This window comes from Tunturiibacter psychrotolerans (assembly GCF_051013365.1).
GTDB classification, from domain to species: Bacteria; Acidobacteriota; Terriglobia; order Terriglobales; family Acidobacteriaceae; genus Edaphobacter; species Edaphobacter psychrotolerans_A.
This window is the reverse complement of sequence record NZ_CP132941.1, coordinates 2,878,745-2,936,415: the sequence shown is the minus strand read 5'-3', so window position 1 is coordinate 2,936,415 and position 57,671 is coordinate 2,878,745. Positions and strand designations below refer to the sequence as shown.

The 57,671-nt window shown below is 57.0% G+C and carries 42 protein-coding genes, 1 other RNA gene and 1 pseudogene (2 of these 44 running past the window's edge); 21 read left to right on the top strand and 23 right to left on the bottom strand.

Features of this window, described 5'->3' with window-relative positions:
• Together RBB76_RS12250 and RBB76_RS12245 are read right to left on the bottom strand one after the other, a co-directional pair.
• Window positions 1–1,153: the 5' portion of a beta-N-acetylhexosaminidase gene (locus RBB76_RS12250; RefSeq protein ID WP_429631764.1), read on the bottom strand. 884 nt of this gene lie to the left of the window's left edge; 1,153 of the gene's 2,037 nt are visible here — the first part of the coding sequence; it begins with the start codon at window positions 1,151–1,153; its stop codon lies beyond the left edge, outside the window.
• A 70-nt stretch (window positions 1,154–1,223) separates the two neighbouring features.
• Window positions 1,224–4,802: a carboxypeptidase regulatory-like domain-containing protein gene (locus tag RBB76_RS12245; RefSeq protein WP_429631766.1), complete on the bottom strand. Its 3,579-nt coding sequence runs from the start codon at window positions 4,800–4,802 to the stop codon at window positions 1,224–1,226.
• 190 nt (window positions 4,803–4,992) lie between these two features.
• Here RBB76_RS12245 and RBB76_RS12240 point away from each other — a divergent pair, with 190 nt between their 5' ends.
• The 5 genes and pseudogenes from RBB76_RS12240 (at window position 4,993) to RBB76_RS12220 (ending at window position 11,732) form a co-directional block, all read left to right on the top strand.
• Window positions 4,993–6,270: a tetratricopeptide repeat protein gene (locus RBB76_RS12240; protein ID WP_429631768.1), complete on the top strand. Its 1,278-nt coding sequence runs from the start codon at window positions 4,993–4,995 to the stop codon at window positions 6,268–6,270.
• Window positions 6,271–6,383: 113 nt separating this feature from the next.
• Complete coding sequence (locus RBB76_RS12235) at window positions 6,384–7,463, top strand: LacI family DNA-binding transcriptional regulator (RefSeq protein WP_429631770.1); 1,080 nt, start codon at window positions 6,384–6,386, stop codon at window positions 7,461–7,463.
• Between the two features lie 204 nt (window positions 7,464–7,667).
• Window positions 7,668–10,361 carry a glycoside hydrolase family 2 protein gene (locus tag RBB76_RS12230; RefSeq protein WP_429631772.1) on the top strand — a complete coding sequence of 898 codons (2,694 nt, stop codon included), beginning with the start codon at window positions 7,668–7,670 and terminating at the stop codon, window positions 10,359–10,361.
• A 26-nt stretch (window positions 10,362–10,387) separates the two neighbouring features.
• Window positions 10,388–11,190, top strand: a pseudogene (locus RBB76_RS12225) (APC family permease).
• A gap of 140 nt (window positions 11,191–11,330) precedes the next feature.
• A complete protein-coding gene (locus tag RBB76_RS12220) occupies window positions 11,331–11,732 on the top strand; it encodes a hypothetical protein (protein WP_429631774.1) in 402 nt (133 codons plus the stop codon).
• An 89-nt stretch (window positions 11,733–11,821) separates the two neighbouring features.
• Here RBB76_RS12220 and RBB76_RS12215 read toward each other — a convergent pair whose 3' ends face one another.
• The 3 genes from RBB76_RS12215 to RBB76_RS12205 all read right to left on the bottom strand — a co-directional run bounded on the left by RBB76_RS12215 (window position 11,822) and on the right by RBB76_RS12205 (window position 19,107).
• Window positions 11,822–12,877, bottom strand: a complete 1,056-nt coding sequence (locus RBB76_RS12215; protein ID WP_429631776.1) for a VWA domain-containing protein — start codon at window positions 12,875–12,877, stop codon at window positions 11,822–11,824.
• Between the two features lie 10 nt (window positions 12,878–12,887).
• Window positions 12,888–15,389 (bottom strand): hypothetical protein, encoded by a 2,502-nt coding sequence (locus RBB76_RS12210; RefSeq protein ID WP_429631778.1) that lies wholly within the window; start codon window positions 15,387–15,389, stop codon window positions 12,888–12,890.
• 1,132 nt (window positions 15,390–16,521) lie between these two features.
• On the bottom strand, window positions 16,522–19,107 hold the full coding sequence (locus RBB76_RS12205) for a glycoside hydrolase family 3 C-terminal domain-containing protein (RefSeq protein ID WP_429631780.1): 2,586 nt from the start codon (window positions 19,105–19,107) through the stop codon (window positions 16,522–16,524).
• Between the two features lie 246 nt (window positions 19,108–19,353).
• Here RBB76_RS12205 and RBB76_RS12200 point away from each other — a divergent pair, with 246 nt between their 5' ends.
• The 3 genes from RBB76_RS12200 (at window position 19,354) to RBB76_RS12190 (ending at window position 21,487) form a co-directional block, all read left to right on the top strand.
• Window positions 19,354–20,136, top strand: coding sequence for an ATP-binding cassette domain-containing protein (locus tag RBB76_RS12200; RefSeq protein WP_429631782.1), 783 nt, complete (start codon window positions 19,354–19,356; stop codon window positions 20,134–20,136).
• Between the two features lie 63 nt (window positions 20,137–20,199).
• Window positions 20,200–20,979 (top strand): sulfite exporter TauE/SafE family protein, encoded by a 780-nt coding sequence (locus RBB76_RS12195; RefSeq protein WP_429631784.1) that lies wholly within the window; start codon window positions 20,200–20,202, stop codon window positions 20,977–20,979.
• A gap of 70 nt (window positions 20,980–21,049) precedes the next feature.
• Window positions 21,050–21,487: a DUF971 domain-containing protein gene (locus RBB76_RS12190; RefSeq protein WP_429631786.1), complete on the top strand. Its 438-nt coding sequence runs from the start codon at window positions 21,050–21,052 to the stop codon at window positions 21,485–21,487.
• A 41-nt stretch (window positions 21,488–21,528) separates the two neighbouring features.
• Here the strand turns inward: RBB76_RS12190 and RBB76_RS12185 are convergent, their stop codons facing one another.
• Window positions 21,529–22,110 (bottom strand): TIGR00730 family Rossman fold protein, encoded by a 582-nt coding sequence (locus RBB76_RS12185; RefSeq protein WP_429631788.1) that lies wholly within the window; start codon window positions 22,108–22,110, stop codon window positions 21,529–21,531.
• Between the two features lie 134 nt (window positions 22,111–22,244).
• Window positions 22,245–22,589: a hypothetical protein gene (locus RBB76_RS12180; RefSeq protein ID WP_429631790.1), complete on the bottom strand. Its 345-nt coding sequence runs from the start codon at window positions 22,587–22,589 to the stop codon at window positions 22,245–22,247.
• A 308-nt stretch (window positions 22,590–22,897) separates the two neighbouring features.
• Here RBB76_RS12180 and RBB76_RS12175 point away from each other — a divergent pair, with 308 nt between their 5' ends.
• The 4 genes from RBB76_RS12175 (at window position 22,898) to add (ending at window position 28,659) form a co-directional block, all read left to right on the top strand.
• Window positions 22,898–25,693: an ATP-dependent helicase gene (locus RBB76_RS12175; protein WP_429631792.1), complete on the top strand. Its 2,796-nt coding sequence runs from the start codon at window positions 22,898–22,900 to the stop codon at window positions 25,691–25,693.
• Window positions 25,694–25,735: 42 nt separating this feature from the next.
• A complete protein-coding gene (locus RBB76_RS12170; protein WP_179636514.1) occupies window positions 25,736–25,891 on the top strand; it encodes a hypothetical protein in 156 nt (51 codons plus the stop codon).
• A gap of 201 nt (window positions 25,892–26,092) precedes the next feature.
• Window positions 26,093–27,574 (top strand): amino acid permease, encoded by a 1,482-nt coding sequence (locus RBB76_RS12165; RefSeq protein WP_429631794.1) that lies wholly within the window; start codon window positions 26,093–26,095, stop codon window positions 27,572–27,574.
• 44 nt (window positions 27,575–27,618) lie between these two features.
• Window positions 27,619–28,659: an adenosine deaminase gene (gene add, locus RBB76_RS12160; protein ID WP_429631796.1), complete on the top strand. Its 1,041-nt coding sequence runs from the start codon at window positions 27,619–27,621 to the stop codon at window positions 28,657–28,659.
• Window positions 28,660–28,966: 307 nt separating this feature from the next.
• Here the strand turns inward: add and RBB76_RS12155 are convergent, their stop codons facing one another.
• From RBB76_RS12155 to RBB76_RS12110, 10 genes are all read right to left on the bottom strand, one after another.
• A complete protein-coding gene (locus tag RBB76_RS12155) occupies window positions 28,967–30,733 on the bottom strand; it encodes a PAS domain S-box protein (RefSeq protein WP_433963551.1) in 1,767 nt (588 codons plus the stop codon).
• Between the two features lie 405 nt (window positions 30,734–31,138).
• On the bottom strand, window positions 31,139–33,814 hold the full coding sequence (locus RBB76_RS12150) for an AMP-binding protein (protein ID WP_429631798.1): 2,676 nt from the start codon (window positions 33,812–33,814) through the stop codon (window positions 31,139–31,141).
• Window positions 33,815–33,997: 183 nt separating this feature from the next.
• Window positions 33,998–34,588: a hypothetical protein gene (locus RBB76_RS12145; RefSeq protein ID WP_429631800.1), complete on the bottom strand. Its 591-nt coding sequence runs from the start codon at window positions 34,586–34,588 to the stop codon at window positions 33,998–34,000.
• A gap of 186 nt (window positions 34,589–34,774) precedes the next feature.
• Window positions 34,775–35,962, bottom strand: coding sequence for a VWA domain-containing protein (locus tag RBB76_RS12140; RefSeq protein ID WP_429631802.1), 1,188 nt, complete (start codon window positions 35,960–35,962; stop codon window positions 34,775–34,777).
• Window positions 35,963–35,990: 28 nt separating this feature from the next.
• Window positions 35,991–37,106, bottom strand: a complete 1,116-nt coding sequence (locus RBB76_RS12135) for an RluA family pseudouridine synthase (protein WP_429631804.1) — start codon at window positions 37,104–37,106, stop codon at window positions 35,991–35,993.
• A complete protein-coding gene (locus tag RBB76_RS12130) occupies window positions 37,096–37,845 on the bottom strand; it encodes a prolipoprotein diacylglyceryl transferase family protein (protein WP_429631806.1) in 750 nt (249 codons plus the stop codon). Before RBB76_RS12130 ends, RBB76_RS12135 begins: the two co-directional genes overlap by 11 nt.
• Before the next feature lie 134 nt (window positions 37,846–37,979).
• A non-coding RNA gene (ssrS, locus tag RBB76_RS12125) (6S RNA) lies at window positions 37,980–38,165 on the bottom strand.
• 252 nt (window positions 38,166–38,417) lie between these two features.
• Window positions 38,418–38,801: a cell division protein ZapA gene (locus RBB76_RS12120; RefSeq protein ID WP_429631808.1), complete on the bottom strand. Its 384-nt coding sequence runs from the start codon at window positions 38,799–38,801 to the stop codon at window positions 38,418–38,420.
• 19 nt (window positions 38,802–38,820) lie between these two features.
• Complete coding sequence (locus tag RBB76_RS12115; protein ID WP_429631810.1) at window positions 38,821–39,090, bottom strand: hypothetical protein; 270 nt, start codon at window positions 39,088–39,090, stop codon at window positions 38,821–38,823.
• A 541-nt stretch (window positions 39,091–39,631) separates the two neighbouring features.
• Window positions 39,632–41,998 (bottom strand): phenylalanine--tRNA ligase subunit beta, encoded by a 2,367-nt coding sequence (locus RBB76_RS12110; protein ID WP_429631812.1) that lies wholly within the window; start codon window positions 41,996–41,998, stop codon window positions 39,632–39,634.
• A 319-nt stretch (window positions 41,999–42,317) separates the two neighbouring features.
• On the opposite strand from RBB76_RS12110, the gene RBB76_RS12105 reads away from it, so the two are divergent.
• From RBB76_RS12105 to RBB76_RS12085, 5 genes are all read left to right on the top strand, one after another.
• Window positions 42,318–43,235, top strand: a complete 918-nt coding sequence (locus RBB76_RS12105) for an alpha/beta hydrolase (RefSeq protein ID WP_429631814.1) — start codon at window positions 42,318–42,320, stop codon at window positions 43,233–43,235.
• A 75-nt stretch (window positions 43,236–43,310) separates the two neighbouring features.
• Window positions 43,311–43,799 carry a nuclear transport factor 2 family protein gene (locus RBB76_RS12100; protein ID WP_429631816.1) on the top strand — a complete coding sequence of 163 codons (489 nt, stop codon included), beginning with the start codon at window positions 43,311–43,313 and terminating at the stop codon, window positions 43,797–43,799.
• A 96-nt stretch (window positions 43,800–43,895) separates the two neighbouring features.
• Window positions 43,896–44,252 carry a phage holin family protein gene (locus RBB76_RS12095; RefSeq protein ID WP_429631818.1) on the top strand — a complete coding sequence of 119 codons (357 nt, stop codon included), beginning with the start codon at window positions 43,896–43,898 and terminating at the stop codon, window positions 44,250–44,252.
• A 24-nt stretch (window positions 44,253–44,276) separates the two neighbouring features.
• Window positions 44,277–45,035, top strand: a complete 759-nt coding sequence (locus RBB76_RS12090) for a hypothetical protein (protein WP_429631820.1) — start codon at window positions 44,277–44,279, stop codon at window positions 45,033–45,035.
• 64 nt (window positions 45,036–45,099) lie between these two features.
• Complete coding sequence (locus tag RBB76_RS12085) at window positions 45,100–45,501, top strand: hypothetical protein (protein ID WP_429631822.1); 402 nt, start codon at window positions 45,100–45,102, stop codon at window positions 45,499–45,501.
• Between the two features lie 29 nt (window positions 45,502–45,530).
• On the opposite strand, the gene RBB76_RS12080 is transcribed toward RBB76_RS12085, so the two are convergent.
• Window positions 45,531–45,887, bottom strand: a complete 357-nt coding sequence (locus RBB76_RS12080) for a hypothetical protein (RefSeq protein ID WP_429631824.1) — start codon at window positions 45,885–45,887, stop codon at window positions 45,531–45,533.
• 355 nt (window positions 45,888–46,242) lie between these two features.
• A complete protein-coding gene (locus tag RBB76_RS12075) occupies window positions 46,243–47,208 on the bottom strand; it encodes a phytanoyl-CoA dioxygenase family protein (RefSeq protein WP_429631826.1) in 966 nt (321 codons plus the stop codon).
• Window positions 47,209–47,625: 417 nt separating this feature from the next.
• On the opposite strand from RBB76_RS12075, the gene RBB76_RS12070 reads away from it, so the two are divergent.
• Window positions 47,626–48,528 (top strand): helix-turn-helix domain-containing protein, encoded by a 903-nt coding sequence (locus tag RBB76_RS12070; protein ID WP_429631828.1) that lies wholly within the window; start codon window positions 47,626–47,628, stop codon window positions 48,526–48,528.
• A gap of 111 nt (window positions 48,529–48,639) precedes the next feature.
• Here RBB76_RS12070 and pheS read toward each other — a convergent pair whose 3' ends face one another.
• The 4 genes from pheS to RBB76_RS12050 all read right to left on the bottom strand — a co-directional run bounded on the left by pheS (window position 48,640) and on the right by RBB76_RS12050 (window position 52,583).
• Entirely contained in the window at window positions 48,640–49,743 is a 1,104-nt protein-coding gene (pheS, locus tag RBB76_RS12065) for a phenylalanine--tRNA ligase subunit alpha (protein ID WP_429631830.1), read from the bottom strand.
• A gap of 138 nt (window positions 49,744–49,881) precedes the next feature.
• On the bottom strand, window positions 49,882–50,298 hold the full coding sequence (locus RBB76_RS12060; protein WP_429631832.1) for a CRISPR-associated protein Cas5: 417 nt from the start codon (window positions 50,296–50,298) through the stop codon (window positions 49,882–49,884).
• Window positions 50,299–50,403: 105 nt separating this feature from the next.
• A complete protein-coding gene (locus tag RBB76_RS12055) occupies window positions 50,404–51,000 on the bottom strand; it encodes a redoxin domain-containing protein (RefSeq protein WP_429631834.1) in 597 nt (198 codons plus the stop codon).
• 92 nt (window positions 51,001–51,092) lie between these two features.
• The gene (locus tag RBB76_RS12050; RefSeq protein WP_429631836.1) at window positions 51,093–52,583 is read right to left on the bottom strand and encodes a UbiA family prenyltransferase; all 1,491 of its coding nucleotides are present in this window, start codon (window positions 52,581–52,583) and stop codon (window positions 51,093–51,095) included.
• Between the two features lie 188 nt (window positions 52,584–52,771).
• Here RBB76_RS12050 and RBB76_RS12045 point away from each other — a divergent pair, with 188 nt between their 5' ends.
• The 3 genes in view from RBB76_RS12045 to RBB76_RS12035 are tightly spaced (at most 20 nt apart) and all read left to right on the top strand, a layout consistent with a single transcriptional unit that may run on beyond the window.
• On the top strand, window positions 52,772–54,157 hold the full coding sequence (locus tag RBB76_RS12045) for an efflux RND transporter periplasmic adaptor subunit (protein WP_429631838.1): 1,386 nt from the start codon (window positions 52,772–52,774) through the stop codon (window positions 54,155–54,157).
• Window positions 54,154–57,309 (top strand): multidrug efflux RND transporter permease subunit, encoded by a 3,156-nt coding sequence (locus tag RBB76_RS12040; protein WP_429631840.1) that lies wholly within the window; start codon window positions 54,154–54,156, stop codon window positions 57,307–57,309. Before RBB76_RS12045 ends, RBB76_RS12040 begins: the two co-directional genes overlap by 4 nt.
• Window positions 57,310–57,329: 20 nt before the next feature.
• Window positions 57,330–57,671 carry the start of an efflux RND transporter permease subunit gene (locus RBB76_RS12035; RefSeq protein WP_429631842.1) on the top strand. It continues 2,985 nt past the right edge of the window, so the window shows 342 of its 3,327 coding nt (coding positions 1–342); it begins with the start codon at window positions 57,330–57,332; its stop codon lies beyond the right edge, outside the window.

Here is a 57,671-nt window from a genome sequence, read left to right as displayed (position 1 = left end):
ACGACTGAATGACAACGTCCTTCGGGGTATCGGGCTGCAATACCTCGTCCCAGCCCATCGTGATTTTCCCGCGCTTGGTCACCAGTTTTTGAACACGGCTCGTAAAGTATGCCTGTAAAGCGGCGTTGTCTTTAAGGCTATGTTCGCTCATGTACTGTTGAATGCGAGGATTCGCGTCCCACTCTTTGCCGTTGCACTCATCGCCACCGATGTGGAAATAAGCATCGGGGAACAGGGATGTCATCTCGCCTAGAAAAGCATCGAGAAACTCGTAGGTGCTTTCACGGGTGGGATCCATTGCGGGATCGAAGATGCCCCATTTTCGCTCTATAAGGTAAGGGCCTTTGCCGCTTGCAAGGTCGGGGTAACCAACGAACCAGGCTGTGGCATGGCCCGGCATATCGAATTCGGGAATCACGCGGATCCCGCGGTCGCGAGCGTATGCGATGATGTCGCGCACCTGGTCCTGCGTGTAGTAGTTTCCGTCTGATCCCTTCTCTTGCAGGAGAGGATAGACCTTGCTCTCGATGCGAAATCCCTGATTCTCCGAGAGGTGCCAGTGAAAGACATTCAGCTTTACGGCTTCCATTCCATCTAAAGTCTGGCGAACGACGTCGAGCGGCATGAAGTGGCGGCCTGAGTCGAGCATGAGGCCCCGCCATGGGAACCGGGGAGCATCATCGATGGTTACGGCATCGACAGAGAATCCTTGCGGCGTCGTGTCTACTAATTGGAGAAAAGTCTGTAGGCCGTGGAGAATGCCAAGCGGATTTGGCGCACTGAGTGTCACCTGAGTTGGAGAGACCGCGAGATGATAGGACTCGTCCTCACCCATTTGTTGGATTTCTTTGCCCGGTCCTTTAGTTTTTATGATGAACTTTGGCTGGCCCGGACGATCGTTGAGCCAAAGGGGAATCCCTGTTTTGCTGGTGAGGTTTGCGAGGAAGCGGTCCTTTGCGCGCTCGAGGCGTGGTTCGGTGTAACCCTCGATGCGGACCTGAAAAGCGCCGTCGACAACGAAGCTGCCAGTGCCTGGAGCCGCATGCGCCGGGAGCGGCATGATGGATAAGTGTGTGTCTGCCTGAAGGGTTGCGTTTGTTGTAAAGAGCAAGGTTGACGTGAAAACAGCCAGCAACAATCGTACAGACAGCATTCCGAGTGGTCCTCCAAGAGCGGATCGATGTTATGTCGTTAGGCGCATGCTTCTATCAACGCACGGCCAGTTAGAAAACAAATTTTCCAGCCAGTTGAAGGATACGTGCATTGTGCGCTGCTGTCGCTGTCAGAAAGCCGTCGGAGGCACAGGCAGAGGCTCCATAGCAGTCCGCGGTCGCGTCGATCGCGCTCCATTGCGTGTGATTGAAGACGTTGAATGCCTCTGTGCGGAACTCGAAGTGCATCCCCTCACGGACGGCGAAGTTCTTGAACAGACCCATATCGAAGTTCGTGCGAGCGGGAAGGTTGAGAACGTTGCGACCCGCGTTGCCGTAAGTAAGCCCCTGCGGCGCAGCAAAGGCATCACTGTTGTAGAGACGAGGACCGAGTTGGCCGCCGGGATGTCTTATACCGACCTTGCCGTGGAGGTGCCCAACAATGTCCGGATAGGATTGAACGGAACTGCCTTGGCTGGTGGCGAATGAATTTCCTGTGCCTGCATTGTCTGCGATGACCGAATTGGTAACGCTGAAGGGAGTGCCAGTCTGGAAGCTGGTCAGATCAGAGATCTGCCACCCTCCGAGTAGAGAGTGCAGGAGTCCTGGACGGGTAAAGAGTGGAATGTCATAGACGAGACTGACTGCGAGAATATGTCGTTCGTCGAAGTTCGAACTGGCCCTACTTTGGCCGAGGTTGTAGCTATTGACGATCTCGGTGTTGCCATAACCGCCGGCCGAACCGTCGTCAATGGAGTGACCATAGGTGTAAGCCACGCTGCCGTTCAGGGAGCCGAAGTACCGGCTGAGTCCGATCTGCACGGCATCATAGCTGGAGTTGATGACGTTTGCGGAGTTATTGATGCTACTTAGACCTGTAAACGGCCGGAACTGATCAGCAGAGGCACCGCATGCGACCTGCAGACGAATTGCGGCATCTCCAGTCAGCGTCTGTCCGTTTACCGTGTTTGTGTTGCAATCGTTGGCTGAGATTGCCTGGCCAGGACCATAGGGATTCTCGGACGCAGACAGCGGTCTGAGCTGATTGAGGTCGTACCAGGTGGGCAGATGTCTCCCGAGACTGCCTACATACGCTACTTGCATCACCGTGTGGCTTGGCAGCTCTCCCTGAACGGCCAGGTTGTATTGCTGCACATAGGGCCAGACTGCATGAGTGGGGATGGCGAACACTTGCAGGGGGAACTGCAGAGGAGTTCCACCTGAGACGTTGTATCCGTTGAAGTTGTATCGGTTCGGAGTCTGCACTACTGGAGCCGAACCCTCCAAAGCTTCGGAGTTACTTTCATTTCCATTGGTATGTTCGAAATAAATCCCAAACCCACCGCGGATTGAGAGCTTGCCGTTACCAAAGACGTCGTAGGCGAAGCCGAGTCGCGGGGCTGGATTGAAAAGGTGCCCCGTCATGCAACCTGAGTAAACACCGTTGAGACCGCAGGAAACGACGCCGTTGAAGATGTTTCCGGAGCCCGGTATAAGTGCTCCTGCCTGGCCCGTCACCGAACCGTCTGTGTCGATGGCCGGCGCGTTCGCCGCATTCCATGTTGCCGGTTCGAAGTTTCCGGACTGGTTGCTGATGTCGTGATAAGTGCCAAAGAGGCTAAGGCGAAGGCCGAAGTTGAGGGTGAGCCTGTCGGTGGCACGCCAGTTGTCCTGGATGTAGGGCTCAACGATTTTGTAACGGTTGTAGTACTTCGGCTGGGCCGAAGTTTGTGTGAATTGAGCGACGTGTCCCGTAAGAAGGTCGGCGAACGCATTCCCCGTGCTCACGCCCGACGAAGTGCTGAAGGTGAAGGTCCCTTGGTTGTTGCCCGTCGAGGGTTCGTTTTTCTGGGCCGCGATGAGACTGGCACCGAAGATAAGCGTGTGACGCTTCAACGTCTTGGTGACGTCATCGCGGTAGGTGTAGGTGGGGTTCGAGTTCTGCCAGGGGAAGTAGCCTGTGGTCTCGCTGAATCCTCCGCCGTATGCCGCGTCTCCCTGTACGGAGATTGAAGGCAGAACGTTGCCATAGCCGTTGGCGAAGAAACCGTTTCCGGTGAAGTTGCCGCGACCAATATTCGGCGTGGTGTTGATAAGTGTGATGTGGTCTGTGGTGTAGTCGGCGACAAACTCGTTAACCAGCGTCGGCGAGGCGGCGTAGGTGAGGCTCGCCACCATGTCGATGCCAGGCCCTGCGAAGCTGTTCTGAACGGTTGGGAACGATCCTGTCTGAAATGTTGGTGGTGTGCTCGTGGTAGCCCATGAGTCGTAGATGAAGCGGTAGAAGCCGCGAACTTTTTCGCTGAAGACCTGGTCAATGCGGAAGAGCTCTTCGCGATTGGTGGTGAGCTGGGAGGGAGATGCAGTGAAGAACGAAGACGTACCTGAGCCGGTGTTTGCTGCCGGGATTAGCACGAGAAGAGCCTGACCGTTGGGATCGACCGGGACCTGATTATTGGTGAAGTAGGAGCCGGTTGTTGGATCTACGGGACAACTAGGAAAATCCGCTGTATCGACGGCGCTCCCGGGAGCGGGACAGAGATCGGAAAAATCTCCACCGCGCTCGGCGTTTGACGGTACCTGCTGATTGAAGAAGGTGCCAGGTACATTTTCGTGACGAAACTCCTGCGAATAGAAGAAGAAAGTCTTCCGTTCCGCTGGAGTGTAGATATGGGGGATGTAGACCGGTCCACCGATCGTAAATCCGTAGTCATGCTTTTTGTAGGTTGGAACCGTCTGAGCAAAGTAATTTCGCGCGTTGAACGCATCGTTGCGGAGAAACTCGAATACGTCGCCATGCAAACGTTCGGTGCCGGACTTCGTCTGCGCCTGGACTGTGCCGGATGCGTTGCGTCCATATTGGGCGCCATAGTTCGAGGTAAGCACTTGAGTCTCGGCTATGGCGTCGACATTGGGGTAGACGTTGAGCGTGGTATTGCTTCCGTTGTCCATGATGCTTGCCCCGTCGAGCTCCCAGTTGTTGTACTGTGGGCGGCCACCGTTCAAGCTATATTCAACGCTGCCAGCGACACCGGTCTCACCCTCATCCTGGCCAGTCTGGCTGACGACGCCGGGGGAGAGGGTGACGAGCTGACTAAAGTTGCGGCCATTCAAGACTATCTGTGTGATTTGCTTGCCTGTGATGGTGAATGAAATCTCCGGCGACTCTGTCTGGACCGCTCCGAGGTCGCTGCCGCTGACCTTCACCTCGGTGGAGGTGCTACCAACCGAGAGTTGCGCGTCGACTCTCTCTTTCCGGGATACACGAACGACGATGCCGGTCGCTTCGAATTTTTCGAATCCGGGGGCAGTAATCTGGAGGTTGTAAGTTCCGGCGTCAAGAGCGGGAAGAGAATACTCTCCGGCTGAGTTTGTACTCACCGTAATACTCGTTCCCTGGGCCGTGTTCGTCAGCGTCACGCTGGCATTCTGGATGGCAGCTCCGCTCGGATCTGTGACTGCGCCGTTGATCGCGCTGGATTGCTGTGCAGCGGCCATTGCCGGCAATAGCGAAAGCAACGCAATAACGAGGTAGCGGAAGATGCCTCGCGGCGAGACGCTGACAGAACGGTAGATCGCCGTAGACGCTGCGGCATGGGTGAGAGTGGAGGTCTCAGACTTGGGAGAGAAGGAAGAACTGTGGGAACGCATGGGATTAAATGCCTCCAGAATGAAGAAGCTGCCAATTCTAGAACTCTGTTGCACAGACTACGCAGCCCAATTCGTCATCGATATTCTCGGCGTGCCACCCATATTAGAACGTTTGAATAGTCTGTCAAGAAAAAGTTTTATTTGCATAAAATTGTTTGGCTTGAACAAGCGTCGACCCATCGAGTTATCTTTGACTGAAATTGTTCTTGAAGACTCCAACTACTTGAATTCCCTCGCACAATCTCGATACCTGCTGTCGTTCTTTCTGCTGATCGTGAGTGGCAGGCAAAATCTCCACTCAACTCCTTTTGCAACCTTGCAAGCGGGCAAACTTGTGACGCTCGCATTTGCACAGAGTGTCACCACTTCGAGGCAGGATCCCGCAGCAATCTTTTCCCAAGGAGCACAGGCCTTGAAGAACGGCGAGTTCAGCCAGGCCGAAGAACTCTTTCGACGGGTCATTGCACTCGATCCAAAATCTGGTGCGGCACACATCAACCTCGGCGTTACCTACATGCGCGAGCGACGGTGGGACGATGCAATGGCCGAGTTCCATCAGGCAGAGCCGCTCTCTCCCCAAACCCCAGGCATTCAACTGAACATGGGGCTAATCTATTACCGCAAAAGCGATTTTGATGCAGCCATCGAGCCATTTTCGAAGGTCTTGAAACTAGAGCCGGATTCGTTGCAGGCAAGCTATCTGCTGGGCCTGTGCTACTTTTTTACGAATCGATATAAGGCTGCTGTGGAGACGCTGGCTCCTCTATGGAAAAAGGAGTCGACGAACTTGAACTACCTCTATGTGCTGAGCATTGCGGCGAACAAATCGTCCAATGCGCCGCTACAGAAGCAGGCCTTCGACCAGATGGTTGCAATCGGACAGAACACTCCGGAGTTCCATTTGTACGCGGGGAAGGCTTGGCTGGCGGGACACGATACCGACCAGGCACTGGAGCAATTTCAGATGGCTGCTGCAGCGAAGCCGGATCTTCCTCTGGTGCATTATTTTCTGGGACGGACTTACCTTGAACGCTACGCCTATTCCGAAGCTGAGGCAGAGCTGAAAAAAGACGCGTCCATTGAGCCGGAGTTCGCATACAACTACGAAGAGCTTGGTCTTCTCTACGCGAAGCTGGAGCAGCCCGAAAAAGCAGAGGTGTGTTTTCGCAGAGCTATTGAACTCAACCACGAGTTAGTGAACTCCTACTTCGGCCTCGCCAAGTTATATCGGGACACGGCGCGCTACAGCGACGCACTGAAGATGTTGGACCATGCCGAAGCCCTTGCGCCTCAGAGCGCGAGTATTCACTACACGAGGGGACAGGTGTTGACTCATCTTGGAGAACGCGCACAGGCGCGTCAAGAGTTTGACGCGGCCTCGAAGCTTCTCAAATCCTTCAACGATCGCCTACAGCAAGATCCTTCGGGAGATCAATCTGCGGACGCGCAGAATGCCGCGCAGCAATAATCCGTTTGGGTTAGGGCAGTGCGCGGAGGGTCCTCCGCTTGAGATCGGTGAGGAGTGCTGGCGGGAAGAGTGTGCTATAACTTCAGCATCTTAACGTAACGGCTCATTCGTTTATGCGTAAAACCCTGAAGTCTGGAAGAATCACGCTTGCCGATGTAGCGCGCGAGTCCGGATTCTCCTCCTCCACCGTGTCGATCGTTCTCAACGATGCGCCGCTCTCCCGGTATGTAGCGGCAAACACGAAAATCCTAATCAAGGCGACCTCGAAGCGGCTCGGTTATCGCCCGGACGCATTCGCGCGTTCACTTCGTCGACGCAGAAGCCTGACTATCGGCATCATGGTGTTCGATATCTCGGACCCCTACTGCACGCTCATTCTCAAAGGCATCCACAAGACACTACAGCCTACCGGTTACCTGCCGATCATCATGGACGCACACAATGAACCGAAGCAGTTCGAGCGCTATCTTGAGATGATGCTTGAGCGCAGGCTCGAAGCCTTGATCATCGTTGCCAACTGGCTGTTCGTTGACATCGAAATGCTTAGCGAACTCGAGCGAGAGCACATCCCGATGGTGATGGTGGGACGGTCGATACCGATTGGCTCTATGAGTTCGGTGATGGTTGACAACGAGGCGGGAGGGTATGCCGCACTGCAACATCTGTACAAGCTGGGTCATCGCAAGATTGCATTCGTACGTGGTCCGATGAAGCTGGAGGACAGCGGCCAGCGCTTCGATGGCATGATGCGATTTGCGCAGGAGGTTGGACTAAAGATCGAGCCCCAGTTGGTCGTCGACTTGCCGAATGCGTTGGATCCTCTTTCGGGGTTTTATGAGGGCTGTCGACTCACCAATGAATTGCTTGCAACGGGAAAATCATTTTCAGCGATCGCAGCCTTCGATGATCTGACCGCGTTTGGGGTGGTGCGAACATTGCGTGAGCACGGAGTTGGAGTACCTGAGCGGTGTTCCGTTATCGGCTTCGATGACGTGCCTCATGCGGCGCTCTTCAGTCCGGGACTCACTACAGTGCAACAACCGATGGAAGAGATGGGTCGAATTGCCGCGGAGCGCGTACTACGTGGAATCGATGCGCTCGGTGAAGATGCGCAAGCCGCCAGCAACGACGGCCACACGCGGTTGGTGCCAACCGTTACTGTGCGCGAGTCAACAGGCAGACGACGCAAGTAGCAAGATATTTCGAAATGAAGGTTTCTGTTGACATTCAACAGGAAATAATCTTAGCTACTCATATTTAGTTATTCAATCGTTGTAATACCTGACTCTTCAATAAGTGATTTTCCGCCAAGCTTATGAGGTTTCGGTGGGCGCGCGGCAGAAAAATTGCATGACGATTCGTACATGATGGGAACGGTCCCTGGAGGTTTCAAGTCGATGGTTCTGGATACGCGATCCGTAAAATGTTTGTCCCTGGCGCTTTTGTGGCTCGTCAATGTGTACGCGAGGCCCGCACTTGGTGCGACCGATTCGTCATCGACCAGCAGCATGCTGCTCAAGTCCGGTTGGGCAGTTCAGTCCGATTGCAAAATCCACGGCGACGGCGCCAAGCTCTCTACCTCTGGTGCACATACCGAGGGTTGGTACAGCGCGACTGTTCCGGCTACCGTGCTTGCGGTACAGGTTGCCGCGGGCGAGTTCAAAGATATCTTCGTTGGCACGAACCTGCGTTCGATTCCGGGCACCTCTTATCCGCAGGGGGAGAACTTCTCCAATCTCGACATGCCCGCCGACAGTCCTTATCGCTGCGGCTGGTGGTATCGGAAGGCCTTTAATGTCCCCGCCACGGAACGTGGAAAGACCTTTTGGCTTCGGTTCGGCGGCATCAACTACCGAGCGGACGTCTGGTTGAACGGTCAGAAGATTGCGGACTCGGCGCAGGTGCAGGGTGCTTATCGCACTTACGAATTCAATGTCACGAAACTGTTGAAGCCTGGCGAAGAAAACGTGCTTGCCGTTGAGACCTTCGCGCCCACTCCGACCGATTTAGGCATCAACTGGGTCGACTGGAACCCCTGCCCTCCGGACAAAGATATGGGACTTTGGGGACCTGTCACTTTGATAACGAGCGGCCCGGTCGTAGTTCGATCGCCGCTGGCGACGACCCATTTCCCCGATGATTCCTTAAAGACAGCGGAACTCACCGTTCGTGCGGAAGTCAGCAACACAACCGATCATCCGACAAAAGGGCGCCTCGAGGGCACCGCCGCAGGCATAGTTATCTCGCAACCTGTGACACTGAATGCCGGGGAAACTAAGACGATCACCTTTGCGCCAGAGAATTTCTCACAGCTACGGATCAAGAACCCTCGCATATGGTGGCCGGCCGATGTGGGCGCCCATCCGCTGGAGACATTATCGCTCCGATTTGTACTGGATGCCTCTGTCTCCGATGAGCAGAGCATCCATTTCGGCATTCGTGAAGTTACTTCAGAACTTACGGCAAAAGGGAGCCGCTTGTTTCGCGTCAACCAACATCCGATTTTGATACGCGGTGCCGGATGGTCGCAGGATATGCTTCTGCGCCAGCAGACTGAACGACTGGCTGACGAGTTTCGCATGGTGCATGATATGCACCTGAATACGATTCGACTTGAGGGCAAGATGGAGACGGATGAATTCTTCCGTCTCGCAGATGAGCAAGGCGTGATGGTTATGGCAGGATGGTGCTGCTGCGACCATTGGGAACACTGGAATAAGTGGACGCCAGAGACTTTGGACGTTGCCACCGCTTCACTGAGATCACAAATACTACGGATTCGCAGCCATCCGAGCCTGATCGCGTGGCTAAATGGCAGTGACAACCCGCCGCCAGCCAACGTGGAATCCGCCTATCTGAAAGTGCTCGCGGAGAACTACTGGCCGAATGCAATCCTGTCCTCTGCGACGGCGACGCCGACCACAGTAACCGGTCCGAGCGGTGTGAAGATGACGGGACCTTATGATTTTGTCGCTCCATCCTACTGGCTCGTCGATTCTCACTATGGGGGAGCGCATGGATTCAATACCGAGACGAGTCCCGGACCCGCGATTCCATCGCTGCAAAGCTTGAAGAAGATGTTGCCGGCCGATCACCAGTGGCCTCGGGATTCGGTTTGGGGATATCACGCAGGCGGTGAAGGGTTCCAGAATCTTAATGCGTTCAACGACGCCATGAGCGCGACTTACGGCGAGGCTAAGACGCAGGAGAGATATAACCAGGTTGCGCAGACGATGGCCTTCGATGGAGAGCGCGCTATGTTTGAAGCCTATGGCCGCAATAAGTACACCTCCACCGGCGTGATCCAGTGGATGCTTAATAACGCGTGGCCTTCGAGCATCTGGCATCTCTACGACTACTATTTGGACGCGGGCGGCGGATACTACGGGACAAAGAAGGCTTGCGAGCTGCTACATGTACAGTATTCCTACGATGATCATAGCGTTTATGTCGTCAATAGCGTCTTTGTCGCATCGCCCGGACTGACCGCCGTGGTCCACGTGTACGATCTTGGATTAAAGGAGCTCTTCACGAAATCAAGTAGTGTCGATGCGGGCCCTGATAGCGCGGTCAAGGCGATCGACATTCCGCAGGAGATCTTTCAGCCGGAGTCAGGCACCTACTTCGTTCAGCTCGAGTTGAAAGACGCAAAAGGCGCGATTGTTAGCAGAAACTTCTACTGGGTGCCGGGCAAATTGACAGAGTTCGACTGGGCGAAGACGGACTATACCCATACGCCGGCTAAGACGTTCGAAGATATGACGGCGCTCGGTACCCTGCCTGCGGCACATATTGCAGCGACCGCTCACACCTCAGGCAATTTGATTCACGTGCGTCTCTCCAATCCATCGAAAGCACTGGCGTTCCAAATAGCCGCCGAGTTGGAGGATGAACACGGGGCGAAGCTCCCACAAACGACATGGACGGATAATTACATAGAACTGATGCCAGGTGAAGAGCGCGAACTGACAGCGTATGTACCATCGGATACGGTTGCAAGCGCTAGCCCCAAGGAAGTTCCAGAGTGGAAGGTGAAGATCGAGGGATGGAACACCACTGCGGTCACTATCCCTTCAAGGCCAATCAAGTAGGCTCGGCGTGAGAAAGAGAGGGCCGAATGCCCACTAAGCTGGATGATGGACACCGGGTAACCCTCAAGCGCAGCCTGCGGTATCGCGACCTCATTCTCTACGGGATCATCCTGATACAACCGACGGCGCCGATGCCGGTGTTCGGAGTGATCTATCAGGAGTCGCGCGGCCATGTTCTGATGGCCATTGTCGTTGCGCTCATTGCTATGCTATTCACCGCTTATAGCTACGGTCGAATGGCACGCGCCCATCCGAAAGGCGGCTCAGCGTTCAGGTATGTGAGCGAAGAGCTGCATCCTAGCCTGGGGTATATGACTTGCTGGTGCATGGCCATGGATTACATCCTCAATCCGCTGATCTGCACGACCTGGAGCAGCAAGGCCGCGATGAACTTCGTCCCCGAGGTTCCTTACGTTGCATGGGTACTTCTCTTTCGGCATTGTTCACCGCGCTCAACCTTCGCGGCGTCGAAACTTCGGCCCGCATCAATGCCGCGGTTGCAGCGGGGTTGGGAATCGTGATTGCACTCTTCTTCTTCGCCGCTATACGGTACATCTTTCATTTGCACGTGGGTTCGTCCGCGTTCTATCTCGATCCTGTTTACAACAAGCCGACCTTCTCCGCGCCCGCCGTGTTTCGCGGAACCTCGATTGCAGTACTCACTTATATTGGCTTTGACAGCATATCGACCCTGAGTGATGAGGCTCACGATCCAGCGCGTACTATTCCGCGTGCGATCGTTCTTACCTGTCTGATCACAGGTCTTCTCGCATCTGTTGAAGGTGTACCTGGCGCAACTTGTGTGGCTGCGCGGGGCTGCCTTTCCTGACCTCGATACAGCATATGTGGCAGTCGCACAACGCGCTGGCGGAACGTTCCTCTTTGTTTTGATGAACGGTGCTCTATTGATCGCCACCATCGGGTCCGGCATGGCGTCGCAGTTCGGCACAGCGAGACTCTTGTTTTGCCATGGGTCAGGACGGAGCGTTGCCGCGCAGATTCTTCGGGACGCTTAATCCGGTCCGTCGAATTCCTCAAAACAATGTCCTTCTGATCGGCGCAATTGTGCTGATTGGGTCGTTGGCCATGAGCTATCAACTCGGTACAGAGCTATTGAACTATGGCGCGCTTCTCGCCTTCATGGGTGTCAACGTTGCTTCAGCAGTTCTGGCCTGGCGTACGAAGGACTCAAACCCGTGGCTGCCCATCCTGCTTTCGCGTTCTGGCTTCGTAGTGTGTTTCTTCCTGTGGCTAAATCTCGGCCCAACCGCACGATGGGCGGGGACTGCTTGGGCAGTTCTGGGAATCGCTTTGTGGCTAGTCCGCCGGAATCAAATGGCCGCAGATAAGCAGTTCACGAGTCCTTCATAATTGCATGTCGCCTTGTGCGCACAATCTGCCTTCCCGCGCGTTTCACCAATCCCGCATGTAGCGTGCTCATTGCCATGAGCTTCGTGGGATCATTGCGAAACAGCATCGGGGCCAGGTAATGGTAGATTGTCCGCGGACTGCGTCTGCTGGAGAAGACGATATCCGTCCCGAGTTCGGATGTGATATTTCTGCAGGTTTTTTCCTACAAGCTTCACCGTGATAGTGCGCCAGCCTCGATTGGGGTTTGGCTGTGGGTAGTAGCTGAGGGTGTAGAGGTGGGCCAAGTCATCCCGGATAGAGGAAAATGCCTGCTTCTCATCTCGCCAGCTCTTTGAAAAGTAGGCTTTGCCACCAGTCACCTTACTCATGCGCTCAAAGACGGCAGTCGATATGGGCTCATCTTCAGCCTGCTGCGTACTGATCATGTAAATAATTGTTCCAGTGGACTGAGCCAACTCTGCCACGTCCTCCGGGGGGACCAGGCTTGCGTTGTCGGGGCCGTTAGAGAAGACAACGATGGCTTTCTTTCCCGTCAACCGAGCGGCGTCCTTAACCGTCAGCAAGAGACTGTTATAGAGCGCAGCGTCATCACCGGCGACTGTGTTGCGCACGCCACGTAAAACCTGCGACCGGTCGGAGGTGAGCGAGGATACCCTGGAGAGGTCACGGCTGTATGAGTAGAGCGCAACCTTGCTGACGCCTTCCAGCGATCGGATGAAATCGGCGATAGAGTCCTGGGCGAATACAAAGCCCCGGTACATGTAGTTGCTCGTGTCGAACAGAATAAAAACGTTGGCTCCAGCCGACCAAAGATCCGGCATCTTCGCCGGATCGCCAGCGGGCTTCGACACTACGTTCTGAGCCGAAGAGTGGCCACTCGATGGAGGAACGTCTATCAATCGCCGGGTTGGTTCGTTCCCCTCCTCAAATGTTGCGGCCTTTTCGGGAATTTTGTCCTCGGTGATAGAGAAGTCTTCTGGACCGAGACCGCTAACGTAGTTTCCCTTTCCGTCAGTTACCGCGACATTCAGCTGTACCAGAACGACGCTTACGCGAATGCGCGAAGTATCATTCTGGGCAGTACTGAAGCTGCCCCCGCAGAAAGGGAACGAAATTAGCCAGAGAAGCAGGAATTTTCTCTTCACCTTAATCCTCCTATCGTGTGTTCGCATCGTTTCCGGACGGCACTGACCTAGTAGAAGTGACATTGACCCCGGATGACCCGGTTGTTTTGCCCTGTCGAAATTCCTCGCCCGTTTCCTGAATAGCACGAAGGATTGCCGGCCAATCATCAGGCTCTGTCGCGAAGATCTTTGTGATTGCCCGGCGACTAAGCTCTGGAACAAGGCTATTCAGTGCTACAGGGGAATAACCCATCTCATCGGCGAGGCGAGCCCAATACAAGTTGCTGGACTCCCAAGACTCACCAAACAGGCGGCTGGAATAAGACCCGAAGAAAGGAAACGGTTTTACATTCAGCAGCTGGCAGGCGTTCGTTCTGGCCAACGTCGGATGAGGCACACCAAAGTCTTTTGAGAGACGTTCCCAATTTACTTCAGCCGGATACCGTCGTTGGAGATCCTGGAGTTGCTGACCTGCGGGCCCCCACGAGACATTGTCGTCAGGAAATCTATTTCCGTATTCGGCCGCCAGGTAAGAGGTCTCGGACGGGGTCATTCTCGGGAGCATTGCAGCCACGTCTTCCGGACGCAGGAGGGATTGTTGAACTCGTTCCAGCCGCTGCGAGGTCAGCCGGTCAGAGAGGATGGCGGTCACTTTTTCCCTGAGTTGTGGATTTCCCGCAGATGCGGTCAACAACTCTTCTCCTGATTTTTGATAAAGAGTGACGGCGTGAAGCTCTACCGGAGTTATCGTCCACCAACGCGGAAGTGTGGCGCCTACCAAAAGCTCTGGCACCAAGTCTTTCCAGATTAGAGCTTGAACGTTTTCTGGAGCTAGAAAATCCTGCTCTGTTGTTGCGAGTGCATAAGAGAGATCTACCAACGATCCTACTAGATAGGCTCCGCCGCCAGCCGGCGCCCCGATGCCCAACAACATAGGGGCGCTCCAGAGGCGATCCGGGCTCTGGATTGAAAGGCCAAGAAAGTCATGCGATCGAACAAAGAGCGGATTATGGTGAAGCATTTGCGCGCCGGGAGGTTCATAGTAGGCATAGTTCAAACCGACCAGCGTGTCTCGCAGAAAAGGAGTGAGCTGGCCACGAGCTGTTTCAAGCTGTGCGGGCGAAGCGTGCTCCTTGATGACTTTCGTCAAATCTGTTCGTACCTGCAGTTCCGCATGATGGGCCGTATAGTTTGGAGGTGCCCAACTGATTTTCTCGCTATTAGTAAAGATTGGGCGCGGTAGGTCGAACTCGTGGAGCTCCGCTGCTAGTGGAAGCAGAGCGTCACTGTTCCCTTTCCCGCTAGCAATTTCTTTCAGGCCATCACTAAGGGAAAATAGAGTGTCAAGCGAAACCAGGCGCTGGTCTTCTAAAACCGAGTTAATCCTCGCAGCTAAGGCAACGTGTTCGCGTTGACCGTCCGCGGTCGCCTGATGGGGGCCCGCAAGCAGCTCAACGAGCTGTTCTTGGGAAAAGTCAGCCTTCGCACCGGCGGCCTGCAGAATTTCCTGAAGCGATTTTCGGGTGTCATCGAACAGTTGGGTCGAGGAAGAGATCGTAGCAAAGGGTTCGAGTACTTTTTGCCACGACGTATTCAGTTCGCTCTCCGGAATTTGTCCTTGGCGGGCGAAGATCTGCCAAAGTCCAACGTTCGCCTGAAAAGCTCCTAGGGCGTTCCCGCGCAGAGTTTGATTGGAAATTTTGTCGATCACGTCCGCCGCATTCACGAAGAGGGCGATGCCTGCGTCATTCAAAGCCGGAAACTCGGCGAAAACCAGATACCAGCTGTTGAGCTTGGAAAACCGATCGGCGAGCTGTCGCACTGTTTCGGGCGAAAGGAGGTTGCCTGGCCTTCGTCCGCGGTCCAATTCACTCATCGTGAGATAAATTTGGAGCGGTCCGCTATCGCTGTCCATTGAGGAAAGGGCGGTCATCGTTTCAAGTAACTGTTCCGGACGATCCCAGCTCCGGGCGCGTTTGACCCAATTGCGAACAATTTTAGAGTCGGTCTTTTCGAGGAGAATTTCCTTCCAAACCTCGAGGTTTCCTGGCACGTGAGGTTCGCCGTTCGACTCCCATTGAACGCGGTTAAATAGCACAAGAAGACCGGGCGCCCTTGGAAAAACTCCCTTGACGGCATTTGTGCCAGAGGCGGCTTTCCAAAAAACGTTGTAGAGCTCTTTCAGGCGGGGAGATTCTGTAAGGTGCATTTGCTGCGTCTGACTAACTCGCGACAAGGCATCGAAGTAGGCAGCCAGCCAGCCGTTATCTTTAGCAAGCAAGTTAGTGACGAAATCACCAGGCGACTCTGGACTAGCGCCAACCAGTTCCTTCCAACCAGCTTGTGCAGTTGCACCGCCTGGGACTCTGACCTGCCCAGAGCGAATAGATATCTGGCTCCCATAAAAGTCCAAGACGCTGGCAGACGGAAGTAGTTTCCTAAGGCCTGGCGAGTTTCTTAATGCAATGCTTGTCTCGTCGTCCGTTTTAGATAGTGCCCAATACAGCCGGGCTACGGAAGGATCGCCCAACACCGCATCTACGAGACTTCCCGACCCAGCCCTCGAGTTCTGGCTGAGCCCAATCCAATCGCCTTCGTGGAACAGGGCTGGAACCCGAGATGCCGGATACGGGTATGTGAATGGAATCCCCTTCTGGAGATCTTCCTCCAGTTCGACCAAGGGAAAGCCCGAATCGATCGTGAGAAAGGCTCTCTCCGGATTTGCGGTCTCTAATGTGAAGTTTTTCTGACCACACCCCTCTCGCAGTCGGTAACCGAGAATATGAACCAGAGTACCCGCGTCGTCACAACCGGCCACTCGAATCGTGCTGCTCGAGCCTGCCAGAACTTGAAGTTCTCTCGCCTGGGTCACATAGCGATCAATCAGTATCAGGAATTCGGTAGGAGTGTTTTGCTGATAGCCGCGAAGGTAGACGTTTCGGGCCAACAAGGCCAGCACGTCATCTTTGGAGACCTTTTGACTGATGCCAGCCATTCGGAGAAAAGATCGGAGAGGACCGGGGATGATTACACTATCCTTTTGGGTCGCAGTGGCGGTTGTCTCGGGAGGCTGGGAGTTCGCCGGGGCTAACAGTAAAGCCCCTTTAGCGACATTGGAACCGACAATCAGGTAACAAATACAAAGGTATAGCCGGGCCGCTCGAGGAATGTGTGACAGATAGGACGGAGACTTCATCACTGAACACCTTCTAAGAACCGTGAAGATCTATGGCGCTGACTGCGGATGCAAAGCCCAGTCAAGTGCAGGAATTGACATGGGTTGACAGCTAAGAACCGGGAATCTACCACGATCCGCGGATGATTCGCAAACGCGCGACTAGCGGCTCTTATTTTCTACGGATCTGAGCAGTCACCTATCCGGTTGTGCCTCAATACCTTGATCGCGAAGATTTATGGCATGCGTGTTTGGAGGGTACTGTACAACTCTCCGAAGCCATTTGCCAGAGTGGAACACATAAATTTCCAAAAAATATGGTCCCGTAGTCGCCGCTCCGCCAGGTTTGTTGACCAGCTAGGATTGTCTTCACCCTTGTGGAGATGGGCGCCGTTGATTAGGTTACCCGCAACCGTTCGCCGTGGTGGCGAACGGTTGCCGGCCATCTTGCCCATCCTTCGACATGCTTATAGGCGGCCTTTTTACCTGATTACTCGCTAACAGAGGCCGTCAGAGGTTTTGCGATTTGGATCGTCATCTTCTGTCGGATGTCTTGTGACGAAGCGCCCAGGCTAAGATCGTATGCGCCCGCATCTGCTCGCCAGTTTGAAGTTTTGACGTCGAAGTAACTGAAGCTGCGAGGTTCAAGAGTAAACGAGACATGTTTGGTCTCCCCTGGTTGCAGAACGACCCGTTCAAATCCCTTTAATTCTTTAATGGGGCGCTCGATCGCGGGGGCAGCCGGGCCGACGTAAAGTTGGGCCACGGTCGCGCCTAAACGATTTCCAGTGTTTGTAACATCACACGTTACTGTGGCATGGCCGTCGACTGACGGAGCGCTCTTTAAGTTACTGAAAGAGAAGGTCGTGTAGGAGAGGCCGAATCCAAAAGGATACTGGGGGGCTACGTGGTTATGCTCGTAACCGCGATAACCCACGAAGATACCCTCTCGATAGAAGACCTTATTGGTGCCGGGGTCTGGATAATAGCTGCGATAGCTGGGATTGTCCGTGATCTTCTTTTCCCAACTAATGGGCAGGTGACCGGATGGATTGTCTTGTCCGAAGAGAAGTCGGGCCGCTGCAGTGCCCCCCTCTTCTCCGGCGTACCAGGTCTCGAAGATGCCTTGAACTTTATCTTTCCAGTTCGAAATATCGACGCTACCGCCGGAGGTGATGAAGACGATTGTCTTCTTCCCGAGGGCTGTGATTTGCTGGATGAGCTGCTCCTGTCCGACGGGAAGCTCGAAGGTGCGATCTCCCCCCTCAGATTCGGACGACGCGTTGAAGCCTACTGCAAGGATGACCGTGTCCGCGTGAGAGGCCATCTCGAGGGCATCCTTCTCTACGATCGTGCTAAGAGGAGCGATGCCGACGCGCATGCCGGAAACGGATCCGATCTGCTGAGAAAGCTGCTCCAGAACCACTTTGTGAGGGGCCGGCGTCAACTCCAAAGTGGCCTGGTTGAGGATGTACTTTGGGACTACGGAACTATCAAAGACGATCGCATCATCGACCAGAAGCCGATATTTCCCGTCGGTCTGGACAAAGATAGCAAACTTACCGGCGTCGGTCGGGGTGTAATACCCGGTCCAACGACTACTCGTGGTGGTTCGCACGTAGGGGGACGCACTCCTGTGCGAAGTGAGAGCGTTCAGCTCCTGCTCTTCGGGCTCTCGGCGCGTGGAACCGGCGGTGAGCATCGCTGTTTCCGTAACGGTGCCCGTGACGTCTCCTTCAAGATTCGCTTTTGCGAAGGTGATGTGCGTGACCCCCGGGGTTGTGCCCTGCGCATCAGTCGTAAAGCGCGTCAGACGCGACATCTGGTTAACGCTACGGAGACCACGAGCGTAAAGAACTTTGGTTTGGGGCCCAACGTAGTTACTGACGCCGACCAAGAGATTCGTATTCGCAAAACTGACGACCTCACCGCTGCCGCCTCCGGTAGTGACGGTCTGGTTTGCCGTCGGTCCAATGACTGCGATCGTCTTGAGAGTATCTTTGTCGAGAGGAAGAGCGTTGTTGTCATTCTTAAGCAGGACAGCACCTTCAAGCGCAGCCTGCAACGACGCCGCGCGACCGGCGAGATTGTAGCGAGGTATGTTGGTGTCCAGCTGTGGCCTGTCGAGCCAGCCAAAGTCGACCGCAACGCGGAGAATTCGACGCACCTTCTCATCGATCTCGGCCTCGGTAATGGCGCCGTCTTTCAGCAGCGGAAGCAATTTCTCTCTGGAGTAGTAGACGCCGAAGGGCATCTCAAGGTCGAGGCCCCCTTTGACGTCCGCCGCACTATCGTAGGTAGAGACCCAGTCCGACATGATGACGCCGGGAAAGTGCCATTGATCCTTTGCAACGTCGACGTTAAGACGCCGGTTCTGCGTCATGTGTTCACCATTTGTGATGTTGTAGGAGTCCATGATGGCGCCGACCTTTGCGGTCTTAACGGCAGCCTCAAAGACGGGCATGTAAATCTCCCGTAAGGTCCGTTCGTCGATGACTGAGTCTGAATCGTGGCGTAGATACTCGGAGTTGTTGCCCAGGTAGTGTTTGACGGTTGCTGAAACACCCTCCTGCTGCACGCCCTGGATATAGCCGACGGCGATTGCGCTGGCGAGGAAAGGATCTTCGCCGAAGTATTCGAAGTTGCGGCCGTTCATCGGAGCCCGATAGATGTTTACACCCGGGCCCAGGAGGAATGCCGCGCCGCGAGAGCGTGAATCACGACCAAGCTGCTGGCCGATGCTCACGGCAAGCGCCCTGTCCCACGAAGCTGCGAGACCGATGCCTGCGGCATAAGCGATCGTTGGTGCTGGAATGTGCGCGCCCACAGGACCGTCCGCCATTTGGAAGTAGGGAATACCTAACCGCGGCACAGCATGAGTTCGGAAGGGTGTGTCGCCGCCGATGAGATCAATCTTTTCATCGAGCGTCATCTTAGCAAGAAGATCGTTCACGCGTTTGTCCACAGCTTGTGGGTTGTTGCCAATGAACTGCGCGAAACCTGGCAGACTTGTCAGAAGTAGTGCGCCAACCACGATGGCGCGGTTTGTAGGAGCAGGACATTTGCGCATGAACATTTAGGAGGACTCCGGTCTAAGTGATAGTTCCCAGTAGAATCTTGACGTTTCTACAGGAAGGGAAACATCTGATATTTCCTCCCGAGAAGTATATCGATAGGTGTTTGGGTCAAGATCTCACTGCAAATATAAACAACTTTGAAATTCAACTTTTGCCCGCATTGATTTAGAGATCAAACTCCATACTTGCGAGATGCGGCGTACCCGCACATACGCTTTGTGAGCCGTGGATGCTACTATCCGGCTATGTCCAAGAATGAAGCGGTAGCATTGGTCGAGGCTCGAGGCTTGGTGAAGGAGTATGGGAGGGGACACCGAGTTGTGGACGACGTTTCGTTTGTGATCAGACAGGGAGAGACGTTGGGATTAGTAGGTGAATCCGGTTCAGGAAAGAGCACTGTAGCGCGCCTTTTGTTGCGGCTGGGAGAACCTACTGCTGGTGAGGTGTGGTATAGAGAGCAGGATTTACTGTCCTCGACTTCACGCGAGACGCGAAAAATGCGGCGACGCATGCAGATCGTATTTCAAGATCCCTACGCGGCGTTGAATCCACGGATGCGGGTGAAGCAGATTCTCACTGAGCCATTTGAGATTCATGGGGAGAGACCATTTGAGGGTTTGGTTTCTCGCTTGAAAGAGATGTTGCGGACGGTTGGTTTAGACGAGTCGGCGCTTGAACGGTTTCCCCATGAATTTAGCGGCGGGCAACGACAGAGAATTAATATTGCGCGTGCGTTGGCGCTCAGACCCGAGTTTGTGGTGCTGGATGAGCCGGTGAGTGCGCTCGATGTAAGCGTGGGCGCTCAAGTTGTGAATTTGCTGCGGGACTTACAAAGAGAATATGGACTTACCTACTTATTCATCTCGCATTCCATGCCCCTGGTGCGGTATTTGTGCGATAGGGTGGCGGTAATGCAGCGCGGGCGCCTGGTGGAGTTGGGGGAGTGCGAACAGGTTTGCGATACGCCGCGACACGAATATACGCGTCGGCTGATTGCGGCGACTCCGGAGATGCCAACAGCAGTGTGAAACCTAAGCGACGTGAAACTACCAGTCAGACGGTCGACCTGGACTCGATACAATGGAAGATGGATGATCTCGAGTCTTGGTTCACATTGGCATTACGTATGGCTCGTCACGGCGTCATTTATCGCTGGTGTGATGAATGCGATGGCGGGAGGCGGATCGTTCGTATCCTTTCCGGCTATGCTGGCAATCGGCGTGGCCCCTATTCAGGCAAATGCGACAAATACGGTCGCGCTATGGCCCGGACAACTAACGTCGGTCGCTGCATTACACGAAGATCTAAGGCGGGATCTTTTGCCGGTTGTATGCGCGGCTTCGGTTCTCGGCGGTGTAAGCGGCGCGATCGTACTGCTCCATACTAGGCAAATAACGTTTTTGCATATGGTGCCTTGGCTTCTGCTGGTCGCTTCCCTGTTGTTTGGAATCAGTGGTCCGGTGTCGCAATGGCTACGAAAACGATCGACTGCGCCTCATATCAAGAGAGCACCTGCTCTGGCGCCATTGTTTTTTGTTCTACTGCCTGTGTGCTTTTACATCGGCTACTTTGGTGCTGGAGCTGGATTTTTGATTATGAGCGCGCTGGCCCTATTCGGAGTAGAGGAGATGAACGCACTGAACTCGCTCAAGGTGCTAGCCGCGTGCTTGTCTAACTTCTGCGCTGTGATCACTTTTCTGTTCAGCGGCGCAGTAATCTGGCGTTACTGCCTAATCTCAATGATATTCGCCGGCGTTGGCGGATATGTTGGGGCACAATATGCCCGGCGAATGAATCCGAATGTGCTGCGTACTATCGTTGTGATTACCGGATGCGTGATGGCTGCTTATTTCTTCTGGAGAGTTGGCTGATGGACGGTGTAAGGGTGAAGGTATCTGAAGGTGTAGTGAAGATATGGGGACCGCAGAGGGAGAACGCGCTATGAGTCACGAGGGAATTCGGATTGTCAGCCAGGAGCAGGCGCGGCGGGAAGACGCAGAGCACGAAGAGATGCCGTCAAGCGCGATCACTCCGGCAAAAGTACTGGTGAAGAAAACCGAGGGAACTGGCGTCGAGATCGAATGGAAGGACGGGCACAAGAGCGCGTGGAACTTCGTGTGGTTGCGAAATGCATGTCCGTGCGCTACATGCCACGAGGATCGGGAGAACACTGGCAGGCTACCGGGCGAAGCGAAAGTTAAAGACCAAACGCTGTTAAAGCTGTATGAAGCTCCGGTGAGACCGATGGAGGTGACACCCGTAGGAAAATATGCGATTAGGTTCAAGTGGAACGATGGACACGAAAGTGGAATCTATTCCTGGGAGTATCTCCGACGGGTGTGCCGCTGTGACGACTGTATGACAAAGCAGGGGTTGTAGGAGAGGGGAATGAGTTCTTGACAATTCCCAGCCCCTGACCCTTACCGAGAATCAGTCAAGTTCCCCGTGGAAGCTCCTCGTTCGTCTAATTTCAACATCACAAGTGCCTCTTCAACGGTATCGGCCACGAGAAGGAGGCCGCGGTTCTTCGCCTTGAGCATTCCTTCCTCTACGCAGTGGTCAAGAAAGGTGAGGAGCTTATCGTAGAAGCCATTCGTGTTCAGCAAGACAATAGGTTTACTGTGGAGTTTAAGGGTGTGCCAAGCGAGAACTTCGAAGAGCTCTTCGAAGGTACCGAAGCCTCCCGGCAACGCGATGAACGCGTCGGCCTTTTCTCCGATAAGCGCCTTGCGTGTGTGCATGGTGCTCGTGATGTGAAGTTCCGTGATGCCGTGGTGGGCAACTTCGAGATCTACCAAGACCTCAGGAATAACGCCGACAACTTTACCGTCGGCTGCCAGGGCTGCCTCGGCCACAGCCTGCATCAAACCAACATTGGCGCCTCCATAAATCACGCCGATGTTGCGAGTGGCGAGAGCGTGACCCAGGTTCTCGGCGGCGACTCGATAGGAAGAATGAAGACCATTGGAAGAAGCACAGAAGACAGCGACGTTGCGAATCATATGATGAGAATATCAAGGGTTTTGCACTATAAACCTCTAAGACAGACACCATGCGATGTTAATTAGGAGCCGCTGGCCGACCGGGAGCTTGGCGTGAACGCGGTCGGCCTTTGAGGGCAATGTCGTAAGACTTCTTAGCGGATTGCGATCGTAGCGCCGCTATGATCCTTAATGACTTCTTCAATGAGCGATCCTACCGCATGGTTTGGAGTAGCGCTGTTGGCAACGATGCGTGTTCCCACTGGAACTTCGAGGTTAACCAACTTGCCGGGCTCAAGCGTCATCGGCTTATCGCCGACCAGGATCTGCAAAGGAGTAACGGTGTCGTTGCGAAGGTTCAGTTTAACGTTATTAGTTTTCGTCTTGCCGAACATCGCATGAACGGGAGATGAGATGCTTGCAGGAGCCGCGTATATGGCCGGAACTGCACAAAGAGAGGTAGCGACGACTGCGACGGTCAAAAAATTGTGACGTTTCATACTGCGCTCCGTTACTTCAAGATTTCGACTGAAGTTCTCTGCCATGGATCAGGGAGCCCGTCGTTAATTGAGTTACGCATATAAGACGTAATCCGTTCCGCAATATTCCCGAAAATCAGTTTTGATACTCGATTTTAATCGTACTGTCCTAATCGACTCGCTTCGTGTCCACGAGTGGACAAGCTGTTCGCAAATGAACAATAAAATCGCGGGGTTTGGATTGCCTTCTAGAGCGCATAGAGAGCTCGTTGCGGAAGAGCTTAAAATAGATATCGGAGTGTATGAAGTTGAGTCGACTTTTAGAAAATATGAATCCTCAGCAACAGGAGGGAATACGGTCGGTGGACGGACCTGTGCTTTTGCTGGCGGGTGCTGGATCTGGCAAGACCCGGGTCATTACACATCGCATCGCCTACCTTATTGAGGAACGTGGTGTGCCCGCGGACGCCATTCTCGCCGTGACTTTCACAAATAAAGCCGCTAAAGAGATGGCAGAACGAGTGGATAAGATTTTGGGTCACAGCAGTCTGACGAAACCCGTGCTGGCTACGTTTCACAGTTTCTGTGTGCGAGTGTTGCGGCGGGATATTGAAGCGCTTCGCGTAGGAGGAGTTGGTCTGACCAAAACCTTCGCGATCTACGATGAGACGGATCAGCAGGCGGTGGTGAAGCAGGCATTGAAGCGTCTCGCGATTGATGACAAATCTCTGAAACCGAGAGTTGCGCTTGGGCGAATCTCCTGGGCCAAGAACCACATGATTGACCCGCAGGAGTATTTTCTTGCGAGCACTAATCCCATGGAAGAGAAGATCGCTCACATCTTCGAGATCTATAAGAAGGAACTTTTTAAAGCGAATGCACTAGACTTTGATGATCTGCTTCTGGAGACCGTCCGGCTACTGAAGTCCTCCGGAGAAACCCGAGAAAGATACAACCGCCGCTACAAATATCTTTTGATCGATGAGTATCAAGACACAAACCGGCCTCAATATGAACTAATGAAGCTGCTGGCCGGTCCTGACGCTAACGTCTGCGTAGTAGGGGATGAGGACCAGTCAATCTACAGCTGGCGTGGCGCAGACATAAAAAACATATTGGAGTTTGAGAAAGATTTTCCCGAAACAAAGACGATACGACTTGAACAGAATTACCGTTCAACGCAAGTAATTCTGGAAGGAGCGGGCGCAGTTGTAGCGCAGAATACTCAGCGCAAAGGCAAAAATCTTTTCACCACGCGAGAGGGTGGCAGCCTGATTGGCTACTATGAAGCTCCTGACGGTGAGAATGAAGCGCTGTTTATTGCCGATAGAGTCCAGCGATATCTGAGGGAAGCTGGCGGACAGGTCGATTTGCCGAGATGTGCGGTCTTATACCGAACGAACTCTCAGTCTCGCCTCGTGGAAGAGGCGCTGCGCCGGTACCAGATTCAATACCACATGGTGGGCGGATTCAGCTTTTATGACCGAGCCGAGGTAAAAGACATTCTGAGCTACCTGAAGCTGGTGCAGAATGTGCACGACTCAGTCGCACTGGGAAGGGTGGTGAACTCTCCGCCTCGAGGAATCGGGAAAACAACCATGGAGACGCTCGAGAGAATGGCCCTATCGGCCGGTATGAGCACTTGGGACGCGATAGAGCGCGCCATCGAAGATAAGCTGCTACCTGCGCGCGCATTGCAGGCTTTGAATAGCTTCAGACGGCTGATTGACGATGCACGGGCGATGTTGGGTCCCGGGTTTGCAGAGAAACTCGCTGGGGATCTTGCGCCTGACAACGACATTTCGCCGCTTCCTGGGACAGTTGAAGATCTCGAGGTAGATGTTTCGTTTGGTTTTGGGGAAGCGGACTCTGGGCCAGAACCCGAGGATACGAGCTCGAATGCTTCCTTCGACACAAGCTTCAACTTCGGGTTCGACTTTGGCCCTAGTGAAGAGATTTCCACGATTGCAGCTGAAAACTCTTCAGACTCGGACGCTGCCCACGGAATCGACTCAACGAATTTCAATCCATTCGCACCCGTAGTCCTCAAAAGATCCGCAAGTACGACAGTGGAGAGGGCTGCAGAGATCAAAATGGCGGACGAAAAGCCAGCGTTTCGCAAACCGGGGGATGCAGCAACGCTGCCGGAACTCATTAAGTTTCTGAACGACCGAAGTGGATACATTCGAGCGCTCGAAGAAGAAGCGACCCCGGAGTCTTTTTCGCGAATCGAGAACCTGAAGGAACTCGCAAACGCAGCGCAGGATGCACAAGAGCGCGGCGAGACGTTGCATGAGTTTCTGGACCATGCAGCGCTGGTTAGCGATGCAGACAGCTACAGCGAAGAAGCCAGAGTGACGCTGATGACTTTACACGCGGCCAAAGGTTTGGAGTTTCCGTTGGTTTTTTTGACCGGTATGGAAGAGGGGCTTTTCCCGCACTCCCGGACGCTGACGGATCCAACCGGACTCGAGGAAGAACGTCGGCTTTGCTATGTCGGAATGACGAGGGCGATGGATACGCTGATCATGACCCGAGCTAGATATAGACGACGATATGGAAGCGATATGCCGGAAGCGAGCATCGCTTCGCGATTTCTGGAAGAGGTCCCAAGCCGCCTTGTGGAGGATCTGGGCAGTCCGCCTGCGCGGCCTCAGTTTTCCGGATCAGATTATGGTTCAGCGTACGGTGGTGCGTATGCGACTCCCTACCCCAAGACGAACAGGTTCGGCCGTCCTAGCGGCGAAGAGAACGAGCGGCAGTACAGCTATGAAGATGAGGACCAAAGCGGGGAGAGAGTCCAGACGAGAGCTCCTGGCCTTCCTGGAGTGAACAATCGACCTAGGTATGGCTCCAAGACCGCTGCACCGGGACAGTCGATGGACAACATTGCCAGCTTCTTTGCTGCACGCGGACAGAAGATCTCGCGTCCGAAGTTAGAGGTTCAAGAACAGTCCGGGAAGACTGGGCTGAGGCAAGGCACGCGGGTTAGGCATCCCAAATATGGCGAAGGAATTGTGTTTCGTCGCGAAGGCGACGGGGATGACGCGAAGATTACAGTACAATTTCAACAGCATGGCGTAAAGAAGCTGGTGGAGAAGTTTGCCCAGCTGGAACGCCTCTAGAGTTTTGAAAAATCGCAATTATAGAAAGATTGGCAAAGATACATGGCGAACACCAAGAGCATCACAGACACACAGGAACGCAAGAAGGTAAAGCGCGCAGCACGGAAAGCCGCACCAGCGAAGGGTCCGCGCACCGGCGCCCGTGGCGAGAACAAGCAGAAGGTCAAGAAGGCGGCTCGTGGTCAGAGCAAGCGGTAGCTGATTTCTAGTCGGAGCCGCTTGGCAGTTGTTGCCCCTCGGCTCCGACCGGAAGATCAATACTTCTGAAATCGCATTGTGTAGTCGGAAACGCCCCGCACCAATCATTCGTAAGCAGGAGCGAGCGCGCTGGCCAGGCAAATCTTTGCAACCAAGTCGATCGACAAGCTGATCTCTGAATCGGAGAGGCCGGAGCACGCGTTGAAGAAGACGCTGGGTCCGGTCTCGTTGACTGCACTAGGTATTGGCGCGGTCATCGGTTCAGGCATATTTACGGTCGTAGGAACCGCGATTGCAGGTGAGAAGTTCGACACCACCTCGATCCTGCGAGCGCCGGTGTTGGACTATCTGATCCATCATTCGGCGCTGGCAGGCCGACCTGGTGCTGGACCTGCACTCGCAATCTCACTTGTGTTGGTTGCGATTGTCTGTGGTCTCACTGGACTCTGCTATGCAGAACTTGCGTCTATGATCCCGATAGCGGGATCAGCTTACACGTATACCTATGCGACGCTGGGAGAGCTTGTTGCCTGGATCATCGGATGGGACCTGATCCTGGAGTATGCGGGCAGTAACATGGCCGTGTCTGTTGGGTTTGCCGCGCATATGGTGGATCTGCTGGACTGGTTCGGCTTCCATCCGGCGCTGCGCTGGATCTCTCCTGCTTTTTTGCCGGGTGGGCTGCAGGATCTTCAGGGCCACGACTTGTATCCACCGGGTTGGCACTTCGGCTTTGACTGGCCGGCGTTTCTGGTGGTCATGCTGCTTACCGTGGTGTTGGTGCGCGGGATTCGGGAGTCAGCCAGGACTAACAACATCATGGTGCTGTTGAAGCTCGCCGCAATTCTGCTGTTCATCTTCGCTGGCGCGCATTTCATCAAGCCGACGCTCTATCATCCTTACTCGCCGAACGGCTGGTCGGGCGTTCTGACAGGTGGTTCGATCATCTTCTTCACCTATATCGGGTTCGATTCGGTGTCGACCGCGGCGGAAGAGTGCAGGGACCCTCAGAAAGATGTTCCGATCGGGATCATTGCGACTCTGGTCGTCTGCACAATCCTGTATATCGGTGTGGCAACGATTCTGACTGGGCTGGTGCCCTGGCAGAGCATGGTGGATGATGCAGCTCCGGTGGTGAATGCGCTGAAGAAGCTGTCGCTGCAGCCTGGAGGACATAGTCTGCACTGGGTGAGGCTGGCGGTGCTGTTGGGCGCAATGATGGGGATGATCTCGTCGATCCTGGTGTTTCAGCTAGGGCAGTCGAGAGTGTGGTTTGCCATGTCGCGTGATCGGCTGCTGCCTGCGGTGTTTGGGAAGGTGCATTCGCGGTTCCGGACTCCGGCGGTTGCGACCTGGGTGGCTGGAATCGTGGTCGGAGTTCCGGCTGGGCTGCTCGATATCGGGACGCTGACGGATCTGTCGAACATCGGGACGCTGTTCGCGTTTGCTCTGGTGTCGATTGGGGTGATCATTCTGCGGTATCGCGAACCGGAGAGAAGAAGGCGCTTTCGGGTTCCGTTTGGTCCTGTAATTCCGGTGCTTTCGGTTGTGTTCTGCGTGCTGCTGATGATGGGATTGCCGATCATCACGTGGATGCGGTTCTTCGTGTGGCTTGGAATCGGGTTGATGATCTACTTCTTCTACAGCCGAAAGCGGAGCGAGTTTTACGTACCTAAAGTTTAGGCATGTCTGCGCAACGAGTCTTGTAACGAGTCTAGGATAGATAGATGGCGCGCAAACAGACGAAACAAGACGCTGAAATAGACGTAGTTGAGTGGCTGCGAAAGCTGCCGAAGGTCGAGCTGCATCTGCATCTGGAAGGAACGATTCAGCTCGATACGCTGCTGGAGTTGAGCAAGCGGCATGATGCGGAGCCGCTGACGGTTGAAGAAGCGAAGAAGCTTTATGTTTACGAGAATTTTCTCGGTTTCATGGACTCCTTCAAGGCTGTCTCGGCTCGTTTGAAGGGGCCGGACGACTATGAGTTGATTACTTACAACATGATTCGGGACCTGGCGGCGCAGGGGGTGGTTCATGCCGAGGTGTATATCTCATTCGGGATTATCTATTTCTGGAAGAACCAGGAGGTCGAACCGTACGCTGAGGCCATGGAGCGTGGGCGGGTGCGGGGCGAGAAGGATTTTGGGACGACCGTCTATTGGCTGATCGATGCGGTGCGGCACTTTGGGGCGGAGGAGGCTGTAAAGGTGTTTCGGAAGGCGGCCGAGTTGCGGAAGCTGTATCCGAGCATTATCGGCATTGGGATCGGTGGGGATGAGGCGCGGGGGAGTGCGGATCTCTTCAAGGAATCGTATGCGGAAGCGAAGGCGACCGGGTTGCGGCTGACGGCTCACGCGGGCGAGACGATCGGGCCGGAGAGTATCTGGGCGGCGATCAACATCGGTGCGGAGCGGGTTGGGCATGCTCTTTCGGCTCAGCACGACGCGGAGCTGCTGGAGGTGCTGGCGGAGAGACAGATTCCGCTGGAGCTGAACGTGACCAGCAACATTCGGACTGGCTGTTGCAAGAGCTTTGACGAACATCCGGTAAAGCACTACTTCGAGTCGGGGCTGATGGTGACGATCAACTCAGACGATCCTCCGATGTTCGGGAGCAATCTGCTCGAGGAGTACGTGTTGGTGCAGAGCCGGTTCGAGTTTTCGCTGGAGCAGATGCGGGAGCTGGCGGCGAATGCGGTAGAGGCCAGCTTTTTGCCACCGGAGCGGAAGCTGGATCTGCTGCGGCGGGTGGAGCAGTACGGGCACTGATTCCTGGGAGTACCCCCCCCCTAGTACGCCGGGGATAAAGTCTTTAGATTAAACGACTTAGCGGGTACCATTCCGCGCAAAAACCTCATTCCAAAGGGGTTACGTCCAAATTCTTCCAAGCAAAGGGGTTACGGGCGGTGTCCTCCTTTCAAAACGAAACTGCCCCGGTTTAGACCGGGGCTCTTTGTGCACTGTATCCAGTATAGCGGTTGGAGCATAACTCATACGCCACGCGAATCTACTGGATTGGCGCGGGTTTTGTGGACTTTGGGGCTTGACAACATCCAGGCCTGAAGGGGATTTCGCGCTAATTTTTATGGTTGTTCAAAGCGTGGTCAGGCACCGGCATCGTGAAACAGAACGTTGTTCCCGACCTATCGTCGCTCTGTGGCCAGAGACGACCGTTATGTAGTTCGATGATGGAACGACAAATTGGTAGTCCCAAGCCCATACCATGTTCTTTGGTTGTATAAAACGCGTCGAAGATTTTGTCCTGATCTAAAAGGCCAACACCGTTGTCCTGCACTTCAACCCTAATTGCCCCTTGACCATGAACCCTTGTTCGCACAGCCAATACACGCGGACCGTCAATCAGGGAGTCCATCGCGTCAAATCCGTTGATGCACAAATTGACCAGGACCTGCTGTATTTGTACACGGTCGCCCCACACTTCTGGCAGTTCGGGTGCCAGATCGATTTCTACGCCGATACTCCTTTTCGTTGCCTCGCTGCGAATGAGGTTCAGGACCTCCTTTGCAACTTCATTGATATCGAGTGGTACTTTCACCGGAGCCCCACCTCTAAAAAGATTGCGCACTCGTTGCACGACGTCGCTCGCGTGGTAGCCACAGTCCAAGACCTCCCGAATAAGATCGCGCGCGTTTGGGATGTCGACGCAGTCGTCCGAGAGCGCCTCAGAACACATGTGCGCATTGGCTATGATTGCGGTCAACGGCTGGTTGATCTCGTGCGCGATCGATGCGGACACTTCGCCAAGCGTAGCTATCTGGGATGCGCGGGCAAGTCTTTCTTCCAACCTTTGCACTGACTCCAGCGCGAGTTTGGTAGATGTGATGTCCATTGCCGCGCCTATGTACTGAAGCTCGCCGACTTTATCATGGACTGGTTTTCCCAGCACGTGGACGAACTTGACAGACCCATCAGGCAAAACAAATCGGTGTTCGAAGTCCAAATCCGCGCCATGTTTCGATGAAGTTTCCATGATTTCCTTTACGGTGGCCCGATCTTGCGGATGAATCCGTTCATGGATGAGCTGTAGAGTCGGTTTCAAGTTCGGATCCACACCGGCGATTCGAAAGGTCTCTTCCGACCAGACGATCTCCCCGCTGAGAACGTTCCAGCCAAAGCTGCCGGTATGGCTTATCCGTTGAGCTGCTGCCAGATAAGACTCACTCATCCGCAGCGCGTTTTCGTTCAGTCTGCGCTGTGTAATGTCGCGAACAAAGATGACAGCAGCGCAGTTGTTGCTTGTAACGACTTTGCCGAATGCAACTTCGGCAACGAATTCGCTCCCATCCCCACGAAGGCCAGTCGTCTCGGTTACAGACGGCGTATCGTAGTTGCGAATCTGCGGCAGAAAACGAGCAAGAGATTGTCCGATGATGTCACCTGCCGAGTAGCCGAAGATTGTTCGCGCGGATGGGTTGGCCAGCAAAATTTCGCCGTAATGGCCGACGGAAAATATCCCATCGAGGGCTGTCTCAGAGATGACCTTATGCTGCTCTTCCACCTGGCGGCGAGCTTCGTCTCCACGCTGCTTGGCTGCGATGACCAGATTGATCGATACAGCAGTGACTATAAAAGCCGCGAGCCGCGGATAGGTGGAACGTTCGACCGAGAATTGGAAGTGAGGAGAGAGGAAGAAATAAACGAAGATCAAGATGGAGAGACCGACCGAAAAGATGCCAACTCTTTTCCTCCCATACAGGCTGCAAATCACGACAGCAAGGTGAAAACAGGAGGACGGAGCGCCTGCAATCCACGACAAGATCGCCGCGGCGGTGCACACAGCTATTGCAAACAAATAACCTTGGAATTTAGTGGCCTGATTCATTTGTCAGTAGTTCCATCTCGCTGGTTACCTTGTAGGAACTTTGAAAACTTTTTCTCCTCTGACTTTGACTCCCGCGGGCCGGGATTTTATCCGGGATTGTTTGGGAGAGGGGCAACTACGATTGCAGAATCTAATAGGAATAAGGCGATGTAAAAGCTCCAACGAGTAGGAGCATGGCGCTTTTCCAATAACTCTCTGTTTTTCTTGAAGTTGCCTCGGGGCGGCCGACCGATTTGTGGCATTTATCATACCGCTAAATCACTGGGATCGCCCCCCGAGGGATCGACTCCAGCCAGCGTGGAGCCATAGGCCGTTTATCGATGAACAGGCCGGAGACCCACCGCCCAGGTCTCGAGAGGTAGAGTTCGCTTCTCGCTCCGATTTTTTTCATCACGATAAGAGCTCTTATCGATGGTGTTCCGGTAATTCGCTTACTTTTGATTGATCTGTCGCGAGGAGGGCTTTTACTTCGGCTTGGAGGCGGGCGGTGATGGCGGCTTCGTTTGCGTCAGGGGGGAAGAGGATGGGTTGGCCTACGCGGGCCTGAAGGGTGCCGGAGCGGAACCAGCGGCGTTTGCGGGTTTTGAGTTCGCCGAGGCCGCGGAGCGCCATGGGGAGGACCGGGACAGAGGATTGCTTGACGAGCAGGCCGATGCCGGGACGGAATGGGGCGAGAGTGCCGTCGGGGGAGCGGGTGCCTTCGGGGAAGATGACGACGTTGAGGCCACGGTCGAGCGCCTCGCCTGCGTGGGCGAAGCTGCGCTGGAAGTCGCGGCGGCGTGGGAGGGGGAAGATGTTGAATAGCGCTGTGATGAGCAGCCAGGCGGGGGGGCCGAGGGGGTTGAGCCAGTGGCGGTTGCGACCGTGGCGAAGGTCTTCGAGCATCTCGCCGGACATGGCGGCGGCGGTGTGGAGGCGGATGGCGCGAGGGAGTGCGTAGAGGAGGAGGGGCAGGTCGTAGGTGGTGATGTGGTTCGCGATGATTAGCATGGGGCCGGTTGTGGTGATGGGCTTCGCGGCTGGTTCGGAGTCGACCTGCGGTGCGGCGAGGAGCCAGACCAGAGGGAGAGTGATGCACTCGACGAAGGCTGCGCGGAGGAGGCTGATGGGTCGTGACCAGGGCCAGTGGGGGTAGATGTGGGTGGCATGCGGAGGCAGTTCTGATCTGGATTGGCTCTGGATTTTGGAGTTCTGTGTGGTTGAGATGTTTTGGGTGGAGTGGTTTAGTTTTGCTGATTGAAGGATGGTGTCGGGTTCTGGGTTGTCTGGGTGGGTGATCAGGTGGCGGAGTTGATTGAGGGTTTCGACGCTGTCGAAGTCGGTGGGGTTGAGGGCTGTGCCGAGGCGTTCTTCGAGCGCGGCCATGAGTTGGACGCGGCCGAGGCTGTCTAGGCGGAGGTCTTCGGCCAGGCGGAGGTCTTGATTTTGAGTTTCGCTTTCGGTGGGTAGGCCTTCTCCGGTGATGCGGGCGATCAGGGCGAGGAGCCAGTTGGTGCCTGCGGTGGCTGAGGATCTTCCGTCGTTTGCTTCCCTGCTCGCCAGCCAGGTGGCGACGGCTGAGCGTTTGATTTTGCCTGTGGAGGTTCGGGGGAGATCAGGTTCGGGCCAGACGGCCCAGCGGCGGATGCGTTGGAACTCGGCGAGGCGGGTGTTTGCGCTTTGCAGGATGGCGGGGGCGCGGTCGGGGTTGGTGCGTAGGGCGAGGACGGCGCATGGGTCGGGGCCGGTGGGGGTTTCGATGGGCACGACGGCGCAGGCGGCTACGTCGGGCTCGGGCTCGAAGGCAGCCTCGAGGTCTTCGGGATGGAGGTTGACGCCGGTGGCGGTGACGATGGTCTCGCTTTTGCGGCCGAGGAAGCGGAGCTCTCCGGTGGGCTGGGCTTCGGCGAGGTCGCCGGTGGCTAGCCACTCGTCGGTGCGTTGCTGGAGGGCGCCTCGGGACCATGTGGCGGGGGAGATCATGGGGCCGCGGACGAGGACTTCGCCGTCGGGTTGGAGCTTGACCTCGCGACCGGGGAGGGGTTTGCCCATCGTGCCGCGAGCTACTTTGAAGGGGTGGTTGAGGGTGATGAGGGCGGAGGTTTCGGTCATGCCGTAACCCTGCACGAGAACGAAGCCGAGGGCGTTCCAGAACTGCTCGACGGGGGCGGGGAGGGCGCCGCCTCCGGTGACGAAGGCCCAGAACTTGAAGCCGAAGGCGGAGTGGATGTCGCGGAAGCGCCACCAGCGTTTTTGGGCGGAGATGCCTTTGGCGGACTCGATGCGGGCGGGGAGGGTTGGGTGTTCGGCTTCGAGGTGGGTTTTGAGGAGGGCTAGGACGCGGGGGACTCCGGCTAGGACGGAGATGCGTTCGCGGCGGATGGTTTCGATGAGGCGCGGGGCGTTGAGGCGGGTTTCGAAGTGAACTTCGGCGGCGAAGATGGCGGGGACCCAGAGGCCCATCATCTGGCCGAAGACGTGGCTCAGGGGGAGGGTGTGGAGGAAGCGGAGAGGGTGGACGATGCGCTCGTAACGCATGTAGGGCTGGGCGGCGAGGCGGATGGGTTCGAAGCTGGAGAGGATGTTGCCGTGGGTGTGGACGATGCCTTTGGGGTCGCCAGTGGTGCCGGAGGTGAAGAGGATCTGGAGGGGCGTGTCGTGGGAGAGGGTGGGGATGGGGCCGGCTTCTTGAGCGGGTAGGGTGGTGGGCCAGTCTTCGAAGGCTAGTTTCGGAAAGTCGTTGGGGAGGGTTTGGAGGAGGGCGGCGTCGCCGGTGATGAGGGCGGGTTTTACGTCGGCGGCTACGCGGGCGGCGAAGTCGGGGGTGCCGTAGGCGTCGAGCGGGACGGCGATGACGCCGCGGAGGATGCAGGCATGGAATGCGGCGACCCACTCGGCGCTGTTTTGCGCCCAGAGGATGAGGCGGTCGCCGGGCTGGAGGTTGTAAGTGGCTAGGAGCGCGGCGAAGCGTCCGGCCAGGGTTGCCAGCTCTTCGTAGGTGGTGATTTTGCGGCGGTTGCCGGTGTGTTGGACGATTGCTTTTTGGTGGCCGAAGGTGCGGAAGTCGTCGAGCAGGGTGGCCAGATGGGGGCGGATGGGCATAGCAGTCGGCTAGTTCAAGATAACCTACTGCGGTTAGGTGCGCCCTGCGCGGGCGGCGGTCACTTCGTGACTTGTATACCCCTTCGGTTGGCGCTCCCGTTGGTCGCGATGGGATATTATTTGCCGACCATCGGGAGGCCCGAGGCGAAGCCGGTATACATGTCACGAAGTGACCCGGCAGGACTAGCGTCCTGGGGGGGCGGGGACCATGACGGCACTGGGGTCAACTTTGGGGATGCCAAAGTGGCCGCTGAGATGGACTAGGTCGAGCGGACGAAGCTCACAGGCGATCTGGATGACGCTCATGTCGCGTGGGGAGCGGGTGAGGACGGTGACGCCGGTGATGTCGGCGCCGGCGAAGTGCAGCCAGAGATCCGTGACGGTGTTGCGGGGTTGGGCGGTGTTGGCGGAGTTCTGGTTGGCGTTGACGAGATGCTTCCAGCCGGCAGCGTTGTAGGAGGCGATGATGGCGTCCATCGTCTCAGGGGTGTAGAAGGCGGGGCGTGGATAGCGGTAGTTGTCGACGGAGATGCCGGTGAGGGCGGCGGCGGCGTGATTGGCGTCGAGGCCACCTGAGGCCAGGAGGTTCTGGGCAATCTGCATCATGCTGCGATCGAAGCTGAAGGCGGTGTGGGTTGCGGGCTGGTCGGCCAGGTTCATGAGCGCGCCCTGAATGTCGAGGGGGGGCGGTGGGGGCGGCGGACCGGCGGGGGGCTGTGCGATGGCGACAGCTGTGGAGAGGGCTAAGGCTAAGAGGACGGGACGCAGTTTCATGGATGTCTCCCTGATTGATTGGACCCGGATTTTTGCGGGGAGTTCTCCCCTTGACTGCATTATTTGCCTTTGACGCTGGGGTGGCAAGTTCGACTTTGCGCGAGAAATGTCCTGCCGGACGGGCCGCCTGCGCGGCGGGCGGTCACTTCGTGACTTGTGTACCCTGTCTCCCGTTGGTCGACTGCTTTATTGGGGTGGGCGGGGGGAGAAGTAGCCTTTTTGGGCGCGGACTTTGTAGCGGGGGTCGTTAGCCTGGAGATAGATGGTGCGGAAGGAGCCGTCCATCTTGAGATCCGTGGGGCGGTAGACGAGGTGGTACTGGCTGCGAAGCTCCTCTTCGATGTTGCGGAAGCCGACGGCTACGTCTTCGAGCTTGACCGGGTAGAAGGCCTGGCCGCCGGTGGCGTCGGAGATGGCCTTGAGGACATCGTCACCTTTGTCTTTGCTGGGGCTGATGTTGGTGCTGATGGTGTAGACGATGGTGTCGGCGCGCTGACACATCTTGATGGCGTCGGACTCCTGGACGCGGGAGTAGTTGTCGTCACCGTCGGAGACGAGGATGAGGGCGCGGCGGACGGCTCCTGTCTCCTGGAGGGGAAGCATCTGGTCTTTGCAGGTTTTGTAGAGGGCGTCAAAGAGGGCGGTGCCGCCGCCGGGACGGAGCTTGCGGATGCCCTGGTTGAGCAGGTCGACGTTGTTGGTGAAGTCCTGGGCTACGTCGGTTTCGATGTCGAAGCCCTCGACGAAGGCCCGGTCGTTGAGGTGGAGGATCTGGAGGAGGAACTCGATCGCGGAGTCCTGCTCGAACTGGAAACGCTGACGGATGGAGCTGGAGGTGTCGAGCATGATGCCGACACGCAGGGGGAGATTTGTTTGCTGGGTGAAGCGGAGGACTGCGAGAGGGGGACGGCCGTCGTCGAGAAGGCCGAAGTTTTCGCGCTTGAGGCCGGTGATGAACTTACCGTGCTTGTCGATGACCGTGAAGATGAGATTGACTTCGTTGACCTGGACCTGGAGGGTGGTGACGGGCTCGTCGATCTGTGGGCTATTCGGAGCGGCCTGACCGGCAGGAGGAGTCTGGGCGGGAGTCTGCGCAGGTGTCGTGGACGGTTGCTGAGTGGCGGCGGGAGTTGGAGGGGCGCTGGTTGGAGGCGCTGGGGCGGCTGGGGTGGATGCAGGGCCGGACGTGGTCTGGGCGACTTCGACGGGGGACGGGGTGGTGGGGGCGTCACTGGAAGCGGCGAAGAGGCGATGTAGCCAGCGGGGCCTTTGAGTCGGGACGGTTTGGGCCTGAAGAGGCGCGGCGGCGAGGGGCAGGAGGAGCAGAGCGGATAGCAGGGACGCGGGGAGTCTGGGGCTTGGGACTTGGTTCATTCGGTTGGGTGAGGTCACTCGGATGATTCTACCCAATTGTGGACGAATTCGTGCGAATTGCTTGCAAAAACGACTCAAGTTCGATAGGGAGAGGAGCCGCGAGATCCAGGGGCTTGTTGGATTGCGGATGGGTGAAGGAGAGGTGTGCGGCGTGGAGGAAGTTTCGCTCGAGGTTGAGGGCGGGGTCAAGGCCGGGGATGGCGTGGGGAGCACCGTAGAGGGTGTCGCCGACGACGGGATGTCCGAGGGATTGGGCATGGACGCGGATCTGGTGCGTACGGCCGGTTTCGATGCGAACTTCGACTATGGTGAAGGGGCCGTAGGCAGTGGTTAGACGTTCGAGAACGTGGAAGTGAGAGACGGCGGTGCGGCCATCGGCGCGGCGTGTGGTCATGCGGGTGCGACGGACGATGTCGCGGGCGATGGGGAGGCTGACGGTAGTGTCGTCTTTTTTGACGTGGCCGTGGAGGAGAGCGACGTAGGTCTTGGTGACCTGGCGGCGGGAGAACATGTCGCCGAGTTTGCGGTGGGTGCTGTCGTCTTTGGCGACGAGGATGAGGCCGCTGGTGAGCTTGTCAAGGCGGTGGACGATGCCGGGGCGCAGGTCGCCGCCGACGTCGGAGAGTTTGGCGAAGTGGAAGAGGAGTGCGTTAACGAGGGTGCCGCGATTGCGGGCGTCGTCGGTGGTACCGGCTCCGGCGTGGACCATCATGCCAGCGGGTTTGTTGATGACGGCGAGGTACTTGTCTTCGTGGAGGATGTCGAGGGGGATGTCCTCGGGGACGGCGTGGAGAGGCGCGGGCTGGGGGGAGCCTTCGATCTCGATGGATTCGCCGCCGTGGAGTTTCTGTTTGGGCTTGGCGGGGTTGCCGTCGACGCGGACCTGGCCGGCTTCGATGAGAAGTTGGACGCGGGCGCGGCTGATGTCGGGAAGAGCCTGGGCGAGGTAGAGATCGAGGCGGAGATTGGCGGCGGCTGGGTCTGCGGTGAAGGTGCGGACTGCGTCGGAGTCTTCTTCGACTTCGTCGAATTCGAGGACGGGGACCTGTGGTGGGGTGACTTCTTCTACGCCGCGAGTGGCGCGGTACTCGTGCTTTACGGTGCGGCGACGCTGGCCCTTGGGGAGCATGTTCTTAGACGGCATGGGTGACCAGCTTTCCTGGCAGCAGTGCGATGACTGCTGCTACTACGATCATACCGAGTGCGATCCACTGGATGGGGTCGAGCGTGGTGTAGAGAGTGCTGGATGTGTAGGGGTAGGGTTGGCGGACGAAGGTGAGAAGGAACTGAATGGTGCCTGCGGTGGCGAGGGCTGTTACGAGGGTATTGGCGGAGTGAGGGTGGTGCTTGAGTTGGTGTAAGAGGAAGAGGGTGAGGAGCGCGGCGGCGATGGCGGCGTAGAGAGCGATGGGGTGGAGGCGAGTGTGGTCGGGGGGAATGGCGAGGGCCCAAGGGAGGGTGGTGGGGAGACCGGCGTCACTGCCTTCGGCGAAGTGGCCGAGGGCGAGGAAGGCCCAGATGAGGGTGGCGCAGGGGCTCCAGGCGTTGAGCGTGTCGAGAATGGGGAGATGGTGGAGGCGGAGATAGATCAGCGTTGCGAGGAGGGTGAGAAAGATTCCCGTGGAGGTGAGGGATGGCAGCGTGAGGAGAAGGATGGGGTAGGTGAGGAAGTTGTGGAGGTTGGCGGCGATGAGAAGGAGGCGGGAGAGGACGAAGGCGGAGAGGAGGGTGAAGAGGCCGGCGTTCCAGAGCTTGTCGGGGTTGAGGCCGACGATGGTTGCGGTGCGCAGGCTGAGGGTGAGGGCGGCCATGAGGCCAAGGGCGGCGAGTACGCCGAAGGTGGGAAGGAGGAGATGACCGGAGTGGATGAGGTAGGGGTGCACGTTCGGGGATTCAAAGACAAATAAAGGGATTGGTCCCCTTCGGCTACGCTCAGGGTCAGGATGACGACATTTGAAATGTTTTCACCCGTATCGCCTGTTCGATTTCGAAATCAAGAAGGAATCTGAAAAAAGAAGACCGACCCACTGGGCCGTACGTCGAAGCGCTGGTGAACCCGTCCTAAGACGGCGGGACCCTGCCGTGGCTCTTTAGGCTTTCCTGACTGGAGGACTGCACACCGAACCATGTCTACGAGCCAGGCCCCTGTTCAATGAATGTTGGTTCAACCAGCGTTGTTCGCGTACCTGCTTTGTAGGCCGGCATTCTTAGGTTCGATGCTAACGGGATGTGATGAGATTCGCAACTCCGGAGCCTGCCGAGGTCGGATAAGCCTAATTGCCCGAATGGCTTGTCGGTTGGGTCTGAGGAATAGTTTTGGCGCGTGCGATGAGTCTCTTGAGTTTGCCCTCGACATCTGATCCGGAGCCCAGCATCTCTGCGGGGAGAGCACCATCGGCGGAACGCGGAGAACTCAAGAAGATTTATTGCGGCGAGTACCCTGGATTGGGCGGGATCAGCCTACTTTGCGGTCTTCGAGGAGTTCGTCGAGGAGGTGGGACAGATCGCCTGCGCGAGAGCGGACGGATTGCTGCGAGTTCTGAAGGCTGCCGGCGAGGTTGTCGCTGCGGTCGCGGGCGCAGCAGAGCTCGTCGGCGATGTTGAGGGCGGCGAGGACAGCTACGCGGAGGCTGTCGACGGTATTGCCGTGGGCGGAGACGGCGCGCATCTTGGCGTCAACGATCGCGGCGAGGCGCTCGATGTAGGCGGGGTCGGTGCCGCGGAGGTTATAGATCTGGTCGTAGATTTCGACGGCGATGGACTGGTTCTGCGTGGGCTCGGCGGCCGCCGGAGTGGTTGCTTGCGGGGCTTCGAGAGTCTGGTCTGCAGTCTGGGCCATCGGGTCTCCTTGAATGAAATTAGAGCAGTTCGTCCATCTGCTGGAGCATCTTTTCGACGCGCTGGCGGACGGCTTCACGCTCTTTAGTGAGGGTGGTGAGTTCGGATTCGACCATGGTGGAGAGGCTTTGAGCCTCGGAAAGCTGGGCGCGCAGGGAGGCTACTTCGGCTTCTGCGGTGGCGCGGGCTTCGCGCTCGCGCTTGACGACTTCGACGGCACGGAGGACTTTTTGTTCGAGGGCCTGGAACTCGTCGGCACTGATGCTTGGGGAGATGGTGGAAGAGCTCATATTGATTTCAGTATAGACGCGGAAGACGTGGATTTTTGCTGGGGAAAAGTGGGGTGGAATCTATTTGGGTGCGCGTTTTTCGCGGATTAAATTTTGTTTGTGGTGGAGTGGCCGTTATTTGAGGGGGTTTTGTGATTTTGTGTGGTTTTGATGTGGTGAATTTGTGGTGTAGCTGTGGTGATTTGTGTGGTGGATGTGGTGTTTTGGCAGCCGTGTTTTTGTGGCGGAAAAATGTGACACGGATTTGAGATTTATTTTGAGGTGGCGAAGGCGCACCTAAAAACGACTGAGGATAGAAACAACTGCGGATTCCTCCGCTGCGCTGCGGAATGACAACAAAAGAACAGGCAATGGCAAATGCAGATACAGGGTATCCTTCGCTGCGATGCGGCCTGCGCTGCGGAATGACAACGAAAGAACAGGCAACGACAAATGCGAAATACAGGGATCCTTCGCTGCGCTCAGGATGACGGCCTCGAGGTCGGGAAGGTGTCGTTCATGATGACGGCGGCGAGGTGAGGATGGGAATCGTCGAGGAGAATTACGCCGGGGGAGTTGCGGCGCCGTCGCGGATGGTGCCGCCGAGGGCGGTGAGGGCGGCGATGATGCGGGACCACCAGTCGGTGAGCTCTTCGTCGCGGAGGGTGCGGTCGTTGGACTGGAAGACGGTGCGGAGGAGCAGCGAGTAGACGCCGGGGAATTTTTTCTGGTCGCGAAAAACTTCTACGGGCTTGAGGCTTTGCAGCTCGGGGATGGCTAGGGCGTGGATGGCCGAGGAGACCGCTTGCCACTGGGTGGCGTCAGGGAAGACGAAGGAGAAGTCGCGCTCGACGGCCTGGTAGCGGGAGAGATCGTGGGCGGTGATTTTTCTGAGGGGGAGTTCGTAGAGTCGCCCGAGGTCGAGTTGAGCGAGGTAGATGGGCTGGCGGAGTTTGCGGGCTTCGCGTTGCGTGTGGGCGAGTTCGCCGAAGTGGGCGATGGGTTGGTTGTTCAGGAGCGCCGTTGAGCTGCGGCCGGGTTGGAGCCAGGCTGGGGCTTCGGTGATGAAGGTGAGCGATGGTTGAGGTGTGGAGGGAACAGCGGGTTTCTCCACTCCGCTTCGCTCCGGTCGAAATGACAGATCTGTATCTCTACTTCCTCTTCCACTTCCATTTTCACTGCCATTTTCACTTCCACTTTTTAGATCAAAGAGGGAGAGGAGGGATTCGATGGCGCCCTTGAGTTCGAAGAAGGGGGCGTCTTCGGCGGAGTAGAGGTTCGAGTATTTTGCGGCGGCGGTGGTGAGGCCCAGGGAGAGTTGTGGGGTCTCGTGAACGTCGGAGATGAAGGTGCCGTCGGCGGGGATGGTGCCGGTGAAGATCTGGCCTTGTTCGAAGAGGCGGACTTCGCGGACGTCGCGGTTGAGGTTGTGAGCGAGCATGGTGACCATGCCGGGGATGAGCGACGGGCGCAGAAGAGACGCCTCTTCGGAGAGTGGGTTCTCCATGGGGACTGGGATGGTGGAAACGTTTGATGAAGGCGGTTCGCTTTGCGAAGAACCCATCCTTTGCGATGAAACCGCAAAGGATGGGGCACCCGAATTTTGTCTATCCGCGTTTTGTGCCCGTGCTGAAGAGTAGAAGAGGTCGGAGTCGGGCTGGGCGGCGAAGGTGCTGGAGATGGATTCGCTGAAGCCGAGGGCGAGGAGGCGGGTGCGGACGGCGGCTTCTTTGGCGTCGGTGGGTTGCGTGATGACGATGCCGGGTGCGGGGAGGGTGTTGGCGAAGCGGTTGTAGCCGTAGACGCGGGCGACTTCTTCGATGAGGTCGATCTCGCGCTCGAGGTCGAGACGCCAGGAGGGGAGCTTGGTAGCGTAGACGGCTTGATCCTGACGCAGGCCGTGGAGGAGGAGATCGCAGCCAAGAGAGGTGAGGTATTGGGCGACGATCTCCGAGGTGATGCCGGCGGGGTCGATGGTGGTGCCGAGGTGGCGTTTGACCTGGGCGACGGAGAGCTCGATGGGAGGGCGCGACGCGGTGCGGGCTTGGACTTCGGGGTCGATGAGGTCGATGAGTTCGCCTTCGGGTTTGCCACCGTTCTCGAGGATGAGTTGCGCGACGAGGGCGTTGGCGGTGGGGGCGGCGTTGAAGTCGGCGCCGCGCTCGAAGCGGTGGGAGGCGTCGGTGTGGAGGCCGTGGCGGCGGGAGGAGCGGCGGACGCTGGCGGGGTCGAACCATGCGGCTTCGATGAGGATGTTTTTTGTTTCGGGGGTGATCATGGAGTCCCAGCCGCCCATCACTCCGGCTAGGCCGAGGGCCTTCTTTTCGTCGGCCACTACTAGGTCGTCGGCTTCGAGGGTGCGGTCTGTGCCGTCGAGGAGTTTTAACTTTTCCCCTTTGTGGGCGAGGCGCACGATGATGCCGCCTTCGATCTTGTCGAGGTCGAAGGCGTGGGTGGGATGGCCCATGCCGAGGAGAACGAAGTTGCTGGCGTCGACGGCGTTGGAGATTTGTTTCTGGCTAAGGAGAGTGAAGTACTCGGCGACTTTGCCTGTGCTTGGAGCGATGTTTACGTTGCGGACTACCTGCGCGGTGAAGCGGCCGCAGAGGCCTTTGGCTTCGGGGGCGATGCGGATGGAGAAGGGCTCGTCGACGAGCGAGCCGATGGGGAGTTTCATGTTCAAAGGCGCGAGGGGCAGGTTGTAGATGGTGGCGGCTTCGCGGGCGATGCCGTAGTGGTTCATGGCGTCGACGCGGTTGGTGGTGATGTCCATCTCGAAGAGGTGGCCGTTGGATTTGCCACTGGACGCGCCTAGCGCGTGAATGCCTTCTACGGCTATGCCGCGGAGGGTGAGATCTTCGGCGAGTTTGTGATCATCGACCGGGATGTTGGGGACGTAGGTGCGAAGCCAAGCGGTGAGAATATTCATGATGGACGGCTTCTAGTCTAAATGTTTTGGGGACCTCGAGCCTTCGGGAGAAAAGAAGTGTGATGGGAGCGTGTGGGCTAAACTCTTCGCATGAATTGACGACTCTGGTGTTATCCGAACGAAAGAAGTGAGACGAACCGAAGCAAGGGTAACCGCAGATTCAACCGGTTCGCTGCGGAATGACAACAAGAAAACAGGCAACGACAACCGCAGGGAGTCTGCGTCCTTGTTGCGCTGTTCTCGTGTGAAGTTCGAGTTGCGGTCTTGCGTGGGGTGGAGTTTATGACGAAGATGGCTGCATAGGTTGGAGGATTTGCGGATGCGTCGAGTTTTGATTAGTGGGATTCTGCTGGTTGGTTGTGGGGTTGCGTGGGCGCAGTCTTCGGGTTGGCCGGCGGGGCCCGAGCATGCGGTGGTAACGCTTTGGCCGAAGGGCGCGCCTGGGGTGAATACGACGACGGGGCCGGAGGCGGATACCACTACGGCGGAGGGCGAGAAGATTGCGGGGCGGCCGGTGGTGCGGCTGGGGAATGTTTCCGTGCCGACGATTACGGTGTATGAGCCGAAGGGGACGCGCAATGGTGCGGCGGTGGTGGTGTTTCCGGGTGGTGGGTACCGGATTCTGGCGATGGATCTTGAAGGGACCGAGGTTTGCGATTGGCTGACGTCGCGGGGCGTGGCTTGTTTTCTGTTGAAGTATCGTGTGCCGGAGACGGGGCCTTATCCGAAGTCGGATGAGGCCTTGCAGGATGCGCAGAGAGCAGTGGGAATGGTGCGGGCTCGCGCGGCGGAGTGGAAGGTCGATCCGAAGAAGGTGGGCGTGCTGGGGTTTTCGGCGGGTGCGCATTTGGCGGCGGCGGTGAGTACGCACTATGCGACGCGGCTTTATCCACGCGTGGATGCGGCCGATGATGTGAGTTGCAGGCCGGACTTTGCGGTGGTGGCGTATCCGGGGTATCTGGCGATTGCGGAGAAGGGGATGGAGTTCAATCCGGATATTCCGGTGACGAAGGAGACGCCGCCTACGTTTCTGGTGCAGGCGGAGGACGACCATACAGCGAATGTGGAGAATGCTGTGGAGTACTTTCTGGCTTTGAAGCGCGCGGGTGTGCCGACGGAGTTGCATATCTATGCCGAAGGCGGCCATGGGTTTGGGTTGCGGCGGACGAGGCTGCCGGTGACGGGGTGGCCGGATCTGGTGGACGTTTGGATGAAGACGATTGGGATGACGCCTTAGGGTGAGGCGAACATTTCGTTTGCTTGCTGCGTACTGGGGTGAGTGTTCCGAAGATTCATTCAAGGAGAGCGAACGATGCGGAAGATTTCTGTCTTGCTAATGGTGGTTGTGTTGGGTGGAGTGTGTGCGCGGGGTGGGGCGCAGGTGGTGCCGGCGCTTGGCGACATCAAGAGTCAGGAGGAACTGACGAAGGCGATTACGACGCTCGATAAGGAGTTGTTCGATGCGTATAACAACTGCGATATCGACAGGTTGGGGTCGCTGGTAGTGGACGATCTGGAGTTTTATCACGACAAGACGGGGCTGGCGGTGGGCAAGCAGGTGTTTCTGGATGCGATTAAGAACAACATCTGCGGGAAGGTGACGCGGAAGCTGGTGGTCGGGTCGCTGGAGGTGTATCCGCTGAAGGGTTATGGGGCGGTGGAGATTGGGGTGCATCGGTTTTATCATCCGGGGGCGCCGGGGGATGTGGGTGAGGCGAAGTTTATTACCCTGTGGCAGTACAAGGATGGGGCGTGGAAGGTGTCGCGGGTGATCAGCTACGACCATGAAGCGGCGAAGTAATGCGGAATTTGTGGCGGAGGCGGGTGGGGTCGGATATGCTGGTCGCTACTCCGGATACGAAATTCTGCTGGACATTTTTCTGAACAAGGATGGACGATGCTACGTTTGCTTCTGCACTGGATTTTGAACGCGGTGGCTCTGCTGGTGGTGGCACATTTTGTGCAGGGCTTTGATGTAAGCAATTTTGTTTCGGCGCTGATTGCAATGGTGGTGATTGGGTTGTTCAACGCAACGCTGGGATTATTTCTGAAGATTATTACGCTGCCGCTAGGGATTTTGACGTTTGGGATTTTCTTTCTGGTGATCAATGCGGTGATTTTGTGGTTCTCGAGCAAGTTTGTGCCGGGGTTTGCGGTGACTACGTTCAAGGCGGCGTTTCTTGGGGCGTTGGCGCTGGCGGTGGTGCATCTGCTGTTTGGGTTCTTTGGATCGGCTATGAAGAAACGGGCTTAGGATTGTGCTGATTTTGGAGCGTGCGTGAGGAATCCTTTGAACTATCCCTTGGTGGTGTTTGTCGCTGCGTTTTTCCTGTTGTGGCTGGCGGCTTGGGTAGGTGCACGGCTGGGTCAGCGACGGCGCGATTTTACCGAGGCGATTCGGACGGACTTTGGGGTAGTGCTTGCGGCTACTTTGACGCTGCTGGGGTTGATTATTGGGTTCAGCTTTTCTATGGCGACGGCGCGGTATGATCTGCGCAAGTCGTATGAAGAGGCAGAGGCGAATGCGATTGGAACTGAGTATGTGCGGGCGGATCTGCTGCCGGCGACGGAGGGAGCGCAGGTGCGTTCGCTGCTGATGCAATATACGGATCTGCGGATTCGGTTTTATAAGACGCGTGATGATGGGGAGTTGAGGCAGATCAATTCGGATACGGCGCGAGTGCAGGGGGAGCTATGGGTTGCGGCTTCGAAGCCTGCGAATGCGCAGCCTTCGCCTGTGATTGCGCTGGCGGTGGGTGGGATGAATGATGTGCTGAACTCGCAAGGGTACACACAGGCTGCGTGGTGGAATCGGATTCCGACGGGGGCCTGGTGCCTGATGTTTGCGATTGCGATTTTTTGTAATGGGTTGCTGGGGTACGGGGCTCGGCAGATGGAGCCGAAGTTGTTTATGGTGCTGCCGGTGGTGGTGGCGGTGGCGTTCTTTTTGATTGCAGATATCGATAGTCCGCGGGGTGGAGTGATTCGGGTGCAGCCGCAGAATCTGATTAGTTTGCGGGCTGGGTTGGGGCAGTAGATTTGAGACGGAATCAGAGCGCACTGTCGGATGCTGGGCCTTTATTAGGTAGAGGTGGGACTCTATGACGGCGCACGATCCGTTCACTGGCACTTGGATATTCAATCCTGAGCGTTCGACACTGAGCACTCCGCCGCCGCAGAGTTGGGTGCAGGAGATTCATGCAACTGCTCTTACGGTCGAAGTCGAGGAGACGATAGCAAGTCAAGATGGTTTGAAGTCCGTCGTTACGGTCCGGGCGCGTTCTGATGGACAGGATTATCCCGTCATTGGTTCTGCTGTAGTGGACTCAATCGCCTACCAGCGCGAGAGTCTCAGGATTATCGGCACGGGAAAGAAGAATGGGGCGATTTCGATTCGAGAGACCGTGGTTGTTTCGGACGAGATTTTGATGACGCTGACTTATGCGATCTTTGTTGGGAACAAAGAGGTGGCTACGGGCATTGCGATCTTCGAGAGAGCCTAGAGCGGTTTGCTGATACGTGATCAGCATTTCTATTGCGCGACACATATTCTGTGAATCGTGTCGGCGTAGTTCAAAGGATTTGAGGATAGTTCGAAGCAGACGGATGCGTGGCCGCCGGGTATGTCCATGACAAGTTGGTAGAAGTTTCCGTAGCCGACTAGGACAAACTTTGCGCCGCCGCAGTCGAGGTTGCCGCGCTGACGCGCGAGGGTGAGGAGAGTTGGATTGATGAAGAGCTCTTCGTAGCGGTCGGATTCGGAGGCGGAGGCGCCGGAGAGAGCGGTGCGTTGACGGGATGTTAGGTTGCCTTGTTGGTAGAGAGCTACGTAACGAATGGCGAGGGAGACGGCGAAGATTTTGTCTATGGTGTCGGGGGCGGACGGCATGAGCGATTTTATCGCTGGGCACGAAGCGACGGATGGTTGAGATGTCCGTCGCTTCGGTTGGGGTGACGTTGTTTTGGAAGAGGAATCCGCAAGAACAACAGCAACGACAACCGCAGATCCCTACGGGATGACAACAAAGTAAAAACAAATGCGGGGGTCTCTCCGCTGCGCGACGGACGATGAGACCGTCCGTCGACTGCAAAAGCAACACCAACGGCAAAAGCAGATCCCCTTCGGGGATGACAACAAAAAAACAAGCAACAGCAACATCAACAGCAAATGCAAGGATCCTTCCCCTTCGGCTGCGCTCTGGGTGGGGATGATGACCTTGGCGAGACAGTGAAAGCTGTTGAGTCTACCAGGGGTCGAGGCCCAGGAGTTTGCGGCCTAGTGGGGTTAGTTCTGCGGTTTTGTATTTGGTGCGTTCCCATTCGCGGGGGTCGCCGGGGAAGGCGAAGCCTTCGGGGGCGCGGCGTTCGCGCCAGGATTCGATGCGGCGCTGGCGGATCTCTTCGTTGCCTCCGTCGGCTGGCGTCATGGAGATGTATTGCGCTATGCGGGCTTTGTCTTCGGAGGTGTTGGGGCGGATGCCGTGGGTGAGGAGGCTGTTGAAGATGAGTAGGTCGCCGGCTTTCATGAGGACGGGCTTTAGTTCGTAGCCGGTGATGTCGGGTTTGAAGCCGTCGCGGTCGGCGGGTTGGGTCTTCTTCCAGGCTTCGAAGTTGCGGAAGATCTCGGGGACGCACTGGAAGCCGCCGGTGGATTCGTCTGTGTCGACCAGCGACAGGACGCCTTGGACGTTGACGGGGAGTGGGTCGAGGGTGGTGTCGACGTCGTTGTGGATGAAGCCGGTGAAGGCGCGGTTGCTGCGATTGGGGGTGTTGAGGTTGGCGCGGTCGATGGTGACCCAGAGTCGCTCGTCGTCCCAGATGTCGACGAAGGCGTCGTAGACGCGAGGCTCCTGACGGTTGTCCCAGAGGGTTTGGTGGTTGTAGACCTCGACCATGCCGCTGTTGTTGAGCTCCTTCATGGCGTGGTTGCGGAGCTGGGCGGCGTTCCAGGTCCCGACATCGTTGGGGTCCATCTCCTGAAACTCCCAGAGGAAGTTGCGGGTGCGCTCGACGTTGGCGGCGGGGACGGCCTGGCGGACGACGACGTAGCCGTAGGTCTGCCAGTGGTCGAAGTCGGCTTGCGAGAGGACGCGGAGGGGGAGTTTTTTCTTGATCTCGCGGAGGGGCTGGCGGGCGACTTCGATGTTGAGACTGTTTTCGCCGGGCTTGCCGACGACGTTGTGTTCGAGGACTGCGGTTTGGGTTCTCATGTTCGGTTCCGATCCTTTGTGCTGATTGCTTACGAGAGAACTTTAGAGCGAGGGGAGGGGGAGTTGTTGGCTTTGGGTGCCAATTACTGGTACTGGAATCTCATGGCGGTGGGCTGGATGGCTATAATTGCGTCGGCCTTTGGTTGTGTTCGTCTGAAACTAGTCAAGGAGGCGAAGCTTTCTTTTTGTCGGCAGATGACAGGCGACAGCAAAAGGCGAAATACGAGGGTTCTACACTGCGCCATGCGATAAGGGACGCACTGCTTCGGTCGAGATGACGATGTTTTTTGGGGGTGGGTTGAAGATAGACAACTGCAACCGCAGATCCCTACGGGATGACAAACAAAAGTACAGGCAACAACAACAACAACGACAACGACAGGTACGGGTTCACGTACAGGTATAGGTAACTTCGGGATGAAGCCGTTTTTGGAGCACATTAAGACTTCGAAAGATTCTTCGTGGGTGTTGTTTGACCGGCGGCTGCCTGCGATTCCGTTTGAGTGGCACTACAACAGCGAGTATGAGTTGACGCTGACGTTGAATAGCCGCGGGCAGAGGTTCATTGGGGACAACATCTCGCGGTATGACGATGGGGATCTGGTGCTGATTGGGCCGAAGATTCCGCATACGTGGTGCTCGAGTGAGGATGTGTGTAAGGAGAGGGAGCATCAGGCGCTGGTGCTTTGGTTCAGCGATGCGTTTGTGAAGGGGATGATCGATCCGCATGTGGAGCTGCGGCCGATTCGGCGGCTGCTGGAGCGGTCTTCGCGGGCGTTGACGTTTTCTGAGCCGGTGCGGGAGAAGGCGCGGGAGATTATTTCCGCGATGGTTGAGCAGGGGGCGGGGGCGCGGCTGACTGGGCTGCTGAACGTTTTGTTGTTGCTCGCGGAGGATGTGGGGAGCGAGCCGTTGGCCTCAGAGGCGAATCAGAGTGAGAGTTTTGCGGAGGCTACTGAGGAGCGGATCGGGAAGGTGATCTCGCATCTGCATGAGCACTATCGCGACGAGATGGTGGTGGAGAAGCTGGTGAAGGTTGGGGCGTTGAGTCGGAGCTCGCTGCATCGGCTGTTCAAGCGGCAGACGCGGATGACGATGGGGATGTATGTGGCGCATCTGCGGGTGGGGCACGCTTGTGCGTTGTTGCTGAATAGTGAGAAGCCGATTGCTGTGATTGCGGATGAGGTTGGGTATGGGAATTTGGCGAATTTTAATCGGCAGTTCAAAGGGCTGAAGGGACAGACGCCTCGGGAGTTTCGGAGAGCGTTTCAGCGTGTCCTGCCGGACGGGCCGCCTGCGCGGCGGGCGGTCACTTCGTGACTTGTGTACCCCTTCGGTTGGCGCTCCCGTTGGTCGCGAATAACTTCTTTGCCGACCATCGGGAGGCCCCGGGCGAAGCCGGTATACACGTCACGAAGTGACCGTAGGGCCTTAGGCGAATTGCTCTAAGAAGCGCATGTCGCCGGAGTAGAAGTGGCCTATGTCGGAGACGCCGTGGAGCATCATGGCGATTCGCTCGACACCCATGCCGAAGGCGAAGCCGGTGATCTTTTCGGGATTGTAGGCGTCGTCGGAGGGGTTTACTTTTCGACGCTCTGCGGTGACGGCGGCGAAGACGGCGGGGTCGACCATGCCGCAACCGAGGAGCTCGATCCAGCCGGAGTGTTTGCACTTGCGGCAGCCTTTGCCGCCGCAGAAGATGCAGGAGATTTGCACGTCGGCGCTGGGTTCGGTGAAGGGGAAGAACGATGGGAAAAAGCGAGTTTTTACGTCGGAACCGAAGAGGGCCTTCATGGCGTGGTCTAACGTTCCCTTTAGATCCGAGAACGTTATGTTGGTGTCGACGCAGAGGCCTTCGATCTGGTGGAAGATGGGCGAGTGGGTGGCGTCGGCGGCGTCGTTGCGGTGGACCTTGCCGGGGATGACGATGCGGATGGGTGGAGCCTGGGTGATCATGGTGCGGATCTGCACCGGGCTGGTGTGGGTGCGCATGAGGAGTCGGTCGCGTGATGGACGGGACTGCTGGTTTGCGATGACGAGGGTGTCCTGCGTGTCGCGTGCGGGGTGGTTCGGGGGGAAGTTGAGGGCTTCGAAGTTGTAGAAGTCGGACTCGACCTGGGGGCCGAGGTTGGTGCTGTAGCCGAGATGATGGAAGACGGAGACGATCTCGTGCATGGTCTTCAGGAGCGGGTGGGGGATGCCTGGGGTGCGGAGGGTGCCGGGGAGGGTGATGTCGATTCCCTGCACTGCTGATTTTATGGTGGTGGCGGGGGCCTCGAGGGCGGCTTCGATCTGCTGCTTGAGCTGGTTGAAGCGGATGCCGAGGGCTTTTTTTGCTTCGGGGGGCGCGGATTTTAGCCAGGCTTCGCTGATGAGCTTGAGGCGGCCTTGTTTGCGACCGAGCCAGTGGAGGCGGAAGGCCTCGGGGTCGCTGAGGGAGGTGGTTTCGAGGCGGACCTGTTCAGCGAGGGCGGCGAAGGCGGCGTCGAGCGAGTCGTCGTCGAAGTGCTGTAATGCTGTGATTTCGTCGGACATTTCCTATTCAGAGTAAATGAAAGGTTGATCGGAGAGTGGTTGCGATCGAGGGATGCAGCGGGTACTGCTCGGGAGGATGAAGAATGGCCCTGATGCCTGGCTTTGCCTTGAGCGATCAGGGCCGTTTAGGGTGTTCCACTAGCGGCCAGTCTGGCCGGATTTGCCGGTGGGTAGGATGTTTGGCGCTTCGATTGTGATTGGCATTGATTTGATGAGGATGGGACCGGATTTGGTCTCTTTTCGCCAGATGCGAATCAGCTCAAGCGTTTCGGCCTGGGTTATCTTGGCTAACTTGGTGAGCGGATCGCCTGCTTTGGCGTTCATCGGACGGACGATGGTTGCCTGGTTTATCCCGGGACGAATCCGGAGGAAGACTCCGCCGACTTCTCTTCGGTTTGGAGTTGGCAGCGTGGTCGCCATTCTAAGTTCGCCGTTCGGCTTCATGTTGTTGAGCGCGTATACGACGCAGTTTCCATCTTTCAGGAGTTCACGAACCAGATCCTTTACGAGCTCGGATTGATTGGCGTTGAACTCGATACCATGCACATTGGGCATTTTGCATGCCCCCCTTTCTGACTACTGAGGCAATGCTATCGAGGGGCGCATAAGTAGTTCGTAAATGGCGACTTGGACGGTGCCGGGTGTGCATGGAAAGGCTCTTCAGTCTTGTTCGCCGAAGACCTTGGCGTAGGTCTTTCCGTAGGGGTAGAAGCGATCGGTTTCGCCGCGTTGCCAGGCAGCTTTGTGCTCAGCATCGGTGATGTCCCAGTCGGGGCGGATTTTTTTTGTGACGGCGCGGAGATCCTGGCGGAGCTCTTCGAGGGTGGGACGTCCCCAGAACCAATAGCCGTTGTAGATCTTGAAGACGACGAGGCCGGGCTCGAGCACGAGAGTGTAGGGGATCATGGGGTTGTGGACGGGGTCGGTGTATTCGGCGATATCGAGATCTTTCTGGATGTGGCGGCCGGCGTCGGAGAGAAAGGGCCAGTGGGCGCCGACTCCGGTTCGGAACTCATTGGTCTCGGAGATGTTGTCGGTACTGATGGTGACGAGGCGGCTGTAGGCCACCTCCATCTCGGGGTGGAGTTGGCGGAGGAGTTCGGTCTGTCGGCGATCTTTCGGGCAGAAGCCTCCACGGCTCAGGACGAGCACCATGGGGTGTTGTCCCTGGAGGTCGGAGAGTTTGCGGCGGGTTGCGGTGTGGTCGCTTAGTTCGTAGTCGGGAAAGATGGCTCCGGGAACGATATCTGCACGCATGGAATGGGCTCCTGCTTTCATGATGCGCTTGGGAGGCTGTGGAAGAAGAGTTCTTTGGCGCGGAGGAATGGATTTTGATCTGAGCGCGGGAGTTAGAGCGCGGACAGCACGATGAGGACGACGAGGGCGCCCATGAGTAGACTGCGGCGGTCGGTGATGGCGTAGACGACGGGGTCTTCGTCGAGTTCGCCTCGGGAGGCCTTGAGCCAGAGGTTGCTGATCCAGAGGAGAAGGAGCGGGACGAGGAGCCAGAGGCGGTTGGTGTGGTGGTAGAGCTCGGCGGCGTCGAGGTTTGAGATGTAAAGGGTGAGGACGACGACGGACGCGTAGCCGCTGGCGGTGCCGAAGCTGCGGAGTTGTTCGATGTCGGCGACGTGGTAACCGCGGCCACCGGCTTTGACGCCGCCGCGCTCACGGAGGTTTTCGAGCTCGGCGAAGCGTTTGACGAAGGCGAGAGAGAGGAAGAAGAAGATGCTGAAGCCGGCGAGCCAGGTGGAGATGGCGACTCCGGTGGCGGCTGAACCGGCGATGATGCGGATGGTGTAGAGGCCGGAGAGCACGATGACGTCGACGAGGACGGAGCGTTTGAGACGAAGGGAGTAGGCGAGGGTTGTGACGAGGTAGATGCCGAGCCAGAGGAGGAAGTGGTAGGGGCGAGCGAGGCTGTAGCCGGGCGAAATAGTGGTGATGACACGGGGAACGAGAAGAGCGAGAACTAGCGAGGACGCAAGAAAGAGCACGACAACGGCGATGCCGGAGAGTGCGGAGAGGTCTCCGGAGGCGAAGGGGCGGCGGCGCTTGCGGGGATGCTGGCGGTCGGCTTCGAGGTCGAGGAGGTCGTTGACGATGTAGGTGGCGGAGGCGCAGAGACCGAAGCTGAGGAAGGCCAGGGCGGCTCCGGCGAGCAGGCCGGGGGTCCAGGCGTGGGCTAGGAGGAGAGGTAGAAAGATGAGGAAGTTTTTGGCCCATTGGTGGAGACGAAGGGCTTTGGGCCAGGCTTTGAGGGGGGAGATGGTCTCGTCGAAGGTGCGGGCGGGGGTGAGGCGGGCTTTGCGGAGGGCTGCACGGAGGCCGGGGGTGGGGTTGGCGACCATGGGCTCCTTGCAGTTTTGGAGCAGGGAGAGGTCGGGGGTGGCGTTGCCGATGTAGGAGAAGTTGTCGCCGAACTGGGACCGGAAGGCGGCGAGCTTGTTTTTGCCGGCGAGGTTGAGCTGGCCGTCGGAGGCGAGGACGCCGGTGAAGAGTCTGAGGTGGTCGGCGACGCGGTTGGCGGTGTCGGCGTCGGCGGCGGTGGCGAGGTAGATAGGGCGGCCGGTGGCGTGCTGTTGCTCAAGATATTGAAGGAGTTCACGGTTGTAGGGGAGATGAGCGACGTCGAGCTTGACGGTGGCGGCGAGGTGGCGTTTGAGGGCGGCCTTTCCCTCCAGGAGCCATACGGGGAGTTTCAGGAGGGCTGCCGGGTGGTGGCGGGCGACGGCGAGCGCGGAGTCGTGCAGGGTGTCGGACTTGACGAGGGTGCCGTCGAGGTCGACGCAGAGCACTGGCAGGGCAGCAGTGTCGATTGCGGGGGCCGGGAGAGGCAAAAGTGTCCTTCCTTACGTCTAACCAAGATATTAGGAACAAAATGCACTATGTTGCGTAGTTTCCAGCATGGCCGCCACGAAATACAGGGCTTCGGTAACTAAGGTCATTATCATTTATTCTTAGATATCTGGCACCGTAATCATTTTGTTCGTGCAGTGAATTTTCCCGAGAGAGCAGAGACCATCACATGCTGTCAGCACAGATTAACGAAAAAGAGCTGCACGATGGGGTAACGACGGCTGAGTCGCAGAAGACGCTGCGACAGGCCGAGCCGTTGCCCGAGGAGCCGAAGGGCTCGGGCGCGCGGAAGTGGATTGTGGTTCTGCTGATTGCGGCGGTGGTGGGGGCGGCGATCTGGAAGATCCGCCAGAATACGAAGGAGCAGAACGGCGTCCAGATGATGATGGCGGCGCAGGCGGACAGGCCGACGCCGGTGCAGGTGTCGTCGGTGCAGCAGAAGACGATGCCGATCTTTCTGACGGCGCTGGGAACGGTGACGGCGTACAACACGGTGACGATCAAGTCGCGTGTGGATGGGCAGTTGATGCAGGTGCCGGTGCGCGAGGGGCAGGCGGTCAAGCAGGGACAGGTGCTGGCTGAGATCGATCCGAAGCCTTACCAGGCAGCGCTGGAGCAGGCGCAAGGACAGCTGGTGAAAGACCAGGCGAACGCGGTGAATGCTCGCGCTGAGGCTGCGAGGTATGAGGCGTTGCTGTCTGCGGGCGTGGTTTCGAAGGAGAGCCAGCAGGCGCAGGCTTCGACGGCGGGACAGGCGGAGGGTTCGATCGCCTCTGATCGCGCGGCGATCCAGGCGGCGCAGGTGAATCTGGGATATACGAAGATTCTGTCGCCGATCAATGGAGTGGTTGGGTTGCGGCAGGTGGATGCTGGAAATATCGTGCATGCGTCCGATACGACTGGATTGCTTGTGGTGACTCAGCTGCAGCCGATTGCAGTGATCTTTACGCTGCCGGAGGATCAGCTGCCTGAGGTGTTGAAGCGGACTCGCGCGGGCGACAAGTTGGTGGTGGAGGCGTATGACCGTGCGGCTGCGACGCATCTGGCGACTGGGAGCCTGCTGACCGTCGATAACGAGATTGATACGACGACGGGAACGGTGAAGGCGAAGGCTGTGTTTGAGAACAAGGATGGCGCGCTGTTTCCGAACCAGTTTGTGAATGTTCGTTTGGTTCTGCAAGAGAAGCGGAATGCTGTCGTGATTCCGGCTTCGGCGCTGCAGACGGGGACGCAGGGCAACTTTGTTTATTTGTTGAAGGAAGGACAGCCTCCGGTTGATCCGCTGGCGAAGAAGGACGCCGACGGGCCGACGATCGAGCTGCCTGAGAATAAGACGAACTTTTATGTCGAAGCGCAGACGGTGAATGTGGAACTGACCGAGGGGACGCAGGTGATCCTGAACGGTGGCGTGAAGCCGGGCGATCAGATTGTGGTGGATGGGCAGGAGAAGTTGAAGAACGGGAGTAAGGTGTTTCCGAAGACTGCTCCGGTAAAGAGCGGCGATGGGACGACTGCGGAGTTGGGAACGACGAGCAGTGTGAGGCAGGGTTCGTGAGTCCTTCGAAACCATTTATTCTGAGGCCAGTGGCCACCTCGCTGTTGATGGTGGCCATTTTGCTTGCGGGGTTTGTCGCCTATGAGCAGCTGCCGGTGTCGGCGCTGCCGCAGGTGGACTATCCGACGATCCAGGTGCAGACGTTTTATCCGGGGGCGAGCCCTGAGGTGATGGCGTCGTCGGTGACGGCACCGCTGGAGCGGCAGTTTGGGCAGATCCCGGGGCTGAGCCAGATGACTTCGTCGAGCTCTGGAGGAGGCAGCGTGATTACGCTGCAGTTCGACCTGGCAGAGTCGATTGATATTGCGCAGCAGGATGTGCAGGCTGCGATCAATGCTGCGTTTACGTATCTGCCGAAGGACCTGCCGAATCCGCCGGTGTATAGCAAAGTGAATCCGGCGGATGCTCCGATTATGACGCTGGCGTTGACCAGCGATACGCTTCCGCTTTCGAAGGTGGAAGACCTCGCGGATACAGTGATCGCGCAGAAGATCTCGCAGCTTTCGGGCGTGGGGTTGGTGTCGATCAACGGTGGGCAGAAGCCTGCGGTGCGGATCCAAGCGAACCCGACTGCACTGGCCAACTATGGGCTGAGCCTCGAAGATATTCGTGCGGCGATCGGCACGACCAATGTGGATCAGGCGAAGGGCAATCTGAACGGACCGACCCAGACCTTCACGATTGGCGCGAACGATCAACTGCCTTCGAGTGTGGCTTATAACAATGTGATTGTTGCGTACCGGAATGGTTCGCCGGTACGACTGTCGGATGTTGCGAATGCGGTCGATAGTGCGGAGAACCTGTTTCAAGCGGCGTGGATGGGGACCGCGGCGCAGGCTCCTGCGAACGGGCAACCGGCTCGTGAGGCGGTGTTGAAGCCAGCCGTGATTGTGAACATCCAGCGGCAGCCGGGGGCGAACATCATCGGCGTGGTGGATGAGGTGCAGAAGATTCTGCCGCAGCTGCGGTCGACGATGCCGGCGACGGTTACGCTGCAGGTGCTCACGGACCGGACGAATACGATTCGGGCGTCAGTGAAGGACGTGCAGTTTTCGCTGGTGCTGACCATTGGGCTGGTCGTGATGGTGATCTTCCTGTTCCTGCGGTCGATTGCGGCGACGATTATTCCTTCGGTGGCAGTGCCGTTGTCGATTGTGGGGACGTTTGGGGTGATGTACCTGCTTGGGTATAGCCTCAATAATCTTTCGTTAATGGCGTTGACGATCTCGACGGGGTTCGTGGTCGATGACGCGATTGTGATGATTGAGAATATCGCGCGGTACCTCGAACAGGGGGATTCGCCGCTTGAGGCGGCACTGAAGGGGTCGGAGCAGATTGGGTTCACGATCGTTTCGTTGACGGTGAGCCTGATTGCGGTGCTAATTCCGCTGCTGTTTATGGGCGATATTGTGGGCCGGTTGTTCCGTGAGTTTGCTGTAACACTGGCGGTTACAATTTTGGTTTCGGCGCTGGTGTCGTTGACGTTGACGCCGATGATGTCGGCGAAGCTGTTGAAGCATACGCCGGAGAGTGAGCAGAGCAAGTTCTACAAGAAGAGCGAAGAGTTCTTCGAGTATGTCATTGCGAAGTACGCAGTGGGCGTGCGGTTTGTTTTGCGGCACCAGGTGGCGACGCTGCTGGTGACACTGGCTACGTTTGGGCTGACGGTTTATTTGTTTTTGATTGTGCCGAAGGGGTTCTTTCCGGTGCAGGATACGGGCGTGCTGCTTGGAATTACTGAAGCTCCGCAGACGGTGAGCTTCAACGCGATGAGCTCGCGGCAGCAGGCGTTGGCGAGGATCATCCTTCAGGACAAGGACGTAGAGAGTGTTTCGTCGTTCATCGGGATCGATGGGACGAACTCTACGTTGAATAGCGGACGTATACAGATCAACCTGAAGGATCGCGAGCAGAGGAGCTCGACGGCGCTGGAGGTGATTCAGCGGTTGGAGCCGAAGGTTGCGACGGTGGATGGGATTCAGTGCTTCCTGCAGCCGCTGCAGGACCTGACGGTGGAAGACCGTGTTAGCCGAACGCAGTACCAGTATTCGCTCGAGGATGCGAACGTCGATGAGTTGGCGATGTGGACCGACAGAATGGTCAACAGACTGAAACAGATTCCGATTCTTAGCGACGTTGCCAGCGATGAGCAGTTGAGCGGATTAGAGGCTCAGCTTGTGATCGACCGGGACACTGCATCGCGGCTGGGAATTACGCCGCAGAACATTGACGACACGCTGGATGATGCGTTTGCGCAGCGGCAGGTTTCGACGATCTTTACACAGCAGAATCAATATCACGTGGTGCTGGAGGTGGCTCCGAAGTATCAGCGAAATCCCGCGGCCCTCAGCAACATTTATGTGAAGAGCTCGAACGGGACGCAGGTTCCTTTGTCTGCGTTTACTCACTTTGAGGAGAAACAGACCCCGCTGGTGATCAATCACCAAGGTCAGTTCCCTGCTGTGACGATTTCGTTCAACCTGGCGCCGGGCAAGTCGATTGGCGATGCTGTGAACGCGGTGAATAAGGTCAAGGCGGAGTTGAATATGCCGCCGAGTGTGAAGGGCGAGTTCCAGGGATCGGCGAGGGCGTTCGAGGCTTCGATTGCGAATGAGCCGCTGCTGATTCTGGCGGCATTGATCGTGGTTTATATCGTGCTGGGTGTGTTGTATGAGAGCTATATTCACCCGATCACGATCTTGTCGACACTGCCTTCGGCGGGTGTAGGCGCGATTCTGGCGTTGCTTCTGTTTCATGTGGATCTGAGTGTGATTGCGCTGATCGGAATTATTCTGCTGATCGGCATTGTGAAGAAGAACGCGATTATGATGATCGACTTTGCGCTGGAGGCTGAGCGGGAACAGGGGATGACGCCGACGGAGGCGATCTACCAGGCGTGTCTGCTGCGGTTTCGGCCGATCATGATGACGACGATGGCGGCGCTACTGGGCGGATTACCGCTGGCACTCGGTACAGGCACGGGAAGCGAGCTGCGGCGGCCGTTGGGTATCACGATTGTGGGCGGACTGATTGTGTCGCAGGTGTTGACGTTGTTTACTACGCCGGTGGTTTATCTGTTCTTCGATCGGATTGCGCGCAGGTACCGGAAGGCTCAGAAGGATGTGGAGTTGCATGCGATGTCGGCGGATTGATGGTTAGGGACTAGAGAGCTATGCATTTTTCAGCACCATTTATTCGGCGGCCGGTAGCGACGTTTCTGTTGTCGCTGGCGGTGATTCTGGCGGGCGCAGTGGCTTACACGCTGTTGCCGGTGGCGAGTCTGCCGCAGGTGGAGTTTCCGGTGATCTCGGTGGGCGCGAGTTTGCCCGGCGCCGATCCGGAGACGATGGCTTCGTCAGTGGCGACGCCGCTGGAGCGGCAGTTCTCGAAGATCGCGGGTGTCAATGAGATGACGTCTTCGTCTTCGACCGGCACTGCTTCGATTGTGCTGCAGTTCGATCTGACGCGTGATGTGAATGGTGCGGCGCGTGATGTGCAGGCGGCGATCAATGCG

What these genes read in the sequence shown, in the direction of transcription:
- RBB76_RS12110 (WP_429631812.1), bottom strand. Translation starts at nt 41,998, where the DNA reads ATGAATATTCTCACCGCTTGGCTTCGCACCTACGTCCCCAACATCCCG.
- RBB76_RS12070 (WP_429631828.1), top strand. Translation starts at nt 47,626, where the DNA reads ATGAAGCCGTTTTTGGAGCACATTAAGACTTCGAAAGATTCTTCGTGG.
- RBB76_RS12120 (WP_429631808.1), bottom strand. Translation starts at nt 38,801, where the DNA reads ATGGCCCAGACTGCAGACCAGACTCTCGAAGCCCCGCAAGCAACCACT.
- RBB76_RS12145 (WP_429631800.1), bottom strand. Translation starts at nt 34,588, where the DNA reads ATGAAACTGCGTCCCGTCCTCTTAGCCTTAGCCCTCTCCACAGCTGTC.
- pheS (WP_429631830.1), bottom strand. Translation starts at nt 49,743, where the DNA reads ATGTCCGACGAAATCACAGCATTACAGCACTTCGACGACGACTCGCTC.
- add (WP_429631796.1), top strand. Translation starts at nt 27,619, where the DNA reads ATGGCGCGCAAACAGACGAAACAAGACGCTGAAATAGACGTAGTTGAG.
- RBB76_RS12195 (WP_429631784.1), top strand. Translation starts at nt 20,200, where the DNA reads ATGATCTCGAGTCTTGGTTCACATTGGCATTACGTATGGCTCGTCACG.
- RBB76_RS12105 (WP_429631814.1), top strand. Translation starts at nt 42,318, where the DNA reads ATGCGTCGAGTTTTGATTAGTGGGATTCTGCTGGTTGGTTGTGGGGTT.
- RBB76_RS12245 (WP_429631766.1), bottom strand. Translation starts at nt 4,802, where the DNA reads ATGCGTTCCCACAGTTCTTCCTTCTCTCCCAAGTCTGAGACCTCCACT.
- RBB76_RS12230 (WP_429631772.1), top strand. Translation starts at nt 7,668, where the DNA reads ATGGTTCTGGATACGCGATCCGTAAAATGTTTGTCCCTGGCGCTTTTG.
- RBB76_RS12175 (WP_429631792.1), top strand. Translation starts at nt 22,898, where the DNA reads ATGAATCCTCAGCAACAGGAGGGAATACGGTCGGTGGACGGACCTGTG.
- RBB76_RS12150 (WP_429631798.1), bottom strand. Translation starts at nt 33,814, where the DNA reads ATGCCCATCCGCCCCCATCTGGCCACCCTGCTCGACGACTTCCGCACC.
- RBB76_RS12170 (WP_179636514.1), top strand. Translation starts at nt 25,736, where the DNA reads ATGGCGAACACCAAGAGCATCACAGACACACAGGAACGCAAGAAGGTA.
- RBB76_RS12060 (WP_429631832.1), bottom strand. Translation starts at nt 50,298, where the DNA reads ATGCCCAATGTGCATGGTATCGAGTTCAACGCCAATCAATCCGAGCTC.
- RBB76_RS12115 (WP_429631810.1), bottom strand. Translation starts at nt 39,090, where the DNA reads ATGAGCTCTTCCACCATCTCCCCAAGCATCAGTGCCGACGAGTTCCAG.
- RBB76_RS12200 (WP_429631782.1), top strand. Translation starts at nt 19,354, where the DNA reads ATGTCCAAGAATGAAGCGGTAGCATTGGTCGAGGCTCGAGGCTTGGTG.
- RBB76_RS12220 (WP_429631774.1), top strand. Translation starts at nt 11,331, where the DNA reads ATGGGTCAGGACGGAGCGTTGCCGCGCAGATTCTTCGGGACGCTTAAT.
- RBB76_RS12135 (WP_429631804.1), bottom strand. Translation starts at nt 37,106, where the DNA reads ATGCCGTCTAAGAACATGCTCCCCAAGGGCCAGCGTCGCCGCACCGTA.
- RBB76_RS12155 (WP_433963551.1), bottom strand. Translation starts at nt 30,733, where the DNA reads ATGAATCAGGCCACTAAATTCCAAGGTTATTTGTTTGCAATAGCTGTG.
- RBB76_RS12140 (WP_429631802.1), bottom strand. Translation starts at nt 35,962, where the DNA reads ATGAACCAAGTCCCAAGCCCCAGACTCCCCGCGTCCCTGCTATCCGCT.
- RBB76_RS12085 (WP_429631822.1), top strand. Translation starts at nt 45,100, where the DNA reads ATGACGGCGCACGATCCGTTCACTGGCACTTGGATATTCAATCCTGAG.
- RBB76_RS12100 (WP_429631816.1), top strand. Translation starts at nt 43,311, where the DNA reads ATGCGGAAGATTTCTGTCTTGCTAATGGTGGTTGTGTTGGGTGGAGTG.
- RBB76_RS12055 (WP_429631834.1), bottom strand. Translation starts at nt 51,000, where the DNA reads ATGCGTGCAGATATCGTTCCCGGAGCCATCTTTCCCGACTACGAACTA.
- RBB76_RS12080 (WP_429631824.1), bottom strand. Translation starts at nt 45,887, where the DNA reads ATGCCGTCCGCCCCCGACACCATAGACAAAATCTTCGCCGTCTCCCTC.
- RBB76_RS12205 (WP_429631780.1), bottom strand. Translation starts at nt 19,107, where the DNA reads ATGTTCATGCGCAAATGTCCTGCTCCTACAAACCGCGCCATCGTGGTT.
- RBB76_RS12095 (WP_429631818.1), top strand. Translation starts at nt 43,896, where the DNA reads ATGCTACGTTTGCTTCTGCACTGGATTTTGAACGCGGTGGCTCTGCTG.
- RBB76_RS12075 (WP_429631826.1), bottom strand. Translation starts at nt 47,208, where the DNA reads ATGAGAACCCAAACCGCAGTCCTCGAACACAACGTCGTCGGCAAGCCC.
- RBB76_RS12045 (WP_429631838.1), top strand. Translation starts at nt 52,772, where the DNA reads ATGCTGTCAGCACAGATTAACGAAAAAGAGCTGCACGATGGGGTAACG.
- RBB76_RS12235 (WP_429631770.1), top strand. Translation starts at nt 6,384, where the DNA reads ATGCGTAAAACCCTGAAGTCTGGAAGAATCACGCTTGCCGATGTAGCG.
- RBB76_RS12190 (WP_429631786.1), top strand. Translation starts at nt 21,050, where the DNA reads ATGAGTCACGAGGGAATTCGGATTGTCAGCCAGGAGCAGGCGCGGCGG.
- RBB76_RS12180 (WP_429631790.1), bottom strand. Translation starts at nt 22,589, where the DNA reads ATGAAACGTCACAATTTTTTGACCGTCGCAGTCGTCGCTACCTCTCTT.
- RBB76_RS12185 (WP_429631788.1), bottom strand. Translation starts at nt 22,110, where the DNA reads ATGATTCGCAACGTCGCTGTCTTCTGTGCTTCTTCCAATGGTCTTCAT.